This window comes from Sphaerochaeta sp. (genome assembly GCF_050178175.1).
Taxonomy (GTDB): domain Bacteria; phylum Spirochaetota; class Spirochaetia; order Sphaerochaetales; family Sphaerochaetaceae; genus Sphaerochaeta.
Genome location: NZ_JBFXGH010000005.1, coordinates 1 through 48,407 on the forward strand (window position 1 = coordinate 1; position 48,407 = coordinate 48,407).

Genomic DNA, 48,407 nt, shown 5'->3' on the forward strand with positions numbered 1-48,407 from the left:
GGAGCCGGTCGCAGTGAGGTGGTGAGAACCATCTTCGGAATTGACAAGGCCAGTGAGGGGACGATGCATCTGCTCGGGAAGCCATTCATGCCCAAAGGTCCCATCGACAGCATGCGAAAAGGGATTGCCTTGGTGCCTGAAGACCGCCAGAGGCAGGGTCTGGTATTGAAAATGAGCTTGACCCATAATATCAGCCTACCGGTATTGACCAATCTCTGCTGGAAAGGTCTGGTGATCAGGAAAAAAACTGAGGCGAATTACGTCAAGGAACATGGTGATCAGATGGAGATAAAATCTGCAGGATACCATGTCGATGCTGAGACACTCAGTGGGGGTACCCAGCAGAAGGTCGTCCTTGCCAAGTGGATTGGGACAAACCCGAAGATTCTCATCCTTGATGAACCTACCAAGGGTATTGATGTGGCAACGAAGGCAGCAGTACACGAATTCGTCTGTGAAATGGCGGACAAGGGTGTTGCCGTTATTCTCATTAGTAGTGAGCTTCCTGAAATCTTGGGAATGTCGGACCGGATCGTCGTGATGCATGAAGGGTACCAGACAGCTATTCTTGATGGGAAAAAAGCGACAGCAGAGTCAGTAATGCGGTATGCAATCGCAACTGTACAGATGGAGGTCTCCAATGCCTGATCTATCCTTCTCCTCCTTTGTAAAGAAAGCATTGGCCCGCAGGGAGGCAACCCTTACCTTGTTGTTGGTGGTGCTTCTGGTGCCGATTTCAATCCGCTCTCCGCAGTTTCTCTCTGCGAAGAACATCTCCACCATCCTTAATGACATGGCTATCCTCTCCATTGTCGCCATCGGTGAGTTCTACGTAATCCTCTCAAACGGGATTGACCTCTCAGTTGGTTCCATTATCGCCTTTACCGGTATGGCCACCGGTATGATCAATGAGGCAAATCCTACAGTCAGTCCATTGCTCCTGTTGCTCGCAGGAATGGGTATTGGAATGGTGATGGGACTCTTCAATGGTGTGTTGGTTGCTTATGGGAAAATCCCCCCGATCATCACCACATTGGGGACGGTGAATATCTATCGCGGGCTTACCTTTCTCCTCAGTGGAGGTACGTGGGTTACAGCCCATGAGATGAGTAAATCCTACATAGATTTCCCTCGTAATAGTTTCCTTGGAATTTCTAACCTTCTTTGGATTGCAATTATTGTCATTGCTGTATTCTATTACTTCAGCAGGTATACCCGTACAGGACGGGAAGTCTATGCGATCGGGGGAAACCCGACAGCGGCAAAGTTTGTAGGAGTGAATGAGAGCAGGGTCAGGGTAGTGGTCTTCCTTATCAGTGGTACGCTCTGTGGCCTTGCAGGAGCTCTGTGGACCGCTCGCTATGCTTCTGCAGTGAATGAGATGGCAACTGGGTTCGAGATGCAGGCAGTAGCAGCCTGTGTGCTTGGTGGTGTCAACTTTGCAGGAGGCTCTGGTGGTATCATTGGGGTAGTCCTGGGTACGCTTTTCCTTGGTGTGGTCACCAACGCATTACCGGTTATCTACCTGTCGGTTTTCTGGCAAACGTTCGTCCAGGGATTGATCATTCTCATTGCATTGACGCTCAACACCATCAGTGACCAGCGAAAGACGAAGAAGCTGCTTGCACAGAGGAGAGGCTAGGTATGGCTGAAAAGAGAGATTTGGTAGCAAAATCACGGCTTATCAATGAGATGTCGCTCAAGAACCGGTTGATAGAATATTTTACCCAGTGGGAAGTCCTGCTCTCCATTATCATTGTACTGGTGTTCATTTTTTTCACCATCAGAACCCCGTACTTCCTGGATTGGTTCAATTTGATGAATGCAACGTTCCAATTCAGTGAGAAGGCAATCATGGCCCTTCCGATGATCTTCATCATCATGTGTGGAGACATTGATATCTCGATTGCGTCCATTATCGCCCTTTGTGCATATGTGGTAGGCAATGCTGCTCAAAGTGGAGCTTCCATTCCTTCCCTGATATTCCTGGCCCTTCTTGTTGGGACCCTTGCTGGACTGTTCAATGGGGTAATGATCACTGCCCTCGAGATGCCCGCCATCGCGGTCACCCTTGCGACACAGTCGATATTCAGGGGAATCGCAATTGGTTTGTTGGGAGACCAGGCACGCACTGAATTCCCGGAGAATTTTGGGTTCTTTGGTCAGCAATTCATACCTGGTACCATTATCCCCTTTGAGTTCGTCCTCTACCTGGTGCTTGTATTGCTCTTTGCTTTCATCTTGCATAAGACAACGTATGGAAGAAGGTTGTATGCCATTGGGAATAGTGCTGAAGCAGCTCGCTTCTCCGGTATCAAGGTAAAGACCATGAGGGTTATCAACTTCACTGTTACCGGATTTTTCTGTGGTCTCACGTCCATACTGCTTGCAAGCCGCATTCTCTCTGTCCGCTCAAACATTGCCACCGGATGGGATTTGGAGATCATCACCTTGGTGGTTCTTGGTGGTGTTGCCATCACAGGAGGTAAGGGAAGTGTGTATGGTGTTTTCATCGGCTCCATGCTGGTCGGTTACCTTAAGTTCGGCATGGGCTTGCTGAAGTTCAGTGGGACCTTGATGACTATCGTTATTGGATTGCTTTTAATTACTGCGGTCCTGCTTCCTCGATTGCTTGATATGTACAAGGCAAACAGGAAGCTACGACTCCAGCAAATGAGATGAAATTAGGAGAGCCATTACCATGAGACAAGCATTTGTCATGCAGTTGAAGAAAGGAAATGAAGAAGAGTACAAGAGGCGTCATGATGAAATCTGGCCGGAGTTGAAGGCGATTCTCAAGGAAAGTGGGGTTTCTGACTACACCATCTTCCTTGACCGGGATAGTGGAATGCTCTTTGCTTTTCAGAAAACAGAGGGAACCGCGGGGAGTCAGGCCCTTGGCTCCAACCCCGTTGTCCAGAAGTGGTGGGCCTATATGGCTGATATTATGGACACGAATGAAGACAACTCACCAATCTCGCTTCCCTTGGAGGAAGTCTTTCATATGGATTAACGGATATCTTTCGAAAACACTTGATAAGTTTGCGATACTATCATAGAATCGAAAGCGTAATGAAAGCGATAAGAAAGTAGGAGTGTATCATATGATAGGGCTTTCCCCTCGGGAAAAACACATACTCCAGCTTCTGAAAAGTGGTGAAGAGTATCCTGTTTCTCGGCTCAGTGAAGAGCTGGGAGTCTCTGCGGTTACCATCAGGGGGGATTTACGCGACCTGGATTCCAAAGGTCTTGTTATACGAAGCCATGGCAGGGTCGTGGTAGCCTCAGCTCCCCAAGCCGCCGTTCGTGATGATACCAATACCACAAAAAAAGATCTGATTGCAAAACTCGCTGCCACCTTGGTAAGGGATAATGACTTTATCATGATTACCAATGGTTCCACCTGTTCCCTGATTCCCAGGCACATATTTGGGAAAAGAAATGTACGGGTGGTTACCAATTCAACGCTCATTCTGCCCTATGCACGGGCGAATACCCAGCTTCAGGTCACGCTGGTGGGTGGAGAGTACCGAAGCGAAGCTGAGGCCCTTGTCGGGCCTGCTGCCATTTCCCAGATAGAGAACTACCATGTATCCACCACCTTCTTCGGTACGGATGGATTCACCATGGAACATGGACTTACCACCAGCTTGATCGAAAATGCACAGGTGGTACAACGCATGTGCGCACAAGCCACACGGCGGGTATTGTGCGTTGATTCCTCAAAAGTGGGGAATCGTGGGTTTGTGCGGATCATGCCGGTAACAGAGATAGATACCATTGTCACAGACAGTGGTTTTCCTGCAGACCTGATCACCCAGCTCGAGGAGCAGGGTGTTGAGGTCCTTATTGCAAAGTAGAGGAGTGAACACATGGCACAACAAGTTGTGATGCCCAAACAGGGAAACTCAGTGGAATCCTGCATTATTGTGGAATGGAATGTCAAAGTAGGTGACAAGGTTGCTGTAGGGGATGTCCTATGCTCAGCTGAGACCGATAAGTCAACCATTGACGTTGAATCGACTGCTGAAGGTGTTGTACTGGCCATACTGTATGAGGAAGGGGATGATGTTCCAGTAATGGTTCCCATCGTCATAATCGGGGAGGAAGGCGAGAAGGTCGAACTTCCCAAGGCAGAAACAAATAAAGGGCAACCAAAGGAAGAGAAACAGGAAACAGCACCAGCTGGGGACACACAACCTGAAAAAGCTGCTCCCCCCTCTACGGCCGGCAAGGCTCAGGGTTCCAGCCCCAGGGCACGCAATCTGGCTTCCTCCATGGGAGTCCCCCTCTCCTCTGTACAGCCCACCGGCCCGAAAGGTCGCATCATTGAACGTGATGTAGCCTCAGTGGCTGGCGAGCCTCTCAGTCCGGTTGCAAGACAGCAGGCTCTTGAACAGGGAGTCCAGGCTCCAGGACGTGGCAACGGCATTGGAGGTAGGGTCCTCTCTTCCGACCTACAGGTGAAACCTGCGATTGCTACCCCATCACGCATGGGAGAAGTCTCTGAAGAGATTCAGGAGATACCTGTGAAGGGAGTGAGAAAGGTAACTGCCAGGAGGATGATGGAGTCCATTCACTCCACATGCCAGCTTACCCTTCATGCCCAAGCTGATGCACGTGCCCTGAAACGTCTGAGAGCAGGATTCAAGAGTGCCAAGAGTGAGCTCGGTTTGAATAAGGTCACGATCAACGATCTGATCCTCTTTGCAGTCAGCAGGACCTTGCTGGAGTTCCCTGCATTCAATGCACACTTCCTTGGGGATAAGATATTGCGCTTTAGCCATGTGCATCTTGGCGTCGCTACCGACACACCGAAGGGTCTTCTGGTCCCGGTGGTGCGAAACAGTGATATGCTCAGCCTCCGCCAGCTCTCTGAAGAAACCAAGACCCTGGTCGAGAAGTGCAAGGAAGGAACCGCCCAACCTGACGAACTCAGTGGGTCAACCTTTACGGTAAGTAATGTAGGAGCCTTCGGTATTGATGCGTTCACCCCGGTGCTCAACGCACCTGAGGTTGCCATCCTTGGGGTTGGCGGCATTACCCTCACGCCGGTAGAGGACGAGGATGGGGATATCGTCTTTATTGAGAAGATCGGACTCTCGCTGACAATGGACCACCAGGCAGTCGATGGCGCAGATGCTGCACGCTTCCTGAAGGCATTGATGGACAACATTGCCTCCATTGATCTCTTGTTGGCACTGTAGGGAGGATACATGAGTACCTATGACTTGATTGTAGTTGGCAGCGGTCCTGGTGGATATGTTGCTGCAGAAAGGGCAGGTGCACTCGGCAAGAGAGTCCTGCTCATAGAGAGAGGACACCTTGGGGGGGTCTGTACAAACTGGGGGTGTATCCCCACCAAGAGCCTTCTGAACAGTGCCAAGCTCTACCATCATGCACTTGATGGGGCAAAACAAGGCCTCGAGGCTGCCTCGGTGACATTCAGCCTACCTGACGCAATGACCTGGAAGAATGATACGGTCAGGACGCTCAGGAGTGGCATCGAGTTCCTGATGAAATCGAACAAGGTGGAAACGGTTTTTGGTGAAGCTGAATTCATCGACCCTCATCATGTGAAGGTTGGGGAAACAGTCTATGAAGGTTCATACCTGATGGTCGCCACCGGTTCTTCCGCTTTTGTTCCACCTATCCCTGGAGCAAAATTGGGACATGTGCTCACCAGTAATGAGATCCTGGACCTCGAGGAAGTGCCCAAATCCCTGGTTGTCATCGGTGGTGGGGTGATCGGCATTGAATTCGCTTCGTTTTTCTCCATGATTGGGACCAAGGTCACCGTCATAGAGATGATGGACGAGATTCTTCCCATGATGGATGGCGAATTCGCCAAGCTGATGAGACGTGAGCTCAAGGAAGTGGACTTCCGCCTTGGTTGCAAGGTAGAGGAAATTACCAAGGAAGCGGTGTTCTATACCGATGCCAAGGGAAATAAACAGTCCACTGAAGCAGCACTGGTCCTCATGAGTGTTGGGCGTAGGCCGAACACCCAGGGGCTGGAGAAGCTTGGAGTGGATATCGACCGACAAGGGGTAGTGGTAAATGACCGTCTGCAGACCAATGTTGCCAATATCTGGGCGATTGGAGATGTGAATGGTCGCTCCCTCCTTGCCCATAGTGCATCCCGCATGGCAGAGGTTGCCGTTTCCAATATCTTCGGCTCAAGAGAGATGCGCATGCGCTACAACGCAATTCCCTGGGCTGTTTATGCGAATCCCGAGGCAGCGGGTTGTGGCATCACAGAAAAGGAAGCCAAGGAGAAAGGCATTCCTGTGAAGAGCCAAACCGTGCAGATGCGTGCAAACGGTCGTTTCCTCGCTGAGCAAGGCAAGCGTGCATCCGGCTTGGTGAAAGTGATCTGTCACCAGGAAAGTGGTGCCATTCTTGGAGTTCATTTGCTGGGACCCTACAGCAGCGAGATGATCTGGGGCGCTTCTGCTCTTATTGAAGCAGAGCTCAGGGTCCAGGACGTCAAAGAGATAGTATTTCCACATCCGAGTGTGTCCGAGCTTATCAAGGATGCTTGCTTTGCACTCGACCATAGTCTGTAAGGAGTAACGATATGTCCAAAACAATACCATTTGATCCAGCAAAATTAAGGGAGCCACTCATTATTGAAACACCCTCGATTCCTGTTAACCAGTACAAGAGCAACATCAAGAATGAGCTCAAGCAATACGGAAAGGAACGCTTGATCCGTGTGTACTATGACATGCTCTTGATTAGAAAATTTGAAACCATGTTGGATACCATCAAGAAAGAGGGTGTGTATCAGGGGATTTCATACAACCACCGTGGACCAGCCCACCTCTCATCCGGTCAGGAAAGTGCAGCTGTCGGGCAGGCAATGGTTCTCGGCCCCGAGGATCAGATCTTTGGCTCGCATCGTAGCCATGGTGAGATTCTTGCCAAGAGCATGAGTGCCATCCATAAGATGGAGGACAAGGAACTGCTTGCCATCATGGAATCCTTCATGGATGGGGAGACCTACAGGATTGTAGAGAAGCACTTCCCTGGGGAAAATGTCCGTGACCTTGCAGAAAACTTTGTACTGTACGGTGCATTGGCAGAGATCTATGCAAAGAAGACCGGATTCTCAGCAGGCCTTGGTGGTTCGATGCATACCTTCTTCAAGCCATTTGGAAGCATGCCCAATAATGCAATTGTTGGAGGTTCCTGTACTATTGCCGTAGGAGCTTCACTCTATAAGAAGATTAACCGAAAGAAGGGAATCGTCATCGCCAATATCGGTGATGGAGCGCTTGCACGTGGTCCTGTCTATGAAGGATTGGTGCTTTCCTCCATGGACCAGTACAAGACCCTCTGGGAAGACAACCCAGGGTATCCTCCCTTTATGCTGAACTGTTTTGACAACCTCTATGCCATGGGCGGTCAGCCAATTGGGGAGACCATGGGCTACAAGGTTGCTGCAAGGGTTGCCTCTGCTATCAACGAGTACTCCATGCACACCGAACGTGTTGATGGATTCAACCCTCTTGCAGTGGCAGATGCCACCTCACGCAAGAAAGAAATTCTCCTCAAGGGAGAAGGTCCAGCTTTCATGGATACCATCACCTACCGTTACAGCGGTCACAGCCCCAGTGATGCAATGACCTACAGGACGAAGGAAGAACTGGAAGCATTCCGTAACCAGGATCCCATCGTGGCCTACGGCAACTACCTCATTGAGAACAAGTTGGTCAGCCAGGAAGAGCTTGACCAGTTTGATACGATCCTTGAAGAGAAGATGAGAAAGACGCTCGAGATTACCGTTGATCCGGTACTCAGTCCCATGGTGGATGAACATTTTGTTGAGTCCGTGATGTTCTCCAATGGCAGTGTTGAGAAGCTGGATGATGGCGAAGCGGTATTGCTGGAGAAACTGGAAGACAATGCAAGGGTGAAGCAGATTGCCCGCAGAAGTCGCTATGCCTACGACGAGAACGGCAAGGAACTGCCTGCTGCAAAGCAGTACCAGTATCGTGATGCTGTCTTCGAGGCAATGGTCCATCGCTTCTCCATTGACCCGACGATGGTTGCCTATGGAGAGGATCATCGAGATTGGGGTGGAGCATTTGCCTGCTACCGTGGTCTCACAGAACTGCTTCCTCCTTCCCGTTTCTTCAACACCCCGATCGCTGAATCGGCAATCGTTGGAAGTGGAGTAGGATATGCGATGGCCGGTGGCCGAGCTGTTGTCGAGTTGATGTACTGTGACTTCCTTGGTTGTGCAGGGGATGAGGTATTCAACCAGATGCCCAAATGGCAGGCAATGAGCGCAGGTGTCCTGAAGATGCCGCTTGTGCTTCGTGTATCAGTTGGTAACAAGTATGGTGCACAGCACTCACAGGAATGGACCAGCATGGTCGCTTCCGTCCCCGGATTGAAGGCAATGTATCCTGCAACACCGTATGATGTGAAAGGCATGCTCAACTATGCGCTCCGTGGTACTGACCCTGTAGTATTCTTTGAGAGCCAGAAACTCTATGGAATTGGCGAGATGTTCGTGAAGGAAGGGGTTCCCGAGGGATACTATGAGATTCCAGAAGGGGAACCGGTAATCAGGAGAGAAGGTAAGGATGTAACCATTATTGCTCTTGGCCCCGCTCTCTATACTGCAATCAAGGCAGCAGAACAGCTTGCTGAGAAGGGTCTTGAGGCAGAGGTGATCGACCTGAGATGGATCAACCCACTCAAGTATGAGTTGTTGATTGAATCAGTGAAGAAGACAGGAAGGGCAGTCTTCGTGACCGACAGCTCGGAACGTGGCAGTTATCTGCATACCGTAAGCTCCAACCTCAGTAGGCTTGCCTTTGACTATCTCGATGCTCCGACAATTGTGGTCGGATCGAAGAACTGGATTACCCCACCAGCAGAAATGGAAGAGTACTACTTTGCACAGGAGTACTCGGTACTGGACGCCATCCACGAACAGATTTTGCCGATTCCCGATTATGTCCCCCAGAGCAATTTCACTGACGGTGAGTTCTTCAGGACAAGCAGACTCGGTGTCTGATAAGGAAAGCCCATGGATTTGAAACAGCTTGAAAAAAGCATCAATGATAGGGATCTTGCCACTCGACTCACCTCGAGTAGTGAGATTGGTTCTCTGATTCAAAGTGGCTTTCTTAAGAGAACCGCGCTAGAAGAGGTGAACAATCATGTGCATACCACCTATTCATTCAGTCCCTATGAGCCTTCTGCAGCAGCCTATGCTGCCTGGAAGGCAGGGCTGGGTATTGTGGGTAGTATTGACCATGACAGTATTGGTGCGGCCCGGGAGATGATGGAAGCAGCACAGAATATCGGTATCGCCAGTACGGTAGGGTTTGAGCTGAGGACAAGTTTTCTCGACACTCCTCTGGGGGATAGAAAGCTCAACAATCCGGACAGCATCGGAATAGCCTATATGTGCGTCCACGGGGTTCCTAAACAGCATATTGCTACTGTCGAGGAGTTCTTGAAACCTGTCCAGACGATTCGAAACCAACGAAACAAGGCACAAGTGGAAGCTTTGCAGGCTCTGGTAGGAACGTATGGCTTCGACCTTGATTTTGAAAGGGATGTTCTCCCTCTGAGCAGAGCTGACCAAGGTGGCTCTGTTACCGAACGGCACATTCTCTATGCTATGGCAAACCAGAGTATCTCCATGTTTGGAAAAGGGGAGAAACTGGTGCACTTCCTCAAGAAGGAGCTGGGACTAACCCTGGCAGGAAAGGTGCAGGATTGGTTGTTGGACAAGGACAATCCCCATTATGCGTATGATCTCTTGGGAGTCTACAAGAGCACCTTCCTGCCTCGGTTCTTCATTCAGCCTTCCAGGGAAGAGTGTCTGGACGTTCGTGAGGTGGTCACCTTTGCCAACAGTATTGGTGCCATTGCAGCCTATGCCTATCTTGGGGATGTGGCTGAGAGTGTGACCGGGGATAAGAAGGCAGAGAAGTTTGAGGATGAGTTCCTGGAGGAGCTGTTGGACGTGTTGGTGGATATTGGCTTCCCTGCGATTACCTATATGCCTCCACGCAATACCAAGGAGCAGATGCTTCGCTTGCAGAAGCTTGCCAGGGAGAGAAACCTGATGGAGATCAGTGGGGTCGATATCAACAGCAGCAGGCAAAGTATGAACTGCCCTGAGCTATTGGAACCTACCGCAAGACATCTGGTTGATGCTGCTTGGGCGCTGGTGGCTCATGAGAAGCTATCTTCCTGTGACGATACGCTTGGCCTGTTCCATCCTGATAATCCATTATCTGGTTCTTCTCTTGAGAAGAGATTGGCACACTATGCAGCTCTGGGAAGAAAGATGGACACGCATGACCCATATTCACTATACGAACAGGTCTAAGGAGGAGCGATGACTACGTTTACTAAGCAGATCAGCTTTGAGATTCCCCCAGTACTCCGCGGCTTGACCTTTGATGGTCAGAAGGGTTTGTTCATCCACCGTGTCACTGGCAAGAAGGTGGACCTTTCCTTGCCATCTCCAGAAGAGTTTGCCAGCATTGAAGAGGCTTCCGTGGCTTGGAAAAAGCTGCTCGATGCCTACACTGCAGAGAGAAAGGTATTCCCTTCTGTAATGGAAATTGCAGGAATGGACCTGCAGTATGGACTCGGGACCAACTATGATGAGGCCTTCAGGGCGGAAGGGGTGAGTTTACTCCCAACACTTCCCCCTTCAATAAGCCGAGCGGATGTGGTTCGTGACAAGATCGCCTTGGTTACCGGTGGTGCACAGGGATTTGGGGAGGGCATGGTTCGCTCCCTTGTTGAGCATGGAGCCTTTGTCTATATAGCAGATATGAACGCAGACGGTGCAAGAAAGCTCAGTGATGAGCTGAACTGGGAAGCCTGCATCACTGTTTCCAAACCGATCACAGTCAATGTGACTGATGAGACGAGTGTGGAGGCAATGATGAACCAGGTAGCTGAGGAGACGGGTGGATTGGATCTGTTTGTTTCCAATGCGGGAGTGCTTCGTGCCGGTTCTGTGAAGGTGATGGATTTGAAGGATTTCCAGTTTGTCACCAACGTTGACTATACCGGATTCTTTATCTGTACAAAGTTTGCCTCCAGACTGATGGCCCTGCAGAATATCCCCAGTGCCTCGTATTTCACTGATATCATTGCCATCTCCAGCAAGTCCGGGTTGGAAGGGTCCAACAAGAATGGTGCCTATGCAGGTGCCAAGTTCGGGACCATCGGACTTACACAGAGTTTTGCTCTGGAGCTGGTTGAGGATAACATAAAGGTCAACGCAATCTGTCCGGGCAACTTCCTTGACGGTCCGCTCTGGTCGGACCCGAAGAGAGGGTTGTTCGTTCAGTACCTGGAAGCGGGAAAGGTCCCAGGGGCGAAAAGTGTTGCCGATGTAAGACGGTTCTATGAATCGAAGGTGCCGATGAATCGTGGATGTCGCACAGAGGACGTCATGAAGGCACTTCTCTACATAGTAGAACAGACCTACGAGACAGGTCAGGCGGTTCCCGTAACCGGTGGCCAGGTCATGCTTAATTAGGAGAATAGAAATGAAAACACGTGCTATCCGTCTGTATGGAGTGAATGATCTTCGCCTCGAAGAGTTTGAACTTCCCCAGATTGCTGAGGACGAAATCCTCGCAAAAGTGATAACCAATAGTATCTGCATGAGCGACCACAAGGCCGCTGAGCAGGGTGCAAGCCATAAGAGAGTCCCCAATGATGTCGACAAGAACCCGATCATACTGGGTCATGAGTTCTGTGGAGAAATCGTTGGGGTAGGAAAGAAATGGCAGGATAGATTCAAGGTTGGTTCACGTTTCTCTATCCAGCCAGCTTTGAATTACCAAGGTACCCTTGATGCTCCTGGATATTCGTTCCAGTACATCGGAGGGGATGCAACCTATGTGGTGATTCCTCATCAGGTAATGGAACTGGATTGCTTGCTTCCTTACGATGGGGAGGCCTTCTTCCTCGGAAGTCTTGCTGAACCTGTTTCCTGTGTCGTTGGTACCTTCCACGCAATGTACCACACAACTGGTGGTTCGTATGAGCACAAGATGGGAATCGTCGAGGGCGGCAATATGGCGATTCTTGCCGGGGTTGGCCCCATGGGCCTTTCCTCCATCGACTATGCAGTACACAACCCTGATCGCAAGCCCGGTCGCCTGGTCGTTACCGATATTGATGATGCACGTCTCAAACGTGCGCAGGACCTCTACAGCGTTGAGGATGCCAAGCAGAACGGGGTTGAGCTGATCTACGTCAATACCAAGAACTACAGTGACCCGAATGCGACCTTGATGGAGTACACTGATGGAAAGGGCTACGATGATGTGCTGGTTATGGCCCCTGTAAGAATGCTGGTAGAGCAGGCCGATGCAATCCTCGCCAAGGATGGTTGTCTGAACTTTTTCGCCGGCCCCAACAAAACAGATTTCACGGCAAGCATGAACTTCTACAACGTGCACTACGCTTCCACCCACATTGTGGGTACCAGTGGTGGCAATACCGATGATATGAGGGAGTCATTGCACCTGATGGAAAAGGGGTTGATCAACCCTGCCGCAATGGTAACCCATATCGGAGGGCTCTCCGCAGTTCCCGAGGCAGTGATCAACCTCCCAAATATCCCTGGTGGAAAGAAGATGATGTATACGCATCTTGACTTCCCCCTCACCGCACTGACCGATCTTGCTGAACTGGGTAAGACCAATGAGGTGTTTGCTGAACTTGCAAAGCTGGTTGATAAGCACAATGGATTGTGGTCAGCTGAAGCAGAGGCCTACCTCTTGGAAAACTGCAAGAAACGAATCAAGGAGTAATTATGAAGAAGCATATCGCCATCGACTTAGGTGCTTCCAACGGCCGGGTTCTCGTCGGGGACCTCGGTGAGTTTGAAGTCGTCCATCGGTTTGTCACCCAAAACGACCAGATACTGGGGGAGTTCTATTGGAACATCCAAAGCCTGTTCGCCGAGATCAAGGTGGGACTGAAGAAGGCTTTTGCCAAGTATGGAAGTGAAATATCCTCCATCGGCATCGACACCTGGGGCGTTGACTATGTGCTCACTGATGACAAAGGGGGCTTGGTCTCCCTTTGCTATCACTATCGTGACAGCAGGACTGACGGGTTGATCGAGCAGGTGTCGAAGCAGCTGGGTGGAAAGATGCGGATCTATGAGAGAACCGGGATTGCCTTCCAGCCCTTCAATACCCTCTATCAACTTGCTGCCATGAAACGTGATCGCCCTAAAGCCTTGAAGGCTGCATCTCACTACCTTTCGGTACCGGACTTGCTTGCCTATTGGTTGACTGGGATCATGAAGAATGAACGTACCCACGCTTCCACCACGCAGTTGTATGACCCAAAGCAAAAAACATGGGCATGGGATCTGATCGATGACATGGGTTTTGAGCGTTCCTTGTTCGGGGAAATCATTGACAGTGGTACTGTATTGGGAAGCTTGACCACGGATGTTGCCCACGAAGTGGGGGCCCCCTCTGATGTGGTCGTGATTGCAAGTGCTGCTCATGATACGGCGAGTGCGGTAGCTGCCGTTCCTGCGGAGGCTGGAGGGACGCCACTGTACATCTCCAGCGGTACTTGGTCACTTCTGGGAGTTGAACTACCTGAACCACGAACTGACCAAGCCGCTATGGAGAGTGGTTTCACCAATGAGGTGGCTGCCAGTGGTGGTATTCGATTCCTCAAGAATATCATGGGGATGTGGATACAACAGGAGTGTGTGAGGCATTGGGAGAAAGAAGGTCGGGAAATCAAGTGGAAAGAGCTTGATGAAGAGACTCTTCGCGCTGCAGACTATCAAGGATACATTGATCCAGCTGATACCCGGTTCCTCAAGCCCAATAGCCACGATAATCTGATGACTGACAGAATTGATGCATGGTGCAGGGAGCATGATCTTCCCATTCCTTCCAACCATGGCCAGTACATGGTTGCCATCTATCGGGGACTTGCCAAGGCTTATGCAACGGCAATCAGCGATCTGGAGGACGTAATCGGGAAGAAGTTTGCAGCCCTGCATATTATTGGTGGCGGATGCAAGAACGAGATTCTCGACCAATGGGCAGCCACAGAAACCGGTCTTCCTGTCTATGCAGGTCCAGTGGAAGCAACAGCATTGGGCAACTTGGTTGTCCAAGCCTGGGCTACCGGTGAACTGGAAAGTCTGCAGGATGGTCGTGACCGAATCAAACGTGAGCAGAAGGTAAAGATCTTCAGACCGTAACCTGAAGACTACCAAGCAGTTCAGTATTGTAGTCTTCTCTACAACGGTTCCATCATCAAGCGTTGTCTTTATGGTGTATTCAACCCTTGCCATGTTCCTTCTGCAGAAGATCAACAACCTGCACAGCCGGCTGAAGGGCTTGCTGGCTCCCTTCAGGGGAGTCTCGACGAAATACCTCGACAACTACCTCGCCTGGAATGGCTTTGAGGCTGAGAACCCCGGTCTAAACCGTCTTGATCTGAAAACATTGTTGCTGGGCAAGATGCAGACAATCGGCAAGTGCTCCACATATCCGGAAGTATTCCATAAGCCACCATTGCCATTTCCCGTTGCTGGGTAGCAATTCACTACACGCCTAAAACAGAGCCTAAAAATAAAACCATTTCTATAAAAGACATGATATACTACCCCTAAAATATACTAAAGGAGAATCGTATGTCTGGAATAGCGCTCATCATTACCTTCATCATTGCAATCGCAATCATGATTGTGGCAATTTCAAAATGGAATGTGCATCCTTTTTTGGCACTTATGGGGGTATCACTCATACTCGCCATTGTTGTCGGCATCCCGTTGGCGGATATCCCTGGCACCATTGGTTCCGGCTTCAGTGGCATATTCAGCAGTATCGGTATAGTCATCATCTTTGGAGCCCTTATCGGGACCATCCTGGAAAAGACCGGCGCCGCCTTGAAACTTGCTGAAATGGTGGTGCGCCTCGTCGGGCAGAAACGCCCCCAACTTGCCATGGAGATCATGGGCTGGGTCGTATCAATTCCCGTTTTCTGTGACAGTGGGTTTGTCATCCTCGACCCAATCAGGAAAGCGTTGAGGAAAAAGACCCAATTCTCCTCAGTCGCCATGACGGTGGCTCTCTCAGCCGGACTCTATACCTCTCATGTGTTCATCCCACCAACCCCTGGCCCCATTGCAGCAGCGGGAACTCTGGGAATTGGGGACAACCTGTTCATGGTCATTGTGCTGGGTGCAGTTGTCTCGATCCCATCCTTGCTCATCGCCTACTTCTATGCAAACTTCATTGGCAAGCGAATCAAGAGTGCCGAGGAGGAGACTGAAGACCTTACCAGCCAGGATTATGATGAGCTGCTCAAGGGCTTTGGGGACCTCCCCAATGGCTTTATGGCCGTAGCCCCGATCCTCATCCCGATTCTCTGCATGGCACTGGGATCGCTTGCCAGTGCCATGGGGTGGAGCGGCAACATGGCTACCTTCAGCAAGTTTATTGGAAGTCCCATTATCGCCTTGACTGTAGGCCTTATCTTCGGCATCATCCTCCTTGGACAGAGCGGAAAAATACGTTTATTCAACGTCATGACTACTGAGACACTCAGGGTTGTTGGCCCGATTCTCTTCATCACTGCTGCTGGTGGTGTACTTGGGAAGGTCATCTCCAGTGCAGGTTTTGTGGGATATATGAAGGAGAATGCCGCAGCCTTGAGCATGGTCGGCATCTTCTTCCCCTTCATTATCTCCGCTATCCTCAAGTCTGCTCAAGGTTCCTCCACGGTAGCCATTACCACTACAGCTGGTATCCTGGGAAGCTTTGTTGACAGCGGGTCCATGATGACAGGTCTGGGCCTCACTACCCCAATAGCGGCAGTGCTTACAGTCATGGCAATCGGAGCGGGAGCGATGACAGTTTCCCATGCAAATGACAGCTACTTCTGGGTTGTTACCAACTTTGGCCAATTGAAGCCTGAAGATGGCTATAAGACACAAACCATGGTTACGTTGCTCATGGGTCTTGCATCTATGATTTTCATCTGGATTCTCTCCCTGTTTTTGCTGTAAGATAGAACAAAATCTGGAGGCACAAGCCTCCAACACCATCATAGTAGCTGCCCCTCTAAGGGCAGCTGCTATGATGTATAGGAGAAGAAATTGAAAAACATTCTCTTGATTCCCGAGCGAGTGCAGGGAAAGCAAGGTGAGATACCCCGTCCCTTGGGGCGGAAAAGGAGGCAACGCCTCCTGAGTCCAGGGCTTGCCCTGGGGTATTGATACCTTTCATTCCCGATTCCTTTAAGGGAACCATGTGTTACGAAGAGATCTGCACCATAATGGACAAAGCCATCAAGAACCACCATCCAGATGCACAGGTTAAGCAGATTCCCGTTGCCGATGGTGGGAGAAGGAAGTGTTGACGTCTTCTTACAAGCCCTTCCCCATCGAAGGGCTTGTTATGTATGACTTTCCCTCAAAGCAATGAGGTCCTTCAACTGTGTTGCAGAAAGCTCGGTAATCCAATTTTCTCCTGTCGCTATGACACTGTCAGCCAAATCTTTTTTGGAAGTGAGCATCTCGTTGATACGTTCCTCAAAGGTTCCCTCGGTGATCAGTCGATGAACAGTTACCTGTTTATCCTGTCCAATTCTGAAGGCGCGATCAGTTGCCTGGTTCTCCACAGCTGGATTCCACCAGAGATCATAGTGAATTACATGGCTTGCTGATGTAAGATTCAACCCAGTTCCACCAGCTCGAATTGAGAGAATCATGAGCCAGCATTCAGGATCAGATTGAAATTGTTCCACCATGGCATCTCGCTGTGCCCTGGTCGATCCTCCATGCAGGAATGGGGCATCCAGTGAGAATGGTTCTTTTACCAAATCTTGAAGCAGGAAGCCCATCTGGGCGTACTGGGTGAAAACCAAAACTTTCTCGTTCCGTTGGTGTATTGACTCAAGCAAGTCCATCAGGAGGGTTGCCTTACCGGAGTTTTCAAGTTCTTTCTTACTGGTGTCGCAATACAGGGCAGGGTGGCAACAGACTTGTTTGAGGGCGGTCATTAGTTTGAATACTGCACCTTTCTTTGCAATTCCCTCTGCTTCTTCAAGTGTTTTTTCGGTTTGCTTGACGATTTCCTTGTAGAGCACTTTCTGTTCCAAGGACAGGGTTGCGTACCGTTCAAGTACCAGTTTCTCAGGTAGGTCGTTGATGATTGAGGTATCGGTTTTGACTCGACGAAGCATCAAGGGGGCAGTGAGGGAACGGAATGCCTTCAAGGCAGCTTGGTCATGGTACCGTTCGATCGGGATGGCAAAGTGTGTCTTGAAGCTGGATTGATTGCCCAAGTACCCCTTCATGACACAATCAATGATGCTCCAGTAATCAAGTAGTCGATTTTCCACCGGGGTGCCGGTCATGGCAATGGTATGATCGCTTTTTAGTTTGGCAACAGACTTTGCCTGGGCTGAATCCCTGTTCTTGATTGCTTGAGCCTCATCAAGGATGGTCACAGAGAAACGGGTTTTCTGCAAGAGTTCAGTGTCCCTTCTCACCGTAGCATAGGTGGTGATGATGCAGTCACTTCCCTTTTCAAGCTGCCGGTTCTGCCCATGGTACACAAAGGTGGTGAGAGAGGGTGCAAAGCGGGATATCTCATGTTCCCAGTTTGTCATCAAAGAGGCTGGTACAACGATCAAGACCGGCTTTTTTGGTGTGATGATGTTCTTGTTTTTCAGAGCAACCAGGAATGCTATCACCTGGACTGTCTTACCCAAGCCCATGTCATCAGCCAAGAGAGATCCCAGGCCGATTGCATGATTGTGCATCAACCACTGATACCCGCGCTCTTGGTAAGGACGCAGTGTAGTCTTAAGTTCAGAAGGGATAGGCGTTGGGGCAATGTGCAAGAGGGAGTTGAACAATTCCTTTACGCCATCTTCCATGATCACTGGTTGTTCATCATAGGTACCCAGCAGGTTTACCTTCAAGAGATCGAGTGCCGAGAGTTTGATCGTCTTTTCCAGCCGGCGATTGATTTTCTCAATTTCCTTCTTATCCAGCACGACGTATTGATCCTTGAATGCGACATACTTCCGACCTTGATCCATCATGGTCTGCAATGTCTCAGGATCGATGGAATCATCTCCTAAAACAATAGTCCATGAGACATCCAAGAGATCCTGTAGAGAGAGAAAACGTTCAGCTGTGCTTTCTCCAGAGGTGCTCATCCGCACCGAGACGCGTGGGGAGAGTGTTTTCTGCAAGCTTCTGGGTATAATCATGCTGACCCCGAGGGCTTTCAATGCGGGAAGGGCGTTGAACCAAGCGTCGAGGAATTCATCACCAGAAACGGTAGCTACTCCTCGTGCCCTTAGTGCTTTCTGGATGGGGCGGAAGTAGGTTCCCAGATAACTGAGGTCTTGAAGAATTGCAGCAGTCTCCGTATGTTTTGAAAGAAATGAGGAGAGTGCAATCGGTGCCTCTTCTGCCTTCTGTACTTGGATGTTGCATAGGTATGTGTCGTTCCCTTTTTCCTGCATCCAAAGTACCGGCCGATGAGAGCGGGTGCTGAGCATGAGCCTTCCAAGCCAGTGATGTATTGCAAGAGGATTCCCCCTTTGGGCAAGAGTTCTGCATTCATAGAGAGCACCTGCAAAGAACAATGCATGCTCGTCAGTCTCTGGTAGTTTTGTTGCATCCCCTAAGAGCTTGCTGTAGGAGCGTACAAACAGTGAAACCAAAAGGAAAATCTGTTGGAGCTTGTCTGCTGGTCGGGTATCAATGAAAACAAGGTCTCTATCCTGCAACCTTGATGCGAGAAAATCTGTTATAGCCTTGACCTCGGGGTTGAAATAGGCAGGTATCCAACGAAGAACATACTGTTCTTTGCCAAGAGCCAATAAGCTTGGTATAGCCCCATGGGTTTGCAGAAGACGAAGCGCAAAGTTGTGTGTAAAGAGCAAGAGGGCAAGGACCGGGGGGTATTCCTCGGTTGAGCCGATTGGAAAGGATTGGAGGTAGGAGAGACACTCATCCATCTCTTCCGATGAAAAGGAGAGCTTGTTTTTCCCCTGTTTGAGTACTCCATGTACCTTTTTCCCCTGGTAGATGATAGAACACTCATCATAGAGGATGCTTGGTGTCTGTTGGGGAATCTCCATTTGATTGACAAACGTTGTGGTATTTTTCGCAAGGTTTGTGATGAATGAGAGATAGTCACGCTTGAAGTTGCATTGAGGAGCAAAGAGTGGGGAGTCAGTAAGTACTCGCTCCAGTACCGGCTTCATGTCTGGGACCAGTTGCAAATCTGGCTCTCCTTCACCTGAAGAAGAGCTCTGCCATGTGTTCTCGGTAAGGGAATCCAAGGTTGGTATCTGTTCTTCAGCAATCCCCTCGGCGTTCTGGAACAACGATTCCACATCCAGTCCATGGAGACGAAAGACCAAAAAGGGGTCCTTGTCGATTTCATTTGCAATCATATAGATGACTGCAGCCAAATGTTTGCAGGGGACAGCCCAGTCAGGGCAGCTGCATTGCATACTCAAATCTTTCCATGAACGGGGAAACAGCATAATCCCGATATCCTGGCACTCCTGCTCAATCTCCGGGGGGAGTTCTCCTGTTTGCAGACTTCCTAGGTAATATGGATTCTCCTTGATGAGGGAGATCAGTTTCATGTTGTCTTCTGTAGTGTATTGATGGATACCTATGGCTACTTTGTAGGGAGTTGGCCGTGTGCCCTGCACCCGTGCAGTTACCTTACCCTTATCGATCGTAATAGAGCGAACGGAGCCATTACGTGCGTATCGCTTCCCTCTGGGGAGCCGGTTTGAGTAATCAATTTCTGTGAGGGCATCAAGCCAACGATTGCCCCACCAAGTATTTCCATATTCTGTGTATGCCATACGCTCGATTATGCAATATACAGGAAAGATTATCCAGTCATTTTCATGGTTGAGAACGTTCCAGTGATGCATGCTATGGGTTATGTTCAATATAGCTTTGCATGAGAAAGCAAGGTTAGATACCCCGTTCCTTGGGGTGGAAAAGGAGGCAACGCCTCCTGAGTCCATGGCTTGCCCCGGGGTATTGATACCTTTCATTACGTTCTCTTTTCATGTATGGTATAATGATGCTATGAAATCAATATCTATTGAAACATTGCAGATTGATCCGGGTGATGCTGTTGAGAGGATTAAAGATTTTATCATCTCCTCCTGCACCCGTGACGGAGTTGTCGTCCCGATATCCGGAGGACTCGATTCAAGTGTCGTTGCTACTCTGTGCGTAGCTGCTCTGGGGAAGGCAAAGGTGACAGGCCTGCAGTTGCCTGAAAAACAGGGCAATCCGGATGCTGAATACTACGCTAACATGCTGGCAAAACACCTCGACATTACAAGTGTACGCATTGATATCTCCCCAATGCTCAAAGCGTTCGGCACCTACTCCTATATCCTCTCTTATTTTCCGACACGACGTTGGAAGGAACGGCTTGTTAGGCGGTTCATGACCTCAGCAGAGGGGGAGAGTAATTATGTGAGGGTGTTGAACGGACAGGGGGATACGCTGATTCGAAAGGGCCTTGCTTCTTTCTTTACGAAACAGCGGGTGCGACTTGTAGCAGTCTATTCCTATGCGGAAAAGAACAACCTACAAGTGGTCGGGTGTGCCCACAAATCAGAGGAACTCACCGGTTTGTGCGTGAAATACGGCATTGATGATGCGGCTGACTTGATGCCTATAGGACATCTCTACAGGACCCAGATCATGCAGCTGGCACAGACGCTCGGTATTCCAGGAGAGATCCTTGAACGTACCCCAAACCCTGACATCATCCCTGGTATTACTGATAAGTATCAGGATGTTCTTGGTGTAACTGCAGAAAATGTGGATCTCGTGCTGTATGCCTTAGAAAACCAGTTACCAGAATCGGAGATTGCAGAGGCCACCGGCGTAGCTGAGGATGGGGTAGCGCGAATTGTTGAACTCTACCGCGTAGCCAAGCGAAACTCGGAGCATGCAAAAAAGGTAGAAGACTAATACAGGGCAATGGCAGGTAAAACCTATCTTCCTGAATCTCCCACTTGTGGATGCTCCCTTCCGTTGGCCGTCAACCCTGGTTCCTAAACTTGTCTAAATAGACGATTGTGTTGCTCTGCTCAATCTGTTTTTGCGACTGCGTTTTCTGCATGCAATATGTAGTACGCGATTATCATTGATTGCAATTCTCTACAAATAATGAATTTTTTGTAAAGGTTTACACCTTTCTTAAAGTACAGAAATAATGATAATTTATTACCAAAAGCTATATTAATAAAGAAAAACTGTAAACGTTTACATTTTTTCTTGACAAACGAAATTTCCAGTGTAAAGATACTACGAACGCTGCCACTAGTGGTGTCCATTCCCCAACGGAGCGAGAGGAAAGGAATCAGCATGATGGTTCCTCTCCCGAGCGAGTGCCGGGAAAGCAAGGTGAGATATCCCGTCCCTTGGGGCGGAAAAGGAGGCAACGCCTCCTGAGTCCAGGGCTTGCCCTGGGGTATTGATACCTTTCATTGATGATGGATGCCTATTGTGGATAGTACGCTTACCAGGAGGCGAATCCTGGAATTACCCAAAAGGAGTTTTTATGAAGAAGACTGTAGCTATTTTGTTGGTATTGGCACTTGTCTGTACCGGTCTTTTCGCACAGGGCGGAAAAGAAGCAGCCGATGATACGGTAAAGATCGGTGCTCTTATCAGAAATCTGAACGAACAATTTGTTAAGGACTATGCTGACAATCTCCGCAAGCTTGCAGAAGAGAACGGCGTTGAATTGAACCTGCAGGACGCACAGGGTGACGTAGCTCGTCAGCTCGACCAACTCAACACCCTGATCACCCAGGGATACAAGTATTTCGTGATCATTCCCCAGGACACGAGTGTGACTGAGCAGATGGCACAGCAGATTCATGCTGTTGGTGGTGGCGCTGCCTTCTCCAACATCCAGCCTTCTGTCGATGCGCTGAAGGTAGGTAAGGATTTTTACCTTGCTTCCTCACCTGAGTTGGTTGCTGGCCAGTACCAGGCACAGATTGTCGATGACTACTTCACCAAGTATCCTGACAAGGCTCCTGGTAAAGAGTTGAATATCCTGTACTTGCAGGGACAGCTTGGGCATCCCGCTCAGATCAGTCGTGAAGCTGGTTTTGTCGATACCCTCGAAAGCCTTGGCTATACCGTGAACTTCGTTGCGAAGGACACAGCTGACTGGACTCCAGACAAGGCTCAGGAAAAGATGGACACCTGGATTGCAGCACACCGTGGCAAGTTCAACCTCGTGGTTGCACAGAACGACGGCATGGCTCTTGGTGCAGTTGAATCCTTGGTCACCAATGGTCTGGTTGACAATGATGCCAGTGATGGTACCATCCTGAGCTTCCCTGTTCTCGGTATCGATGCAACTGCCGATGCACTGAACTCCATGGATCAGGACAAGCTGTATGCTACCGTTCTGCAGGACTCGGTTGGACAGAGCAGCACCGCATTTGAGCTTGCCTATGCAATGGCCACCAAAGGCACTGCACAAGGCATAACCGCTTGGGGAATCGAGCCTGCCAAGGAAGTCATCAGTGAAGCACCTGCAAATGACCCAGCTGTCATTTCCCAGTGCTACCTGGTTCCTTTCAAGCCAATCACCAAAGAGAATTACAAGGACTTGATGTAAGACAAGATTGTCTCCTGCTGCTATCAGCGGCAGGAGACACTTTATGAACGACGATTGCAAAATAGGGAAAGAGGAAGACAGATGGACACAACATTTGCCCTGGAAATGGAAGGAATTACCAAAACCTTCCCTGGTGTAAAAGCCCTCGATGGAGTAACGCTCCGGGTAAAGCCAGGAACAGTACACGCCTTGATGGGCGAGAACGGTGCAGGCAAATCGACGTTGATGAAGTGTTTGTTCGGTATTTATCAGGAAGATAGTGGGATTATCAAACTCAATGGAAAGGAGCATCGTTTCAAGGACTCCCATGATGCGCTCAACCAGGGAGTATCGATGATTCACCAAGAGCTCAGCAATGTTCCTGAACGCTCGGTAGCAGAGAACCTGTTCCTTGGCCGTGAGCCCCTGAATAAGTTCGGTTTGATCGATCACAAGAAAATGAATGAGGATACCAGGCGTCTGCTCAAGGAACTGGAGATCAATGTGAAACCGGATGTTCGCATCGGTTCGCTGTCCATTTCCATGCAGCAGACCTGTGAGATCGCCAAGGCTGTCAGTTACAACGCTTCGGTGGTTGTCATGGATGAACCTACCAGCTCGCTTACGGATAACGAGGTCAAGCACCTGTTCAAGATCATCAACCAACTGAGGAAGCAGAATGTAGCGGTTATCTACATCTCTCATAAGATGGAAGAGATTTTTACCATAGCTGATGAAGTGAGTGTCATGCGTGATGGCCAGATGATTGGAAGTTATGATGTAGCTGATATGACCAATGAGAAACTTATCTCTCTTATGGTTGGTCGTGATGCAAAGCTTCGATTCCCTGAGTTCAAGAGTAATGTGGGAGAGGTCCTGTTAAAGGTGGAGCATCTGAGTTCGCCCAATCCCAGAAGTTTCCAGGATATTTCCTTTGAGGTCCATCGTGGGGAAATCCTTGGTATTGGTGGACTTATGGGGGCACAACGTACAGAATTGATGGAAGCCATCTTCGGTGTTCGTGCAACCAAGGAAGGAAAAATCTATGTTGATGGGGATGAGATCCTGAACATGACTCCCCGGAAAGCCATCGAACATGGCATCGGGATGATTACCGAGGATAGAAGAGGGAGTGGCATTTTTCCCTTGATGAATATATCAAACAATACTTCAATTGCCTCCTTGAAAGAGTATCTGAACAAGTTGCACCTCCTTAGGCACAAGGAGATGAAGGAAGAGTCTGTTCGATACAACAAGGCACTCAGGACCAAGACTCCTACCATGGAGACATTGATCCAGAATCTCTCAGGAGGTAATCAGCAGAAGGTTATCATCAGCCGATGGTTGATGACCTTGCCGGACATCCTGATCATGGATGAACCGACCCGGGGTATTGATGTCGGGGCTAAATATGAAATCTACCAGATTATGGGACAACTGGTTGAACAGGGAAAGGCCATTATCATGGTCTCCTCAGAAATGCCTGAATTGATTGGGATGTCCCACCGGGTAATGGTCCTTTGTTCCGGGAAATGTACCGGCGTGTTGGACAAGTCTGAGTGCACCCAGGAGAATATCATGCGTCTCGCAACGAAGTTCATGTAAAGAGAGAGGGAGAAAAAACCTACCATGGAAATGAAAAAACTACTTAACGACAGCAAAAAAGTTGCCTCACAATATACAACTTGGGTCACCTTCGTTGGATTGTTGCTATTGCTTTCCATCCTGACCAACGGTCAAGCACTACGGTGGAGCAGTATCAGGAATCTCCTGATTGCTGAATCGGTCAGATCCTTTGCCGCCCTGGGTGTTGGAATGATCATCATCACCAAGGGAATCGACCTTTCCATTGGATATGTCGTTTGTCTGACTGCTAGCGTTGCGGCTTCCTTTGCACAGAATCCGGATTACAGCTCTGCTATCTATGCGGGTCAAACGTTTCCTTTGATTGTTCCCATCGTAGCAGCCGTTGCCGCCGGTGGCCTGTTCGGTCTCTTCAATGGGTACTTGATTGCATATGGGAAACTTCCTCCCTTTATTGCAACACTGGGTTCCATGTCCATTGCAAAGGGCTTGCAGCTCATCTATACCAAGGCAGCCGTTGTTGGTTCCCTGAACCAGAACTTCAAGAACATCAGCCAGGGAAGCGTTGGTCCTGTTCCGAACCTCATCATCTATGTTGCCATTGCAGCACTGGTTGTCTGGATATTGCTCAAGCATACCCGCCAGGGAACGCACTTCTATGCAATCGGTGGTAATGCACAGGCCGCACGGGTAAGTGGAATCAATGTCGAACGTGATCTTATGATGGTCTACTTCTATGCAGGTTTGCTCTATGGTACCGCTGGTACCCTCCTGGCAAGTCGCCTTGGCCTGGCAAACTCGCTTACCGCAAACGGCATGGAGTTGGACGCCATTGCAGCAGTTACCGTTGGTGGTGTTTCACAGAATGGTGGTGTGGGTAAAGTCAGTGGAATGATGGTTGGTGTCTTTACCATGGGCTTGATCAACTACGGAATGTCCTTCCTTGGTGTTGACAGCTACTACCAGCAATTGGTAAAAGGCTTTATCATTATCATCGCGGTCTACTTCGACATGAAGAAATACGCACGCCGCGCATAGGTAGGTTGGTACATGGGCAAACGAGAAGCAGCAACAATCAAGGATGTCGCGAATCTTGCTGGCGTCTCCATTGCCACGGTCAGTAGAGTTCTGAACAATCTCGGGGTGGTGAATCCCGAGACGGAAAGGAAAGTACTCTCCGCTGTCAATATGCTGCATTACCAGCGTAATGCGGTAGCACGTTCCCTGAAGCTCAGGGTGACCAAGAGCATCGGGATCATCGTTCCAGAGATTTCGAATACCTTTTTTACCGAGGTAGTCGAGCAACTGGAAAAGTTGCTCGGTCCACTCGGGTATGCACTGTTGCTCTGTAGTTCAGAGAATTCAGTGCAGGAAGAGAAGCGTAAACTTGCATTCCTGCTTGAACGCAATGTTGATGCACTTCTCGTAATTCCTGTTGGTGATGTCGGTGCGCATTTTACCTCTCCTGCAATCGCAAATATTCCCTTGGTCATGCTCGACCGAAAAATTGAGGGGTTGCGTTGCGATGTGGTCCTTACCGACAACCGCAAGGGTGCATACGACGTGACCTGTGCACTGATCAGGGAAGGGAAAACCAATATAGGATTCCTAGGTGGAGACAATCATGTCCATACATCGGTTGAACGTCTCCATGGGTTCTTGGATGCAATGCATGACCATCAGCTGGATGTCGATCCTGATTTTATCCTACTGGGAGGAATGACCCAGAAGGATGGATATACGCTCATGGAAAAAGCTTTGACGATGCCGAAATGCCCTGATACCTTCTTTGTGGTAAATGACATGGTGCATATCGGAGCGACCAGCTACCTGATGAGCAAGGCTTCCAGTGAGATCCGTTCAAAGGTGGTGTTCTCCACGTTTGACTACCTCTATTATGCACCGCTGCTCAAATTCTGCCACTATGCAGTTTCCCAGCCGGTCGACCAGATGGGTGAAATGGCTGCCCAACTCCTGATCCGCCGTCTGGATGGTGATCTGCAAGGATTCCCTTCCACTGTCGTAATTGAACCAACCATCTGTGTGATGAAAGACAACGGTGGGGTAGTGACCGATGATAAGTCAATAGTGGCTTTCAACGAGCACTCCCCACGGTTCGATCGGGTTTTCAGCTAGGAAGCTCCTCGTCAAAACAAACAGCAACCTTTCCACATGCACCGCTTGCCATCAGGGCATATGCCTCATCAGCTTTCTCAAGAGGGAAACGGTGGGTGATGAGCTCATCAGGGTGGATACCCCAGCGAACCAGCCGCTCCACAAGATCTTCCATTTTCCAGATACTGGTCACCCAGCTACCGTATACGGTTTTCTGGTCATGCAACATGTCCTCACTTGGATTGAAGTGCACCGTACCACCTTCTCCCACAAGTGCAATCTTGCCCCACTTTCGTGTTGCCCTGATCGCAGTTGCACGACCGGCATCACTTGCTGAACAATCGAAAGCACGTTCGACACCGTGGCCTCCGGTAAGGGCCTTGATCTGTGCCACATTGTCTTCTGCAGGAGTAAATACATGGTCAACAAGGCCGAGCTTCTTTGCGAGCTCAATACGTACACTCTGGGACTCAATGCCAATAAGTTTGTTAGCACCCATTGCCTTGGCCAGCATCAATGCTGCCAGTCCAACTGGGCCAAGACCTACAACCAGCACAGCATCATTGCCACTTACCCCGACTTTCTCGATGGCTTCATAGACCGTACCGAAACCACATGCAACCTGGGCGCCATCCGCATAGGTCAACTCCTCGGGGAGGTAGACGAGGTCTTTCTCATCGCAAAGTATGTATTCAGCCATGCCCCCATCCCTCTGCCAACCATAAGCGGCTCTTTTGTCGCTTGTGCAGCTGATCATATAGCCCTGGCGGCATTCATGACAGACTCCACATCCGCTGATATGGTAGACAACTACACGGTCCCCTTTCTTGAACCGCTTCAGCCCTTCGCCTTCCTCAACAATCTGGCCACAAGGCTCGTGTCCTGCAATGACGTTCTGGTATCTTTCAGGTCCTTTCCCGAGGTGTTCACGATAGATTGCCCTGATATCACTACCGCATATGGTACTGCACTTGGTCTTGACCAGCACCTGTCCATACCCTGGCTTGGGAATCTCGAACTCACCAAATGCTACTGTACTGTTTCCTGGAAGCTTTGCTCCCTTCATCATCTTCTTTTCCATCAGTTTTCTCCTTATCGGTATCTTTCTGGGCAGGGAATGGTCCCATCTTCATCCCAAAGGTCATGCCAAGATTCAGCGCCCTCCCAGAGAAAGACCTGTCCCTTGATCAAGCGATTATTGCAATCTGCTTCTTTGAGTGTGAGTACTTCCTCCTCAGTGAGTGGATCTGAGAGGACACTCTCCAGATTGCTCCTCAAATTCCTTTCCTTCGTGGACAGGGGGATGGGGATGATCCCATTGGCCTGTGCCCACTTGAGACAGATTGCAGCGGGGTGGCAGTTGTGCCTTTTTGCAATCTCTACAACAAGCGGATGCTGCATATCGATGACATCCTCTGGTGTTGTATCTCTCTCAGGCCTGTTTGGAGATCCCAAGGGGCTGTACCCAATGGGGATGATTCCCTCCTGCTTGATGTATGAGAGCAATTCGGGTTGCTGGAAGCATGGATGGAGCTCCATCTCATTGAACGTAGGTCTGATATTGCAGGAGGCAAGCAATAATTCCATCTTTGCCTTGGTCATGTTGCTGGTGCCGATATGCCGCACGAGGCCCATGTTCACCAGTTCCTCCATGGCGGACCATGTTTCCATGAACTCCTCATGGATGTAAGGTCTTGCATCAGGACTGCGACTGGTTACATCACAGTGTGGTGGATGAAAATTTGGAAACGGCCAGTGCACAAGATAGAGGTCTAGATAGTCGAGTTGCAGGTCCTTGAGTGACTGTTTTGCAGATGCAATAACTTTGGCCCGTCCGTGGGAATCATTCCATACCTTGCTTGTGATCCAGAGTTCTTCCCGCTTGATGCCACAGGATTTCAGGACTTTTCCAATCTCTTTCTCATTGTCGTATACGCTTGCGCAGTCAATGCATCGGTAGCCTAGACGCAAGGCAGTCCGTACTGCTTCAGCCATCTCACTACTGGAAATGTGGTCAGAACCAAAGGTTCCCACGCCTATGATGGGTATCTCCGCTTTGGTGCTCGCAATAGTTCGTGTAGGTAGTTGCATGGTACTCCTCCTGATATGTATATACCTTATCGTGTTTCTATAAGATGGCAATGCTTTATATGCGAAAAGATACTATCAAAATGCGCATTTTGTGATAGAGTGGATACCATGATACAGATAGGTTTGAAGCTACGGTTCCAGGATGGATATGACATGGCCGTTGCAAATGGGGTGGTGCAGTATGCCCGCACCAAGTTTGACTGGCAGGTACGTGGACAAGGTCCTTGGTTCTTCTCTCTCGACAAGGAAGCGCTTCTCTCCTGTGATGCCCTGATCGCCCGAATTGAGGATGATGAGGATGCACGGTTCTGTGCCTCCCTTGGCATCCCCGTGGTTGATATAGCCGGGGCCACCTCACTGAAGCTTTTCAGTCAAGTCAGGAATGATGATTATCAGACGGGGGTAAGTGCAGGTGTATATCTCAAAAAACTAGGAAGCCAGCATCTTGCTTGGTGTGGTGTAGAGCAGGTTCATTGGGCACGAGAGCGTTTCATTGGTTTCTGTAGTGCAACCTCCTCCAGTCCTGAAATGATGCCGAGTTTCTCCCGCTCTCTTTCCTGGTGGAGGCATCTCTATGATTCAGATGAAGACCTGGAAGCGTGGCTGGCAGAGCTTCCAAAACCCTGCAGTGTATTCTGTTGCAATGACCTCTCTGCGATGAAGGTGGAACTCGTGTGTCAACGATTGGGAATAGCCATACCTGAGGAGATTATGGTGCTGGGCGTTGACAATGAGACGTTACTCTGTGAGCTGGCCAGTCCTTCCATCTCAAGCATCCAGCCCGATTGTGAGGCGATCGGGTACCAAGCCTCCGCAATGCTCGACTCCCTGCTCAACGATGAGGTAAGCGGGGTTCATATACGTCGTATAGCTCCCGGGTCCGTAATAGAGAGGGAGAGTACCCGCCTGTTTTTCTGCGAGGATGAACAGGTTGCAAAAGCGATGCAGCTGATCAAGGCAGAAGCCACCGGTGGGTTGCAAGCGAGTGAGGTAGCACGCCAGGCCACCATCTGCAGGCGTTCCCTGGAAATGCGCTTTCGCTCAGTGCGAGGTACCACCATCTGGGAGGAGATCACTGCTGAGAAGCTTTCCAGGGCAGCTTTCCTGCTTACTCATTCAAAGGAGCGTATTGCTTCCATTGCCCAACAGTGTGGTTTCTCCTCAATCCACCGTTTCTACAGTCTTTTCAAGCGCATTCATCACATGACACCACAACAGTACCGTGAGAGAAAAAGCCCAGGGAGTAAGCTTTCCTCGCACCACGGTTTTATGGCATGATAAGGGGCGAGGTACAGTATGGAACTCATGCTTGATACAGCTAATTTGGAAGAGATCAGGAAAGGTCTGGAAACCTACCCCATTAATGGGGTTACCTCCAACCCTTCCATCATCAAGGCAGAGGGTGGAATAGATTTCTTTGCCCATATGCATCAGATCCGAAATATTATCGGGGAAGAAAGAAGCCTGCATGTACAGGTGGTTGCCCACGATGCTGAGCACATCATCGCCGAGGCAGAGAAAATCCTTTCAATCCTGGGCAGGAACACGTTCATAAAGATTCCTGTGACTGAAGAAGGCTTGAAAGCCATTAAGATTCTAGCCTCCCGTCAGGTAAACATCACAGCCACTGCAATCTACACAACCATGCAGGGTATCTTGGCGATGCTCTCTGGGGCAAGATATCTTGCTGTCTACTACAATAGGATGCTGAACATTGATATCGATGCAGCAAAGGTCATCAAGGAACTCAGCCGTCTTCTCTGGGCGAACAGTACCAATTGCCAGGTGCTCGCAGCGAGTTTCAAGAATCTCAGTGAGATAACCACCAGCTATGCCAGTGGGGCAAGCTGCTGTACAGTACCCTACTCGCTGTTGCAGACCGGACTCCACATGCCTTCCATTACCAGGGCTGTCCACGATTTTTCAGAAAACTGGGAAGAGGTATATGGGAACCGAACACTGCTCGATTTCTAGAGAGAACATGTTCGCCCTGACTCATAATGCATTATCAGTTGAACTTCTTGAGGATGGGTATTATTGTGCTCTTCGGTTCTCAGGTGAACAGGAGATGGGATACAACTCCCATCCCCTCTATCGTGCGATGGCACGAACCAGTGCATCGGTCTGCCTACGTTTTCACACCCTTACAGATGTAACGGTGCATCTGAAGCGGTATAGTCAGTCTCTCCTTCCCAAAAAAGGGGAGAAAGTTGTTGATTTTGCGTCTCTCTATCCCAGGCAGCTGGACCTATCTGAGACCATCGACCTCTTGTACGAAGGCAAGGATATGATCCACCTTCCTTTGCAGAGTGACCTGGTTTCCATTGAAAAAGGAAATATGGTAAGTCTCTATCTTCCCATGCATCATCGGGTGGGGTTCTGTATAGAAGGTGATGCACAGCCTATTGAAAAGAAAAAGAAGACATTGCTTTGCATCGGGGATTCGATTGTCCAGGGGGTAGGGGTTCACCATCCCTCTCTGGCATTATGTGAGAGGCTCTCCTCACTCAAGGGAGTACAGGTCATCAACCAAGGTCTTGCAGGTGCTTTGGTGAATGCAAAACTTATCCAGAAGCTGGATGCTCCCATCCATGGCATACTTGTTGCTCTCGGAACCAATGATTGGTCAATTCGAGAAACCCTTGCAGATTTGCGCGGGGAGATGTTTGCCTTGCTGGGGAGAATCAGGAAATTCTACCCCTCAGTGCCCGTCACTGTCCTCACCCCACTTTGGAGAGCGGATATCCAGCATACACAGAAGATGGGAAGCTTTGCTGAGATGCAGAAGGCCATTGAGTATGCAACCTACTGCTTTCCCAATATTCGTGTGGCAAACGGTCTCTCCCTTTCCCTTCGTGATGCATACGATGATGGATTCATCCATCCTGATGAGAAAGGAATCAGGTTTTTGGCAAAGGGTTTGGCTGCTCAACTCCCGTAGGTGTTTCTCAGTACTTCCACAGCTCTGATGATCCTCTCCATTGCCTGTTCAAGACGAATCCGTTGCGTTCCGAAGTTGATTCTCACAAACCTTCGGTACTCTTCTCCTCCAAAGAACGTACCATCATTAAAAGCTACATTTGCACGCTGACCGAAGAATCTGGACAGCAAGCCTCCTCCTGGACTTTTCTTGCTGTCATAAAGCTCTGGGTGTGCATCCCTGTCCTTCTCCACCAAGGGGAGCAGGGCATAACAGTCAAGCAGAGCAATGAATGAGGCTTTTGGCTTGATACATACAATTTCCGGGACATGTCTCTGCAATGTCTCATCGATGTAGGCAAGGTTGTCCTGCAAATAGGCAAGCAACTCACTCAGCCATGTTTCTCCACTCTGGTAGGCAGCGGTAGCCAATGTGGCAGCGAAGAAGGAATTGCCTGAAAGGAAGAGTTGCTGCAACCGCTTCTCATAGGCTTTCTTCAGGCTTGGGTTGTTGAACAGGGTAATTGAATAGTGTTCTCCAGCCATATTGAATGTTTTTGAAGGAGCCATGCATGCAATGCTCTCACACCCGGTTTTCTTGCCTACCTCAAGAAGGCTCACAAAGGAGGTGAAACGAAGATCGGCGTGAATCTCATCACTGATGATGGTCACCCCATGATCCTTTGCAATGGTGCACAGTTTGGTAAGCTCTGCTTCACTGAATACAAGTCCCGAGGGATTGTGGGGACTGCAGAAGAGCAGTATCTTTGCCGTCTTGCAGCGTTTCTCAAATTCATTCCAATCAAGGGAGAACTGGTGGAGGTACTCATCGTAAGAAAGCGGCCAAGGACTCAAGGTCCTTCCTAGGTTGTTCACCATGGTCACAAATGGTTGGTAGGAAGGGAAAGGTACAATAATCTCATCCTGTTGTTCACTGAGAAGATCAAGAAGGATGGCAATACTGTTCAGGACTCCTTGGCTGAGTACCACTTGGTTGTGCGACAAATCCATCTGGTGCCATTGCTTCGCCCATCCAAGAAAGGCATCTTTTTGCCGTGGATCATGTGGATATCCGTAAATTGCATGTTCAGCAAGCACTTGAGCCTGCCTGGATACTTCCGGAGCTACAGGAAAGTCCATATCAGCAACCCAAAAAGGTTCTGCTTCAGGGTTTCCACACATCGATGCAATGACTTCCTTGTTCCACTTGACGGACAAGGAGGAACGACGGTCAGTGATTTTGTCAAACAATGAATCCATTACGAACGATACTCCACTTGATAGCCTGAACGTGGGTTGGGGTAATACCCCTCACGGACTTTTTTGGTTTTGAATACGATAGCATGTTCAGGACAGCGATGGTAACACCCAAAGCATCCGGTACAGGCACGGTCAAAGACAGGTTTCCCATCCTTCATCTCGATGTTTGCAGATGGGCACATCCTGTAACAGAGGCCGCAGGAGGTACACGCATCAGTAACCGCAAAATCGAGCGCTGTATACATGAATGCACGATGGATTGGGATCATGACATGGTTGATCGCAAAGCGAGAGAGGGGAGGTCTGCGAGGTGGTCTGATAACCTCTTCTCTGATATCCTCTGCAATTTCTGCCACCTTCTGGTCAGCCTCTGCGTAGAGTTGCTCAATTTTCTCTTCACTTGGTGCCTTGAACAAGGGAATATACCCATTTGGCATCACTATATGGTTTGCATAGCTTACCACCGCTCCTGCTTCCTTGAGCAGGACTTCCATCGCCTGGAAGGTATATGCCTGGAAGAGATAGCGGGTGGTTACCAGGAAGAGGTATTTCAATGGGGAGAGATCCTGCTTCTGGAATACTTCCTCAATGAAATGAGGGAGCAGATTGGGTGGAAACCCCTTGTAGACGGGAAAAACAAACCCTACCTGTTCAGTAATGGTGAAGGTTGGTGTTTCCATCAAGGAAGGGACCATCAGAATCTGGCAATCCTTGAGTTCACTGCATAGTTTCTGAGCAATGTAGTAGCTGTTTCCTGTTCCTGAGAAGCAGATGAGGGTTGTTTTCATGCTTCTGCCTCAATCTGGAAGTTCTCCAGCAGGATGCAGAGTTCGCTGATATCTTCATCATGCAAATCTAGATTGGTGACCAGTCGAACCATATCACCCTCAGTATTTGCCAAGATTCCTTGCCTTGCCAATTGGCTCACCACCGTAGCACTCTGCACCAGGGGGACACGGAAGAAGACAATATTGGTCTGAACTCCCTCGGTATCGACCTCAGCCCATCCTCCTTTCACCAATGCATCTGCCAGGGCTTTCGCATGGGCGTGGTCGTCTGCCAATCGGTCCACATGATGCTCAAGTGCATAGAGTCCGGCAGCTGCCAGCACACCGGTTTGCCGCATTCCTCCTCCCAGCATCTTTCGAATCGTGAGGGCTTTGTTGATGAATTCCTCATCACCACAGAGTATGCTTCCAACCGGACAGCCCAGTCCTTTGGAGAGACAGAAGGTAATGGTATCTGCATAACTTGCGTAGGTCTTTACAGCAATTCCTGTGGCGACCTGTGCATTGAAGATTCGCGCTCCATCCATATGTACTTTCAAATCATGGGTTGATGCAAAATCCTTGATCCCTTCCAAATTTTCCAAAGGATAGCAGTATCCTCCGATCGTGTTCTCCACCTCAATGAGAGTGGTGTTGGCCATGTCATAGGCCCCCTGTTTCACTTTTCCGATGAATGCATCAGCATTGAGGATGCCACGAGGGGCATCGAAGGAAATTGGAAGAACACCTGCAATAGCTGCTACTGCACCTATTTCATGTTGGATGATATGGCTGTTGGCGGCAGTGAATACCTCATTGCTTCTTCCCCCATTGATATAGAGGCTGATCAGGTTGCCCATTGAACCGGATGAAACAAACAAGCCACGTTCTTTCCCGGTAAGTTCAGCAGCCAGTGCTTCCAGTTTTGTGGTTGTAGGGTCTTCCCGGTAAACATCATCACCTACCTCTGCATCGGCCATGGCTTTCCTCATTGCTTCAGTCGGTTTGGTAATGGTATCACTTCTCAGATCATAATATTTCATTGGTCATCTCCTTGGTGCTACATAAAACTATAGCGGAGAGGGAGAGTTCAGTCCAGCATATGGAAAAGGTCCCCGGACGAATCCGGGGACCTGCGTTTACCTTATTTGACAACTACTTGAGGTAGATGTCCTTTACCGGATGGTAATCCATGGTGTTGGGATACCAGCCGCCCCACTTGTCAGTATCAATCATGTTGATTGCTACATAGTAGTAGAAAGGCATGATGCCCATATCCTGGTTGATCATGATATCTTCAGCGGTCTTGAGAACACCGAAGCGATCCTCGCCTGCTGGCATTCTGGCTGCTTCATTGATCAATAGGTCATAGATTTCGTTTGAGTACCTACCACCGTTCATACCGGCACCGGTGATGAACATGTCGAGGAAGGTATTTGGATCCTGGTAGTCACCTACCCATCCTGCGCGTGCAATCTCGAAGTTGCCTTCGTTACGGTTTGCAAGATAGGTCTGCCATTCCTGGTTCTCAAGAACGACGTTGATGCCAAGATTGTCTTTCCATTCCTGCTGCACGAACTCAGCAATCTGCTTGTGACCTTCGTTGGTATTGTACAGAATGGTTGAGGTTGGGAATCCAGCACCGTTGGGGTAGCCAGCTCTAGCCAAGAGATCCTGTGCCTCGGCAATCATGTCATCCATGTTGTCATGGGGGAACTCAAGAGCATCATAGCCAGCCATCGGAGGAACGATACCCCATGCAGGAATCTGTCCGGCCCTGGTTACGCCTTCAACAAGTGCTTCGCGGTCGACTGCCAATGACAGCGCGCGGCGTACATCGGGGTTGTCGAACGGAGCTACTTCGTTCTGGAAGACATAGTAGTAGGTGGAAAGCTGCGGGGAAGACTGGAAGTCAGAACGCATCTGAGCAGCTGAAAGCTGGTCATTCGGTACGTTGGTTGCCCAGTCGATCTCACCATTGAGGTACATGTTGTAGTTGGTGGTGTCACTGTCGGAGGAGTAGAAGATGACCTTGTCAAGTGCTACATTCTCCTTGTCCCAGTACGTGTCACTCTTGCTGACGGTAAGGGATGTCTGGGGAATTCTCTCAGTGAGTACGAACGGACCATTACCTACAAAGTTCTCAGGACTGGTCCACTTGTCGCCAAACTCTTCGATGGCGTGCTTGGGAACGATTGAGAAACTGTAGTGGGTCAGTGCATCAATTGCATACGGGAGGGGACCGATGAGGTCCATCTGGAAGGTCCTTTCGTCAAGAGCGCGGATTCCCACTGCCTCAGGACCAGCCTCTCCAGCGTTGAACTCTGTTGCCCCTTCAAGGAACATGCATGGGAACCAAGCATATGGTCCTGCAGTTGCGGGATCAAGCAGTCTCAACCAGCTGTAGACAACATCGTCAGCGGTGATGGGAACGCCATCGGACCAAACTGCATCTTCACGAAGGTAGAAGGTATACTGGGTGCCGTCTTCATTGGCTTCCCAACTCTCAGCAACGCCAGGAACAGCAAGAGCAGTCTCAGGATCGATTGCTACCAAGCCTTCGAAAAGAGCCTCGAAAATTCTATGCTCGGGAACTCCCTGGATAAGAGCGGGGTCGAGTGACTCGGGCTCTGCACCATTGGAAATGCGGAACACAACTTCATCCTCAGCAGGAGCGACGGGTTCTGCTGGAGCGGCAGGTGCCGGTGCAGCAGGCTCTGCTTCAGCTTTTGGAGCCGGGGCCGGGGTTTCCGGAGCAGCAGTTGCTGTCGGAGCCGGCGTCGTGGTTGCGGCTGGTGCGGGTTCTTCTTTCTTTCCACAGGAAATCAAGAGAGTACTCACAAGCAGCACACTAAGCATGATAGCCAGAAATTTCTTCATAGACATATCTCCTTGTAGTTCTAAGTATACATTTTCAACTTAGCTTAGTTCACATTAAACCACGAATCAAGAGAAAACGCAAATAGGTTTCACTAAAACAGCCTTTTGAATGCATACAGCGTGTTAATTTATACAGAATTTACCTAAACTGTAATTTATGGCTGAGGCCTGTTTTTTCTAATGCTTTTGAGTATATTTGAGGAGAAAGAAGAGGAGTTACCATGGTAAGACATACTACCTATATAAAACCCTATGGTATTCAATACCGTGTGACCAATATGTTTCATGGCATAAGTGGATTTTTCTCCCTATTCCTGATATGGGGCCTTGCCTTGAACTTGTCTGAAGGGGTCAGTCTGCTCAGCATGACCCATATCCTGATCCTGTTGTTGCTAACCTTGGCAGGTACGTTCTACCGGGATACATGGGTGTTCGATAAGCAAGAACAACGCATCACCAGTATTTATGGGTTTGGGCCTCTATGCAAACATGAGCAGTTCGCATTTTCTGAGGTTCGTCAGTTGGAGTTGAACCACTTTGTAAGGGGAGCCACTGACAAGGATGCAAAACCGACTAAACGACGATTTCGCGCCATGCTCGTGTTTTCACTTAATCTGGGAGAGGATGAGAAAAGAGATATCGAAATCATCGCTGAGAAATCCAGTGGGGGAAGGACTGAGTCGGCTGTCCAGGCCATCTCTGCAGTGACAGGACTGCCCTTGTTTGTTGATCGTCCAAGGGATCTGGACCTTAATGTGTCCTACAAGGATATGAAATGGTAAAAAAGAGAGCCACCGCTGTGGTGACTCTCTCATACCACTCATTTGGGGTTAGTTTGCATTTTTTGCTGCATCAGCCTCAGCTTCTTCCATCGTAACCTTGCTCAGATCTCTCTTATCATAGAGCCAGCAGGCAACCTGTTGCTTCTCGTTGATGTCAACCATCGGTGGGATATGGCAGGAGCACCAAGGCATTTTCTTCGGACAGCGGTCATAGAAGTAACAGCCAGTACGTTCCTTGTCGGGGGAAGGTACATCACCGGTGAGGATGATACGCTTTCTCTCCCTCTCTATCTTAGGATTAGGAATCGGAGCCGCACTCAGCAGTGCAATGGTATAAGGGTGCAAGGGATTGTCATAGAGCTGTACAGCTTCACTGATCTCAACAATCTTGCCCAGGTACATAACTGCCACACGGGTGGATATGTGCTGGATGACAGCAAGGTCGTGAGCAATGAAGAGGTAGGTAAGCCCGAACTCTTTCTGCAGGTCTGCCAAGAGGTTGAGTATCTGAGACTGGATGGATACATCCAAGGCCGATACCGGCTCATCGGCAAGGATGATCTTTGGGTTCAATGCCAAGGCACGAGCAATACCAATTCTCTGTCTCTGTCCGCCACTGAACTCATGAGGATAACGGTTCTTGAACGCCTTGTTCAACCCAACGCGTTCCATCAGTTCCTCTACGCGACGCTCAATTTCCATGGGCTTCATCGGTGTTTCGAGCAGTTTTCGATTATTATAGATAACCATGGGCTCCGCAATGATGGAACGAACCGTCATTCTGGGATCAAGTGACGCATAGGGATCCTGGAATATCATCTGGATATCACGCCGGGCCTTGAGCATGGTACGGGTATCGGCACTTACCAGATCAACGCCATTGAATTTGACACTTCCACTGGTTGGTTTATAGAGCTGGCTGATCGAGCGCACTGTAGTAGACTTACCACAACCGGACTCTCCTACGATACCCAGTGTTTCCCCGGGGTATACATCAAAGGAGACACCATCCACTGCTCGGATTGCTCCAACCTGTTTCTGGAGTATTGATCCACTGGAGATGGGGAAGTGCTGTTTTAAATCCCTGACTTCCAATAGGGGCTTTCTTTCTGTACTCATTCGGCCTTCTCCTTGACATTGGCTTCTTTCATTGCCTGCTGTTTCTCGTTTTCATCAGCGAAGAGCCAACAAGCTACATCATGCCCCTTTCCCAGATCCTTTACCGGTGGGTAAGCCTGTCGACACACATCCATTGCCTTATGGCAACGTGGGTGGAACGGACAGCAGGGGGGCAGGTCGATGACATTGGGTGGTTGTCCCTCGATGGAGAATAGGCGGTGTCCCTTCTTGGTCGTATCCATTCGGGGTACACTCTTGATCAATCCTTCGGTGTATGGATGACTCGGTCTTGCATACAGCTCATCAGTTTCGGCTCTTTCGACAATCTTACCGGCATACATGACACACACCTGGTCGCACATTCCAGCCACAACACCCAAGTCATGGGTGATGAGGATGACCGCCGTACCCATCTTGTCACTGAGCTTGGCAATCAATTCAAGAATCTGCGCCTGGATGGTGACATCAAGGGCGGTAGTCGGCTCGTCAGCAATCAGCACCTCAGCATTGCAGCTCAATGCCTGGGCAATCATTACACGCTGACGCATACCACCGGAGAACTGGTGCGGGTAGCTGTGGATACGTTTTTCTGCAGAGGGAATGCCTACCAATTTAAGCATCTCAATTGAACGTTCAAGTGCCTCTTGTTTGGAAACATCCTTCTCATGCAGACGGATGGTTTCCACCATCTGCGTGGAAATCTTGAGGAATGGATTCAAGCTTGTCATTGGATCCTGGAAGATCATGGAAATCTTGTTTCCCCTGATGCTTCTCATCTGCTTCTCCGTAAACTTGAGGATGTCTTGTCCTTCAAAGAGGACTTCTCCACCAACAATTCTTCCTGGAGGGGAGGGGATAAGTCGCATCAGTGAGAGGTTGGTAACACTCTTGCCGCTGCCGCTTTCCCCTACGATGCCGATGGTCTCGCCTTCTCTCACTGAGAACGAGACCCCATCAACTGCCTTTACGATTCCGGCATCGGTTTTGAAATATGTCTGTAGGTCCTTCACTTCAAGGACTGTCTTTGCATTAGGCTTCATACTCATCATGTTCCTCCTAGAGCTGGTTCTTGCTTTGTGGGTCGAACGCATCCCTCAGCCCGTCACCAAAGAAGTTCATGGCGAAGAGGAAGATGGTCATGGCGATTGCGGGGAAAACAAGCTTCCACGGATACAAGGTCATGCCGTTTACGGCATCACCCACCAAGGACCCCCATGAAGCGTACGGAGCCTGGACCCCGAGACCCAGGAAGGAGAGGAACGACTCCTGCATAATGAATGCGGGGACCCTGAGCGTTGAATAGACAATGATGACAGAAAGTGAGTTGGGTACCATGTGGCGGAAAATGATTCTGCCTGTTGAAGCACCCATGCTTCGGGCAGCCTCAACATATTCACTGTTCTTCAAGCTCATGATCTGTCCTCGTACCATACGTGCAACGGTAAGCCAGCTGACCATGGCCAATGCTACGAAAAGGTTCATGATGTTGCGTCCGAAGATGGCCATGAAGATAATGACCAGAAGCATGTAGGGAAGCCCGTACATGATATCTACGAAACGCATCAGGAAGAAGTCAATCTTGCCTCCAGCGTACCCGGCGATTGCTCCCAACACAATACCGATCAAGACACTGGTGATGGTTCCAACCAATCCGATGGCAATGGAGACCTGTCCACCGTAAATGATACGGCTGAGCATATCGCGGCCACTATAGTCTGTCCCAAGGTAATAATGCCTATTGTGTTTCAAGTCAGCAGTGATGTTAGCAGAGAGCATCTCATTGACAGTCACTTCTCGATTGATAGGGAATTCAGCCGTGCCATCCTTGACTTCCTGTTTCAGCTCACGTTCAATGGTTCTGCTGATCGCAGTCTTCAAGTTGACCAACAAGTTGGTCTTGGCCATGTTTGCAATACCTTTATCCCCAAGACTCTGGAGCTCGAGCTCCAGATTTGCCTCGTATTCTTCGTCTGTGAGGTCTGGGGTTGCGGCTTTCACAGAATTGAGTACTTGGCTTCTTACTTCATACTGAACCTGATCGGCAATAACAGACTCCTCTACACCAAGGTATTCAGCGTAGATTCTCTGGATATCCAGAAAGTCCATCCGAGCAATATTCTTGCTTTTCCCGGTCTCGGGATCGGTATAGAACATTTTCTCGATGTTGATTAGGAATTCTGTATCAATTTTCTCCTGCAAACGGTCGATGGTACGCTGGTCGGCGGAACTGAAGGTGAATGTCCCGGCCTCTCTTTGTGCCTCTCCCTCAGCATAGAGGAAATTCCAGACCTTGTTGGTTTCATTCGAGGCGATCCAATTCTCAATCTGCTGGCTCTCTTCTTCTGTTACCTCCAAGCTTCCTGCTCTCCAGGCCTTGAAGTACAGGTCCTCCAGCTTGGTTTCCATCATCAGCTCCCCTGCAGTCTTGTTGAAGGATGGACGCAAGTGCTGATGATCAAGGATAATCTGGTCATATGGATAGATGGGAAGGAACATTGCTGAAGCTGCAAGCAGTGAGTAGATGGCAACAATAACCATACCAAGTACAGCCATCTTGTTTTTCTTCAGGCGCTTCCAAGCATCCTTTCCTAGGCTATTGCCTACTACGACCTGGTCAAACTCATTGAGGGCCGCTTCTTTTGGTTGTTTTCTTTTCAAGAACATGGTCCTCTCCTCTTATTTGTACGTAATTCGTGGGTCGAGCTGTGCGTAGATGATGTCTACAAGGAAGTTCATCACAATCAGGATGGCTGAGTAGACAATGACTACCCCGACAATGAGGGTATAGTCACGGTTGAATGAGCTCTGTACGAAGAACTTGCCCAAACCAGGTACGCGGAAAATTTGCTCTACGACGATTGATCCGGTGATGATTCCGGCAAATGCAGGGCCAAGATAACTTACAATTGGAAGCATTGCACCTTTCATTGCATGCTTGAAAATGATGGTGGAGCTTTTCATTCCCTTTGCCTTTGCAGTGCGGATATAATCACTCCTGAGCGTTTCAAGCATTGAGGAACGGGTCAAGCGTGCGATGTTTGCGAAATAGGCGAATGAGAGGGATACTGCAGGAAGAATGACGGTCTTCCAACCTTCTCCTGTAGTGTACCAGCCACTGGTCGGCAGCCATTTCAGTTTCATCGCGAAGATGAGCTGCAGGACCGGGGCTATGACGAACAGCGGTACCGAGATGCCGATGACGGCAACCCCCATACTGAGATAATCCAACCAGGTATTCTGTCGAACTGCAGCCACAATACCTGCAGACAAGCCAAAAACCAATGCAATGAGCATTGCATAGCTTCCCAGGACTACTGACTTCGGGAGGCTGTTGGCGATGTAGTAGTTTACATCATAGTCCTTGTACTTGAAGGAAGGGCCGAGATCGCCACGTAGAATATCAAACATATAACGGCCGTACTGCTGGATCAGCGGCTCGTCCAAGTGATATTTTGCGTTGATGTTTCTCTCCACTACTTCAGGAAGCTTGCGTTCACTGGCAAATGGGCCACCAGGGGCAATACGGACAATGAAAAAACTCAACGTGATAATAATCAAAAGCGTGGGAATCATTCCCAATAATCGGTTCACGATATATCTTGTCATTCGTTTCCTCGTCTGTGAGTTTTGCTACATAGTAGAAAGGCAGAAAGGTGCACCTATGTACATACAGCATTTTGATACTATACCAAGACGTTCATTTATGCAAGAATGATGTAAAATTCTAAAAGATTCTTACTTTTAGCAAGATGTAATCATATTGTGTATAATAAAATGTTACTCAATGACCGATGATGTAAATTTACGTAATTTTACCTACTGTCAACAATCGCTTTGGGGGAAGGGAGGTAGGAAAGAGCACTGGATTTATGCTAGTCTATCCTTTCGTATAAGTACCAGGAGATATTTGAGCAATGAAGAAATTTTATATAGAAAATCTTGGATGTTCCAAGAATCAAGTAGATGCAGAACTGCTGATCAAGCAACTTGAAGAAGATGCATTACAGCTGACAGAATCTGCTAGTGAGGCCGACCTTATCCTTGTGAACACCTGTGGATTCATCGAGTCAGCTCGTGAACAGTCGATTGAAGCCTTCTTCACACTGCATGAGGCAAACCCAGATGCAAAGATGATTCTCAGCGGATGCATGGCCCAGCGATACGCAGATGAGTTGCACGAGCAGTTGCCAGAAGCCTCGGCCATTTTCGGCAACCGTGATCTTTCAGCAATCAAGGATGTGGTGAGAAAGGTATTTGCCGGTGACAGGGTCGTGGAAGTCCCTTCGTATCCAGATCCAGAGAAAGAGGTACATGAACGAAATGAACTGCTCTCATTCCCTGGAAGTGCATACCTGAAGATCAGTGAAGGATGCAACCATTGGTGTGCCTACTGTGCCATCCCTATCATAAGAGGTAATCTGCGAAGCAGACCCAAGCAGACCATTCTCACTGATGCAAAAGCCTTGATCAGCCGGGGGGTGAAGGAAATCAATCTTATCGCCCAGGATCTGGCATCCTACGGAACCGACAGTCCTGAGCGCACCAGTCTTTTCCTGGAATTGCTCGCCGACTTGGTTGCACTTGAAGGGGACTTCGTAGTGAGGCTTCTCTATATACATCCCGATGCATTCCCTTCCGAGTTGCCTGGATTCATCAAGGAGCACAAGAAAGTGCTGCCATACTTCGATATCCCCTTCCAGCATGCAGATACTGCCATCCTGAGGAGCATGGGAAGGAAAGGGGATAAGGAGCAGCACCTGGCAATGATCAACCAGATCAGGGACGTGCTCCCTGAAGCGGTCTTCCGCTCCACGATTCTTTTAGGGTATCCGGGGGAAGATGAGCAGTCTTTTGCCGAAGTCCTTGATTTTCTCAAGCGCGCCCGCCTTGATTGGGTTGGCTCCTTCTTGTACAGCCGTGAGGAAGGAACCAAGGCATATGCACTTCGAGGGGAAAAGGAGCATGCAAAAGCCTTGAAGCGTGCACAAGGATTCCAGAAGCAGCTTGAAGCGTTGCAGGCTCCGATCACCAGTGAGAACCTGACAAGATTTATCGGTAAGGAGTATGATGTGCTTATTGAGGAACCGGTTGAGGGCGAAGACCTGGCAATCGGTCGTATGTATGCCCAGGCACCGGAGGTCGATGGACTTACCGTGGTAATGGGTCGTAATCTGAAGGCGGGCACGGTCTTACGGTGCGGAATCCGCAGGGTCAACGGTCTTGACCTTGAGGCAATCCCCTTGGAAGGAGGCGTGTCTCATGGCTGAACTGCAGGAACTTATGGATCAACTCAATGAAGCGCAAAAGGAAGCTGTTCTTGAAAACAGCCATCCTCTGCTCGTCCTTGCAGGTGCTGGTAGTGGCAAGACACGCGTTATCACCACCAAGATTGCCTATGCCATCGAACAGCTTGGTATTCCCCCCCATAAGATTCTTGCGGTAACCTTCACCAACAAGGCAGCAAATGAGATGAAAGAGCGCGTAGGGCAGATGTTGGAAGGTCGCTCAGATGTCAACGATTGCAATATCCGAACCTTCCATTCTTTCGGTGCTTGGTTTCTCAGGAGATTCGGCTCAGAAATTGGCCTTGATGCAAACTTCACCATCTACGATGACAATGACTCGTTGAGTTTGCTTGCCTCGTGTTTCCCGAACTACAAGAAACGGGAACTTGATCCCATCATGAGAAAAATCAGCTATGCAAAGGATAGAGGACTGACCTATACGGACAACTTGCAGTCACTCAAGGTCGACTCCACCTTCAAGCGTATGTTTGAGGCATATGAGCGGAAGTTGCATCAGGTGGGAAATGTGGATTTTGCCGACCTGATCGGCCGCAGCATCGAGTTGCTTGAGACAAAACCTGAAATCCAACAGTGGGTTCACCGTCGCTTCAGCATGATCTTGGTGGATGAGTATCAGGATTCCAATGCTGCACAGTTCAAGCTGCTGCATCGTTTGGTAGGTCCGGGAACCTTCATTTGCGTCGTAGGTGATGACGATCAGTCCATCTACCGGTTCCGTGGGGCGGAGGTGCAGAATATCCTCAGTTTCCCCGATCAGTATCCGATGGCCAGGACAGTTAAGCTTGAGCAGAACTATCGTTCAACACAGAATATCCTTGAAATTGCCAACAGTGTCATCAAGAACAATAAGGGAAGACACGAAAAACAGCTTTGGACAGCAAACCGAAAGGGTGGAAAGCCCCATCTCTTCTATGTGCAGGACGAACAGGATGAAGCGCTTCGTGTTGCTTCCATCGTTAAGAAAGACCGACGTTTTAACGAGAGTGCCGTGTTATACCGCACCAATGCGCAGTCGGTGGCTTTTGAGACACTGTTCAAGCGTTCGGGGATTCCCTACAAGGTGGTGGGTGCTTTGCAGTTCTATGAGCGTGAAGAGGTGAAAGATGCCTTGGCCTTGCTCTTCCTGCTTACCAATACAAAGGACGAAGTCAATTTCAAGCGTATGATCAACAAGCCTACCCGGGGAATCGGCCCGGGTAGCCAGGATACCATTCTTGCCTACAGCCCGGAGGCGAAGGGAGACTTGCTTGCGATGCTGCGTCTTGCCACTGAGAAGAGTGGGCTCTCAAACAAAGCAAGGGAAGGAGCAAAGCATTTTTTGCGAATGTACGAGCATGCCCGGAAGATGCTTCAGGAAGGGGAATTGGTCGATTGTGCATATTTCCTCATCAGGGAATCGGGGCTGCTTGATCACTACAGGAAGCTGGACCAGCAAAATACCACCAGCAAGGTGGAGAACCTGGAAGCATTGGTCAATGCTCTCTCTTCCTATGAGTCATCCCTGGAAGGGTTGTTGCTTTTTCTCGAGCAACTTTCGCTCGATCCAACCACTCTTGGACAGGAAGATCCCAGGGATAAGGATGGGGTTACCCTTATCACCATGCACAACACGAAAGGGTTGGAATTTGACAGGGTGTTTGTAGCCGGTCTTGAAGACGAACTGTTCCCTGGTCGATCTGCAGAGAGTGATGAGGATACCGAGGAAGAGCGCCGAATATTCTATGTTGCGGTGACACGGGCAAGGGAGGAGTTGTATCTTCTCAGTGCCCGCGCAAGGAAGATATGGGGTAAAACCAGCTACAATCATCCAAGCCGTTTTCTTGATGAGATAGACCCGTCACTGCTTTCCGTGCAGGGCATACGTCCCGGTACCGATGTGGGTGGATTCGGCTATCAGGGTCTCTCCAGTCTCCAGGAGAAGCGAAAGCGGCATGAATCCATGCCTTCCTCAAAATCTTCTCCATCCTCCTGGGGCTCCAGCGGAGCTCACATAATCCAGAAAGGATTTGGCGGTAATGCCAAGACATTTCGCATGAAAACGGTGCATGAGGCAAAGGAAGGGGAACCCCTGTTCCCTGTAGGGCAACGCGTTTATAGTGACAGTTATGGGGAAGGGGAAGTTGTGACTCTTCGCAAGAGTGGGGATCGTGAGGTCATAGAAGTCAGATTCTTCAATGGCAAGAAAACCACGTTCATCAGCAAGTTTGCCCAGCTTGAGAAAATTGGGGGTGAGTGAGATGGGGAGAAGTGGGGAAGCCACTAGACAAGATTGGCCGGAAGGTTATACAATGCCTACCGTTGTCCGCGCCCGTGACTTTTATGTATATGATCGCTACGGGGAGCGGTATACTGATTTTTTTCAGAATTATGGCAGAGCCGTTCTAGGCCATCGACCAGAGAGGATCCAACAGGCTATCAAGTCTACGGTGAGTCGTGGTTTGATAGCAGAATACCCATCGGTATTCACGGGAAGGCTCGAAAAGCTATTGGTGAACCTGTTTCCAAGCTTTCCGGTTGTCCGTGTATATACAGACCCCCGGAAGGTCATGCAGGCAGTAAGCGCAGTTTCAAATGATGCACTATTTGATCCTGCTCTCTCTGCTGAGCATGCAAGCCGTACAGTGTCCTATTGGCGACCGTTCCTGGGTGTTGGCGGGGCAGAATCCGTGATGCTCCTCCCTATCCTACCTTTCCCAGGGAGTTTCGTACCTCAGGTCGTTTGCCTCAAGGAATCCTGCTGTACAGTACAGGTCCCGCCCTCAGACATGGTATCCCCGTTGTTGCTTGATTTGCTCGTCAAGACAACCGCGAGCTTGATCCAAGTATTGAAGTCGGAGGAAACAGTTGCAAAACGCATGGATAATCCACTCAGTGGTGTGTTCAGGACACGAGGGCCGTACGGATTAACCGGTCTCAGTGAGGAGCGTTATGCGGCCTTTGCCAGGGAAGCACTCACAAAACACATGGTGTTTCCCCCAACAGCGGATGTTCCGTTCATTATCCCGGGTTCCTATACCAAGGGTGATGTGGTTGGGCTGGTGGAATTGGCTAACCGATATGCCAGTGCTGTAACATAAAATGGCTGTAGAAATACGCCATGCACAAAACACACGCAAGAACAATCTTGCAGAACAGGATGAATAGATGAAGACTATTTTTGTGAAACCGCTGACGATTCAGAAGAAATGGTATCTGATTGATGCAGAGGGAAAGGAGCTTGGCAAGGTAGCAGTTGCCGCTGCACGCATCCTCCGCGGGAAAAACAAGCCCGAATTTGTCCCACACCAGGACATGGGCGATTATGTGATTATCATCAATGCCGAGAAAGCTGCTCTTTCGGGCAACAAGTACCAGGATAAAATGTACTATCGCCACTCCAACTACCCCGGTGGGCTGCGACAAACCAGCTATGCTGATATGGTCAAGCGAAACCCGGTATATCCGATGGAGCGCGCCGTTCGTGGCATGCTTCCCCGAGGTCCCCTCGGTCGCAAGCTGTACACCAACATGAAGGTCTATGCAGGTGATAAGCACCAGCATCAGGCACAGCAGCCCATCAAGGTCGAAATTTAAGGTAGGAGCGAAAAATGGCAAAGAAAGAAGTAAGGAAAGTGGAAAATCTTGGTCATGGTGTTGGACGCCGTAAGACCGCCGTTGCTCGTGTCTACCTGAGGGAAGGCGAGGGCAAGATTGTCATCAATGGTAGGGACATCGATACCTACTTTGGTAACCCGATGCTCACCTATATCGTGAAGCAGCCTCTTGAGACCACTGAGACAACCGGCAAGTTTGACTTGCTCATCAACGTTGTTGGCGGTGGACCTTCCGGTCAGGCAGGTGCTTGCCGCCATGGTATCGCACGTGCACTCTGTGCCCATGATGAGGATTACAGACCTGCACTGCACACTGCTGGATTCATGACTCGTGACTCCCGTATGGTTGAACGTAAAAAGTACGGTCAGCCGGGTGCACGCCGCAAGTTCCAGTTCTCCAAGCGTTAAGTGGCATTTGCTCGCATCGAAAAGGAACCCTCTCGTGGTGGCTTCAGAGCCGTGCCGCAAGAGGGTTCTCCTTTTACAATACCCAGTGAATTATTTGTCTCAAAGCAGCTTTTCATAGGGCAGGAGCTCTCACAGGAGGATTTTTTTCATCTCAAGGAACTTCAGGAGCAGCATCTTTGCAAAATGCAAGCAATGACCTATCTGGCTCGTAGGGAGCATACCGCCTTTGAGCTGAAGATCAAATTGCAGAAGAAGTCGTTCTCATCGAAGTGTATCCAGAATGTTTTGGATGTCTTGAAAGAGGAAAACCTGCTTAGTGAGGTACGTTACGCCCTGCAATTCATTGAATCCCGTCAACGCAAGAGTCCTGAGGGGAGAGCCCTGATGTCCCAGCGACTTGCAGCCAAGGGTGTGGATCGTGAGGCTGCCGAGAGGGCTCTTGATGAGCTTTACAGTGAGGAGCAGATCATTGAGTACGTGGAAAGAGCCTATGAACTTGCCCTGCGGAAAGTGGGGAAGGATAAAGCAAGAATGGTGCTCGCGAAGAAGGGTTTTTCTTCCTATGAGGTTCGTCTTGGTCTTGAGCGTCTCTTTTGATACCGGTACACTTTCTGCTGATGGGGGATTTTATGGGCAATAAACGTATTCTTGTGTTGGTTCTACTCCTTACTTTTTCCCTTACTGGGATCTATTCCCTGCATTTCGAATATGACGAGAATCTTTCACTGGCAAGTGATGTCACCTTGGCCATGGCAATGGCCTCCCCTGGAATGCTCGTATTTGCATCTCCTGCCTCAGACTATCTGGCAATTGGCGGCAGCTATGGGATTACCATGGTAGGTGCCTATTTCGGTGTGCGTACTCCGCTTAAGGCAATCATCGACAGTGAGCGTCCCTATGTTGG

The 48,407-nt window shown here is 49.5% G+C and carries 41 protein-coding genes and 3 pseudogenes; 31 read left to right on the forward strand and 13 right to left on the reverse strand.

The window, feature by feature from the left end; all coding sequences use genetic code 11:
- The 15 genes and pseudogenes from AB7S66_RS01145 to AB7S66_RS01215 form a co-directional block, all read left to right on the forward strand.
- Positions 1 to 648: ATP-binding cassette domain-containing protein (locus AB7S66_RS01145; protein WP_428517546.1), on the forward strand; the 648-nt coding region annotated here is incomplete at its 5' end.
- Positions 641 to 1,642 (forward strand): ABC transporter permease, encoded by a 1,002-nt coding sequence (locus tag AB7S66_RS01150; protein WP_428517547.1) that lies wholly within the window; start codon positions 641 to 643, stop codon positions 1,640 to 1,642. The genes AB7S66_RS01145 and AB7S66_RS01150, both read left to right, overlap by 8 nt.
- A gap of 2 nt (positions 1,643 to 1,644) precedes the next feature.
- The gene (locus AB7S66_RS01155) at positions 1,645 to 2,682 is read left to right on the forward strand and encodes an ABC transporter permease (RefSeq protein WP_428517548.1); all 1,038 of its coding nucleotides are present in this window, start codon (positions 1,645 to 1,647) and stop codon (positions 2,680 to 2,682) included.
- 19 nt (positions 2,683 to 2,701) lie between these two features.
- A complete protein-coding gene (rhaM, locus tag AB7S66_RS01160) occupies positions 2,702 to 3,013 on the forward strand; it encodes an L-rhamnose mutarotase (RefSeq protein WP_428517549.1) in 312 nt (103 codons plus the stop codon).
- A gap of 91 nt (positions 3,014 to 3,104) precedes the next feature.
- The gene (locus tag AB7S66_RS01165; RefSeq protein WP_428517550.1) at positions 3,105 to 3,860 is read left to right on the forward strand and encodes a DeoR/GlpR family DNA-binding transcription regulator; all 756 of its coding nucleotides are present in this window, start codon (positions 3,105 to 3,107) and stop codon (positions 3,858 to 3,860) included.
- A gap of 12 nt (positions 3,861 to 3,872) precedes the next feature.
- A complete protein-coding gene (locus AB7S66_RS01170; RefSeq protein WP_428517551.1) occupies positions 3,873 to 5,207 on the forward strand; it encodes a dihydrolipoamide acetyltransferase family protein in 1,335 nt (444 codons plus the stop codon).
- A gap of 9 nt (positions 5,208 to 5,216) precedes the next feature.
- Positions 5,217 to 6,569, forward strand: a complete 1,353-nt coding sequence (gene lpdA / locus AB7S66_RS01175) for a dihydrolipoyl dehydrogenase (protein ID WP_428517552.1) — start codon at positions 5,217 to 5,219, stop codon at positions 6,567 to 6,569.
- An 11-nt stretch (positions 6,570 to 6,580) separates the two neighbouring features.
- On the forward strand, positions 6,581 to 9,034 hold the full coding sequence (locus AB7S66_RS01180; protein WP_428517553.1) for an alpha-ketoacid dehydrogenase subunit alpha/beta: 2,454 nt from the start codon (positions 6,581 to 6,583) through the stop codon (positions 9,032 to 9,034).
- Between the two features lie 12 nt (positions 9,035 to 9,046).
- Positions 9,047 to 10,363, forward strand: coding sequence for a PHP domain-containing protein (locus AB7S66_RS01185; RefSeq protein ID WP_428517554.1), 1,317 nt, complete (start codon positions 9,047 to 9,049; stop codon positions 10,361 to 10,363).
- A 9-nt stretch (positions 10,364 to 10,372) separates the two neighbouring features.
- On the forward strand, positions 10,373 to 11,533 hold the full coding sequence (locus tag AB7S66_RS01190) for an SDR family NAD(P)-dependent oxidoreductase (RefSeq protein WP_428517555.1): 1,161 nt from the start codon (positions 10,373 to 10,375) through the stop codon (positions 11,531 to 11,533).
- 10 nt (positions 11,534 to 11,543) lie between these two features.
- Positions 11,544 to 12,818, forward strand: a complete 1,275-nt coding sequence (locus AB7S66_RS01195; RefSeq protein ID WP_428517556.1) for a zinc-binding dehydrogenase — start codon at positions 11,544 to 11,546, stop codon at positions 12,816 to 12,818.
- A gap of 2 nt (positions 12,819 to 12,820) precedes the next feature.
- Entirely contained in the window at positions 12,821 to 14,245 is a 1,425-nt protein-coding gene (locus tag AB7S66_RS01200) for a rhamnulokinase (RefSeq protein ID WP_428517557.1), read from the forward strand.
- 70 nt (positions 14,246 to 14,315) lie between these two features.
- The gene (locus AB7S66_RS01205) at positions 14,316 to 14,585 is read left to right on the forward strand and encodes a hypothetical protein (RefSeq protein WP_428517584.1); all 270 of its coding nucleotides are present in this window, start codon (positions 14,316 to 14,318) and stop codon (positions 14,583 to 14,585) included.
- Positions 14,586 to 14,680: 95 nt separating this feature from the next.
- Positions 14,681 to 16,057 (forward strand): GntP family permease, encoded by a 1,377-nt coding sequence (locus AB7S66_RS01210; protein WP_428517558.1) that lies wholly within the window; start codon positions 14,681 to 14,683, stop codon positions 16,055 to 16,057.
- A gap of 242 nt (positions 16,058 to 16,299) precedes the next feature.
- Positions 16,300 to 16,429, forward strand: a pseudogene (locus tag AB7S66_RS01215) (glycerate kinase); the annotation flags it as partial.
- A gap of 17 nt (positions 16,430 to 16,446) precedes the next feature.
- Here the strand turns inward: AB7S66_RS01215 and AB7S66_RS01220 are convergent.
- On the reverse strand, positions 16,447 to 19,896 hold the full coding sequence (locus tag AB7S66_RS01220; RefSeq protein ID WP_428517559.1) for an SNF2-related protein: 3,450 nt from the start codon (positions 19,894 to 19,896) through the stop codon (positions 16,447 to 16,449).
- A 232-nt stretch (positions 19,897 to 20,128) separates the two neighbouring features.
- On the opposite strand from AB7S66_RS01220, the gene nadE reads away from it, so the two are divergent.
- Positions 20,129 to 21,031: an NAD(+) synthase gene (gene nadE / locus AB7S66_RS01225; RefSeq protein WP_428517560.1), complete on the forward strand. Its 903-nt coding sequence runs from the start codon at positions 20,129 to 20,131 to the stop codon at positions 21,029 to 21,031.
- Positions 21,032 to 21,382: 351 nt separating this feature from the next.
- Here the strand turns inward: nadE and AB7S66_RS01230 are convergent, their stop codons facing one another.
- Positions 21,383 to 21,550: a hypothetical protein gene (locus tag AB7S66_RS01230; protein WP_428517561.1), complete on the reverse strand. Its 168-nt coding sequence runs from the start codon at positions 21,548 to 21,550 to the stop codon at positions 21,383 to 21,385.
- 73 nt (positions 21,551 to 21,623) lie between these two features.
- Here AB7S66_RS01230 and AB7S66_RS01235 point away from each other — a divergent pair, with 73 nt between their 5' ends.
- The 4 genes from AB7S66_RS01235 (at position 21,624) to AB7S66_RS01250 (ending at position 26,399) form a co-directional block, all read left to right on the forward strand.
- On the forward strand, positions 21,624 to 22,700 hold the full coding sequence (locus AB7S66_RS01235; protein WP_428517562.1) for a substrate-binding domain-containing protein: 1,077 nt from the start codon (positions 21,624 to 21,626) through the stop codon (positions 22,698 to 22,700).
- Between the two features lie 81 nt (positions 22,701 to 22,781).
- On the forward strand, positions 22,782 to 24,284 hold the full coding sequence (locus AB7S66_RS01240; protein WP_428517563.1) for a sugar ABC transporter ATP-binding protein: 1,503 nt from the start codon (positions 22,782 to 22,784) through the stop codon (positions 24,282 to 24,284).
- 24 nt (positions 24,285 to 24,308) lie between these two features.
- Positions 24,309 to 25,301 (forward strand): ABC transporter permease, encoded by a 993-nt coding sequence (locus AB7S66_RS01245; RefSeq protein ID WP_320123503.1) that lies wholly within the window; start codon positions 24,309 to 24,311, stop codon positions 25,299 to 25,301.
- A gap of 12 nt (positions 25,302 to 25,313) precedes the next feature.
- On the forward strand, positions 25,314 to 26,399 hold the full coding sequence (locus AB7S66_RS01250) for a LacI family DNA-binding transcriptional regulator (protein WP_428517564.1): 1,086 nt from the start codon (positions 25,314 to 25,316) through the stop codon (positions 26,397 to 26,399).
- Here AB7S66_RS01250 and AB7S66_RS01255 read toward each other — a convergent pair.
- Both AB7S66_RS01255 and AB7S66_RS01260 read right to left on the reverse strand, forming a co-directional pair.
- Positions 26,392 to 27,459 (reverse strand): zinc-dependent alcohol dehydrogenase family protein, encoded by a 1,068-nt coding sequence (locus AB7S66_RS01255; protein ID WP_428517565.1) that lies wholly within the window; start codon positions 27,457 to 27,459, stop codon positions 26,392 to 26,394. The two genes, AB7S66_RS01250 and AB7S66_RS01255, sit on opposite strands and share 8 nt — an antisense overlap.
- Positions 27,460 to 27,470: 11 nt before the next feature.
- Positions 27,471 to 28,469, reverse strand: coding sequence for an aldo/keto reductase (locus AB7S66_RS01260; RefSeq protein ID WP_428517566.1), 999 nt, complete (start codon positions 28,467 to 28,469; stop codon positions 27,471 to 27,473).
- A 108-nt stretch (positions 28,470 to 28,577) separates the two neighbouring features.
- Between AB7S66_RS01260 and AB7S66_RS01265 the strand changes: the two genes are divergently transcribed.
- The 3 genes from AB7S66_RS01265 to AB7S66_RS01275 are packed head-to-tail and all read left to right on the forward strand — an operon-like array spanning position 28,578 to position 31,410.
- Complete coding sequence (locus AB7S66_RS01265) at positions 28,578 to 29,747, forward strand: XylR family transcriptional regulator (RefSeq protein WP_428517567.1); 1,170 nt, start codon at positions 28,578 to 28,580, stop codon at positions 29,745 to 29,747.
- Positions 29,748 to 29,774: 27 nt separating this feature from the next.
- Positions 29,775 to 30,443 (forward strand): fructose-6-phosphate aldolase, encoded by a 669-nt coding sequence (locus AB7S66_RS01270; protein WP_428517568.1) that lies wholly within the window; start codon positions 29,775 to 29,777, stop codon positions 30,441 to 30,443.
- Positions 30,415 to 31,410, forward strand: coding sequence for an SGNH/GDSL hydrolase family protein (locus tag AB7S66_RS01275; RefSeq protein ID WP_428517569.1), 996 nt, complete (start codon positions 30,415 to 30,417; stop codon positions 31,408 to 31,410). The genes AB7S66_RS01270 and AB7S66_RS01275 overlap by 29 nt, the downstream gene beginning before the upstream one ends.
- On the opposite strand, the gene AB7S66_RS01280 is transcribed toward AB7S66_RS01275, so the two are convergent.
- From AB7S66_RS01280 to AB7S66_RS01295, 4 genes are all read right to left on the reverse strand, one after another.
- On the reverse strand, positions 31,398 to 32,648 hold the full coding sequence (locus AB7S66_RS01280) for a MalY/PatB family protein (RefSeq protein WP_428517570.1): 1,251 nt from the start codon (positions 32,646 to 32,648) through the stop codon (positions 31,398 to 31,400). The two genes, AB7S66_RS01275 and AB7S66_RS01280, sit on opposite strands and share 13 nt — an antisense overlap.
- Positions 32,648 to 33,436, reverse strand: a complete 789-nt coding sequence (locus tag AB7S66_RS01285; protein ID WP_428517571.1) for an EFR1 family ferrodoxin — start codon at positions 33,434 to 33,436, stop codon at positions 32,648 to 32,650. Before AB7S66_RS01285 ends, AB7S66_RS01280 begins: the two co-directional genes overlap by 1 nt.
- The gene (locus tag AB7S66_RS01290) at positions 33,433 to 34,458 is read right to left on the reverse strand and encodes a threonine aldolase family protein (protein WP_428517572.1); all 1,026 of its coding nucleotides are present in this window, start codon (positions 34,456 to 34,458) and stop codon (positions 33,433 to 33,435) included. Before AB7S66_RS01290 ends, AB7S66_RS01285 begins: the two co-directional genes overlap by 4 nt.
- Before the next feature lie 112 nt (positions 34,459 to 34,570).
- On the reverse strand, positions 34,571 to 36,295 hold the full coding sequence (locus AB7S66_RS01295) for a peptide ABC transporter substrate-binding protein (protein ID WP_428517573.1): 1,725 nt from the start codon (positions 36,293 to 36,295) through the stop codon (positions 34,571 to 34,573).
- A 221-nt stretch (positions 36,296 to 36,516) separates the two neighbouring features.
- On the opposite strand from AB7S66_RS01295, the gene AB7S66_RS01300 reads away from it, so the two are divergent.
- Positions 36,517 to 37,077 carry a hypothetical protein gene (locus AB7S66_RS01300; RefSeq protein ID WP_428517574.1) on the forward strand — a complete coding sequence of 187 codons (561 nt, stop codon included), beginning with the start codon at positions 36,517 to 36,519 and terminating at the stop codon, positions 37,075 to 37,077.
- A 48-nt stretch (positions 37,078 to 37,125) separates the two neighbouring features.
- On the opposite strand, the gene AB7S66_RS01305 is transcribed toward AB7S66_RS01300, so the two are convergent.
- The 5 genes and pseudogenes from AB7S66_RS01305 to oppB all read right to left on the reverse strand — a co-directional run bounded on the left by AB7S66_RS01305 (position 37,126) and on the right by oppB (position 41,802).
- Complete coding sequence (locus AB7S66_RS01305) at positions 37,126 to 38,196, reverse strand: ABC transporter ATP-binding protein (protein ID WP_428517575.1); 1,071 nt, start codon at positions 38,194 to 38,196, stop codon at positions 37,126 to 37,128.
- Positions 38,193 to 39,242: an ABC transporter ATP-binding protein gene (locus AB7S66_RS01310; protein WP_428517576.1), complete on the reverse strand. Its 1,050-nt coding sequence runs from the start codon at positions 39,240 to 39,242 to the stop codon at positions 38,193 to 38,195. The genes AB7S66_RS01305 and AB7S66_RS01310 overlap by 4 nt, the downstream gene beginning before the upstream one ends.
- A 10-nt stretch (positions 39,243 to 39,252) precedes the next feature.
- A pseudogene (locus tag AB7S66_RS01315) lies at positions 39,253 to 39,939 on the reverse strand (ABC transporter permease); the annotation flags it as partial.
- Positions 39,940 to 40,644: 705 nt separating this feature from the next.
- Positions 40,645 to 40,860 (reverse strand): annotated as a pseudogene (locus AB7S66_RS01320) (ABC transporter permease); the annotation flags it as partial.
- Between the two features lie 12 nt (positions 40,861 to 40,872).
- Positions 40,873 to 41,802, reverse strand: a complete 930-nt coding sequence (gene oppB, locus AB7S66_RS01325; protein ID WP_428517577.1) for an oligopeptide ABC transporter permease OppB — start codon at positions 41,800 to 41,802, stop codon at positions 40,873 to 40,875.
- Between the two features lie 308 nt (positions 41,803 to 42,110).
- Here oppB and rimO point away from each other — a divergent pair, with 308 nt between their 5' ends.
- The 7 genes from rimO to AB7S66_RS01360 form a co-directional block, all read left to right on the forward strand.
- Positions 42,111 to 43,463: a 30S ribosomal protein S12 methylthiotransferase RimO gene (rimO, locus tag AB7S66_RS01330; protein ID WP_428517578.1), complete on the forward strand. Its 1,353-nt coding sequence runs from the start codon at positions 42,111 to 42,113 to the stop codon at positions 43,461 to 43,463.
- Positions 43,456 to 45,738 (forward strand): ATP-dependent helicase, encoded by a 2,283-nt coding sequence (locus AB7S66_RS01335; protein ID WP_428517579.1) that lies wholly within the window; start codon positions 43,456 to 43,458, stop codon positions 45,736 to 45,738. Before rimO ends, AB7S66_RS01335 begins: the two co-directional genes overlap by 8 nt.
- Before the next feature lie 52 nt (positions 45,739 to 45,790).
- Positions 45,791 to 46,579: a glutamate-1-semialdehyde aminotransferase gene (locus AB7S66_RS01340; RefSeq protein ID WP_428517580.1), complete on the forward strand. Its 789-nt coding sequence runs from the start codon at positions 45,791 to 45,793 to the stop codon at positions 46,577 to 46,579.
- 67 nt (positions 46,580 to 46,646) lie between these two features.
- Positions 46,647 to 47,075 (forward strand): 50S ribosomal protein L13, encoded by a 429-nt coding sequence (rplM, locus tag AB7S66_RS01345; RefSeq protein WP_198891453.1) that lies wholly within the window; start codon positions 46,647 to 46,649, stop codon positions 47,073 to 47,075.
- A gap of 14 nt (positions 47,076 to 47,089) precedes the next feature.
- On the forward strand, positions 47,090 to 47,503 hold the full coding sequence (gene rpsI, locus AB7S66_RS01350) for a 30S ribosomal protein S9 (protein ID WP_428517581.1): 414 nt from the start codon (positions 47,090 to 47,092) through the stop codon (positions 47,501 to 47,503).
- A 183-nt stretch (positions 47,504 to 47,686) separates the two neighbouring features.
- The gene (locus tag AB7S66_RS01355) at positions 47,687 to 48,100 is read left to right on the forward strand and encodes a regulatory protein RecX (protein ID WP_428517582.1); all 414 of its coding nucleotides are present in this window, start codon (positions 47,687 to 47,689) and stop codon (positions 48,098 to 48,100) included.
- Positions 48,101 to 48,132: 32 nt separating this feature from the next.
- Positions 48,133 to 48,407: hypothetical protein (locus tag AB7S66_RS01360; RefSeq protein ID WP_428517583.1), on the forward strand; the 275-nt coding region annotated here is incomplete at its 3' end.

What these genes read in the sequence shown, in the direction of transcription:
- AB7S66_RS01150 (WP_428517547.1), top strand. Translation starts at nt 641, where the DNA reads ATGCCTGATCTATCCTTCTCCTCCTTTGTAAAGAAAGCATTGGCCCGC.
- AB7S66_RS01155 (WP_428517548.1), top strand. Translation starts at nt 1,645, where the DNA reads ATGGCTGAAAAGAGAGATTTGGTAGCAAAATCACGGCTTATCAATGAG.
- rhaM (WP_428517549.1), top strand. Translation starts at nt 2,702, where the DNA reads ATGAGACAAGCATTTGTCATGCAGTTGAAGAAAGGAAATGAAGAAGAG.
- AB7S66_RS01165 (WP_428517550.1), top strand. Translation starts at nt 3,105, where the DNA reads ATGATAGGGCTTTCCCCTCGGGAAAAACACATACTCCAGCTTCTGAAA.
- AB7S66_RS01170 (WP_428517551.1), top strand. Translation starts at nt 3,873, where the DNA reads ATGGCACAACAAGTTGTGATGCCCAAACAGGGAAACTCAGTGGAATCC.
- lpdA (WP_428517552.1), top strand. Translation starts at nt 5,217, where the DNA reads ATGAGTACCTATGACTTGATTGTAGTTGGCAGCGGTCCTGGTGGATAT.
- AB7S66_RS01180 (WP_428517553.1), top strand. Translation starts at nt 6,581, where the DNA reads ATGTCCAAAACAATACCATTTGATCCAGCAAAATTAAGGGAGCCACTC.
- AB7S66_RS01185 (WP_428517554.1), top strand. Translation starts at nt 9,047, where the DNA reads ATGGATTTGAAACAGCTTGAAAAAAGCATCAATGATAGGGATCTTGCC.
- AB7S66_RS01190 (WP_428517555.1), top strand. Translation starts at nt 10,373, where the DNA reads ATGACTACGTTTACTAAGCAGATCAGCTTTGAGATTCCCCCAGTACTC.
- AB7S66_RS01195 (WP_428517556.1), top strand. Translation starts at nt 11,544, where the DNA reads ATGAAAACACGTGCTATCCGTCTGTATGGAGTGAATGATCTTCGCCTC.
- AB7S66_RS01200 (WP_428517557.1), top strand. Translation starts at nt 12,821, where the DNA reads ATGAAGAAGCATATCGCCATCGACTTAGGTGCTTCCAACGGCCGGGTT.
- AB7S66_RS01205 (WP_428517584.1), top strand. Translation starts at nt 14,316, where the DNA reads ATGGTGTATTCAACCCTTGCCATGTTCCTTCTGCAGAAGATCAACAAC.
- AB7S66_RS01210 (WP_428517558.1), top strand. Translation starts at nt 14,681, where the DNA reads ATGTCTGGAATAGCGCTCATCATTACCTTCATCATTGCAATCGCAATC.
- AB7S66_RS01220 (WP_428517559.1), bottom strand. Translation starts at nt 19,896, where the DNA reads ATGGCATACACAGAATATGGAAATACTTGGTGGGGCAATCGTTGGCTT.
- nadE (WP_428517560.1), top strand. Translation starts at nt 20,129, where the DNA reads ATGAAATCAATATCTATTGAAACATTGCAGATTGATCCGGGTGATGCT.
- AB7S66_RS01230 (WP_428517561.1), bottom strand. Translation starts at nt 21,550, where the DNA reads ATGAAAGGTATCAATACCCCAGGGCAAGCCCTGGACTCAGGAGGCGTT.
- AB7S66_RS01235 (WP_428517562.1), top strand. Translation starts at nt 21,624, where the DNA reads ATGAAGAAGACTGTAGCTATTTTGTTGGTATTGGCACTTGTCTGTACC.
- AB7S66_RS01240 (WP_428517563.1), top strand. Translation starts at nt 22,782, where the DNA reads ATGGACACAACATTTGCCCTGGAAATGGAAGGAATTACCAAAACCTTC.
- AB7S66_RS01245 (WP_320123503.1), top strand. Translation starts at nt 24,309, where the DNA reads ATGGAAATGAAAAAACTACTTAACGACAGCAAAAAAGTTGCCTCACAA.
- AB7S66_RS01250 (WP_428517564.1), top strand. Translation starts at nt 25,314, where the DNA reads ATGGGCAAACGAGAAGCAGCAACAATCAAGGATGTCGCGAATCTTGCT.
- AB7S66_RS01255 (WP_428517565.1), bottom strand. Translation starts at nt 27,459, where the DNA reads ATGGAAAAGAAGATGATGAAGGGAGCAAAGCTTCCAGGAAACAGTACA.
- AB7S66_RS01260 (WP_428517566.1), bottom strand. Translation starts at nt 28,469, where the DNA reads ATGCAACTACCTACACGAACTATTGCGAGCACCAAAGCGGAGATACCC.
- AB7S66_RS01265 (WP_428517567.1), top strand. Translation starts at nt 28,578, where the DNA reads ATGATACAGATAGGTTTGAAGCTACGGTTCCAGGATGGATATGACATG.
- AB7S66_RS01270 (WP_428517568.1), top strand. Translation starts at nt 29,775, where the DNA reads ATGCTTGATACAGCTAATTTGGAAGAGATCAGGAAAGGTCTGGAAACC.
- AB7S66_RS01275 (WP_428517569.1), top strand. Translation starts at nt 30,415, where the DNA reads ATGGGAACCGAACACTGCTCGATTTCTAGAGAGAACATGTTCGCCCTG.
- AB7S66_RS01280 (WP_428517570.1), bottom strand. Translation starts at nt 32,648, where the DNA reads ATGGATTCATTGTTTGACAAAATCACTGACCGTCGTTCCTCCTTGTCC.
- AB7S66_RS01285 (WP_428517571.1), bottom strand. Translation starts at nt 33,436, where the DNA reads ATGAAAACAACCCTCATCTGCTTCTCAGGAACAGGAAACAGCTACTAC.
- AB7S66_RS01290 (WP_428517572.1), bottom strand. Translation starts at nt 34,458, where the DNA reads ATGAAATATTATGATCTGAGAAGTGATACCATTACCAAACCGACTGAA.
- AB7S66_RS01295 (WP_428517573.1), bottom strand. Translation starts at nt 36,295, where the DNA reads ATGAAGAAATTTCTGGCTATCATGCTTAGTGTGCTGCTTGTGAGTACT.
- AB7S66_RS01300 (WP_428517574.1), top strand. Translation starts at nt 36,517, where the DNA reads ATGGTAAGACATACTACCTATATAAAACCCTATGGTATTCAATACCGT.
- AB7S66_RS01305 (WP_428517575.1), bottom strand. Translation starts at nt 38,196, where the DNA reads ATGAGTACAGAAAGAAAGCCCCTATTGGAAGTCAGGGATTTAAAACAG.
- AB7S66_RS01310 (WP_428517576.1), bottom strand. Translation starts at nt 39,242, where the DNA reads ATGAGTATGAAGCCTAATGCAAAGACAGTCCTTGAAGTGAAGGACCTA.
- oppB (WP_428517577.1), bottom strand. Translation starts at nt 41,802, where the DNA reads ATGACAAGATATATCGTGAACCGATTATTGGGAATGATTCCCACGCTT.
- rimO (WP_428517578.1), top strand. Translation starts at nt 42,111, where the DNA reads ATGAAGAAATTTTATATAGAAAATCTTGGATGTTCCAAGAATCAAGTA.
- AB7S66_RS01335 (WP_428517579.1), top strand. Translation starts at nt 43,456, where the DNA reads ATGGCTGAACTGCAGGAACTTATGGATCAACTCAATGAAGCGCAAAAG.
- AB7S66_RS01340 (WP_428517580.1), top strand. Translation starts at nt 45,791, where the DNA reads ATGCCTACCGTTGTCCGCGCCCGTGACTTTTATGTATATGATCGCTAC.
- rplM (WP_198891453.1), top strand. Translation starts at nt 46,647, where the DNA reads ATGAAGACTATTTTTGTGAAACCGCTGACGATTCAGAAGAAATGGTAT.
- rpsI (WP_428517581.1), top strand. Translation starts at nt 47,090, where the DNA reads ATGGCAAAGAAAGAAGTAAGGAAAGTGGAAAATCTTGGTCATGGTGTT.
- AB7S66_RS01355 (WP_428517582.1), top strand. Translation starts at nt 47,687, where the DNA reads ATGCAAGCAATGACCTATCTGGCTCGTAGGGAGCATACCGCCTTTGAG.